Annotated in this window: 38 protein-coding genes and 1 pseudogene (1 of these 39 cut by a window edge); 25 read left to right on the plus strand and 14 right to left on the minus strand. The window is 73.2% G+C overall.

From position 1 onward, the window contains the following. Positions 1 to 192 precede the first annotated feature (192 nt). Both guaB and B7R87_RS20485 read left to right on the plus strand, forming a co-directional pair. The gene (guaB, locus tag B7R87_RS20480) at positions 193 to 1,695 is read left to right on the plus strand and encodes an IMP dehydrogenase (protein ID WP_006347166.1); all 1,503 of its coding nucleotides are present in this window, start codon (positions 193 to 195) and stop codon (positions 1,693 to 1,695) included. A 164-nt stretch (positions 1,696 to 1,859) separates the two neighbouring features. Beyond that, positions 1,860 to 2,984, plus strand: coding sequence for a GuaB3 family IMP dehydrogenase-related protein (locus tag B7R87_RS20485; protein WP_006347165.1), 1,125 nt, complete (start codon positions 1,860 to 1,862; stop codon positions 2,982 to 2,984). A gap of 76 nt (positions 2,985 to 3,060) precedes the next feature. Here B7R87_RS20485 and B7R87_RS20490 read toward each other — a convergent pair whose 3' ends face one another. After that, positions 3,061 to 3,591: a hypothetical protein gene (locus tag B7R87_RS20490; RefSeq protein WP_006347164.1), complete on the minus strand. Its 531-nt coding sequence runs from the start codon at positions 3,589 to 3,591 to the stop codon at positions 3,061 to 3,063. A gap of 152 nt (positions 3,592 to 3,743) precedes the next feature. Further along, entirely contained in the window at positions 3,744 to 4,982 is a 1,239-nt protein-coding gene (locus B7R87_RS20495) for a nucleotide sugar dehydrogenase (RefSeq protein ID WP_130584896.1), read from the minus strand. A 360-nt stretch (positions 4,983 to 5,342) separates the two neighbouring features. Here B7R87_RS20495 and B7R87_RS20500 point away from each other — a divergent pair, with 360 nt between their 5' ends. The 6 genes and pseudogenes from B7R87_RS20500 (at position 5,343) to B7R87_RS20525 (ending at position 19,443) form a co-directional block, all read left to right on the plus strand. Continuing rightward, positions 5,343 to 7,049 carry a glycerol-3-phosphate dehydrogenase/oxidase gene (locus B7R87_RS20500; RefSeq protein ID WP_006347161.1) on the plus strand — a complete coding sequence of 569 codons (1,707 nt, stop codon included), beginning with the start codon at positions 5,343 to 5,345 and terminating at the stop codon, positions 7,047 to 7,049. Positions 7,050 to 7,534: 485 nt separating this feature from the next. Further along, entirely contained in the window at positions 7,535 to 10,159 is a 2,625-nt protein-coding gene (locus B7R87_RS20505; protein ID WP_130584895.1) for a serine/threonine protein kinase, read from the plus strand. A 157-nt stretch (positions 10,160 to 10,316) separates the two neighbouring features. Next, positions 10,317 to 13,243, plus strand: a pseudogene (locus B7R87_RS20510) (protein kinase). 275 nt (positions 13,244 to 13,518) lie between these two features. Further along, a complete protein-coding gene (locus tag B7R87_RS20515) occupies positions 13,519 to 15,384 on the plus strand; it encodes a serine/threonine-protein kinase (RefSeq protein ID WP_130584894.1) in 1,866 nt (621 codons plus the stop codon). Positions 15,385 to 15,865: 481 nt separating this feature from the next. After that, positions 15,866 to 17,482: a succinic semialdehyde dehydrogenase gene (locus tag B7R87_RS20520; protein WP_006347155.1), complete on the plus strand. Its 1,617-nt coding sequence runs from the start codon at positions 15,866 to 15,868 to the stop codon at positions 17,480 to 17,482. 77 nt (positions 17,483 to 17,559) lie between these two features. Next, positions 17,560 to 19,443, plus strand: coding sequence for a GMC oxidoreductase (locus B7R87_RS20525; protein ID WP_006347154.1), 1,884 nt, complete (start codon positions 17,560 to 17,562; stop codon positions 19,441 to 19,443). 128 nt (positions 19,444 to 19,571) lie between these two features. Here B7R87_RS20525 and B7R87_RS20530 read toward each other — a convergent pair whose 3' ends face one another. Next, positions 19,572 to 20,684, minus strand: coding sequence for a hypothetical protein (locus B7R87_RS20530; protein WP_006347153.1), 1,113 nt, complete (start codon positions 20,682 to 20,684; stop codon positions 19,572 to 19,574). Between the two features lie 682 nt (positions 20,685 to 21,366). Beyond that, a complete protein-coding gene (locus B7R87_RS20535; protein WP_006347152.1) occupies positions 21,367 to 21,690 on the minus strand; it encodes a chorismate mutase in 324 nt (107 codons plus the stop codon). 451 nt (positions 21,691 to 22,141) lie between these two features. On the opposite strand from B7R87_RS20535, the gene guaA reads away from it, so the two are divergent. The 3 genes from guaA to B7R87_RS20550 all read left to right on the plus strand — a co-directional run bounded on the left by guaA (position 22,142) and on the right by B7R87_RS20550 (position 25,445). Further along, positions 22,142 to 23,725: a glutamine-hydrolyzing GMP synthase gene (gene guaA / locus B7R87_RS20540; protein WP_006347151.1), complete on the plus strand. Its 1,584-nt coding sequence runs from the start codon at positions 22,142 to 22,144 to the stop codon at positions 23,723 to 23,725. A 195-nt stretch (positions 23,726 to 23,920) separates the two neighbouring features. Beyond that, positions 23,921 to 24,799, plus strand: coding sequence for a class II aldolase/adducin family protein (locus B7R87_RS20545; protein ID WP_045852898.1), 879 nt, complete (start codon positions 23,921 to 23,923; stop codon positions 24,797 to 24,799). 100 nt (positions 24,800 to 24,899) lie between these two features. After that, complete coding sequence (locus B7R87_RS20550) at positions 24,900 to 25,445, plus strand: DoxX family protein (RefSeq protein ID WP_006347149.1); 546 nt, start codon at positions 24,900 to 24,902, stop codon at positions 25,443 to 25,445. Here the strand turns inward: B7R87_RS20550 and B7R87_RS20555 are convergent. Both B7R87_RS20555 and B7R87_RS20560 read right to left on the minus strand, forming a co-directional pair. Beyond that, the gene (locus tag B7R87_RS20555; protein ID WP_332903356.1) at positions 25,355 to 25,696 is read right to left on the minus strand and encodes a hypothetical protein; all 342 of its coding nucleotides are present in this window, start codon (positions 25,694 to 25,696) and stop codon (positions 25,355 to 25,357) included. The two genes, B7R87_RS20550 and B7R87_RS20555, sit on opposite strands and share 91 nt — an antisense overlap. A gap of 217 nt (positions 25,697 to 25,913) precedes the next feature. After that, a complete protein-coding gene (locus B7R87_RS20560) occupies positions 25,914 to 27,287 on the minus strand; it encodes a PspC domain-containing protein (RefSeq protein WP_130584893.1) in 1,374 nt (457 codons plus the stop codon). A 482-nt stretch (positions 27,288 to 27,769) separates the two neighbouring features. Here B7R87_RS20560 and B7R87_RS20565 point away from each other — a divergent pair, with 482 nt between their 5' ends. Next, positions 27,770 to 29,101: an ATP-binding protein gene (locus B7R87_RS20565; protein ID WP_130584892.1), complete on the plus strand. Its 1,332-nt coding sequence runs from the start codon at positions 27,770 to 27,772 to the stop codon at positions 29,099 to 29,101. Next, positions 29,098 to 29,817: a LuxR C-terminal-related transcriptional regulator gene (locus B7R87_RS20570; protein WP_006347146.1), complete on the plus strand. Its 720-nt coding sequence runs from the start codon at positions 29,098 to 29,100 to the stop codon at positions 29,815 to 29,817. The genes B7R87_RS20565 and B7R87_RS20570 overlap by 4 nt, the downstream gene beginning before the upstream one ends. Before the next feature lie 39 nt (positions 29,818 to 29,856). On the opposite strand, the gene B7R87_RS20575 is transcribed toward B7R87_RS20570, so the two are convergent. Further along, a complete protein-coding gene (locus B7R87_RS20575) occupies positions 29,857 to 30,909 on the minus strand; it encodes a C40 family peptidase (protein ID WP_006347145.1) in 1,053 nt (350 codons plus the stop codon). Between the two features lie 302 nt (positions 30,910 to 31,211). Here B7R87_RS20575 and B7R87_RS20580 point away from each other — a divergent pair, with 302 nt between their 5' ends. Further along, positions 31,212 to 31,565 carry a hypothetical protein gene (locus B7R87_RS20580; protein ID WP_006347144.1) on the plus strand — a complete coding sequence of 118 codons (354 nt, stop codon included), beginning with the start codon at positions 31,212 to 31,214 and terminating at the stop codon, positions 31,563 to 31,565. Positions 31,566 to 31,678: 113 nt separating this feature from the next. Further along, a complete protein-coding gene (pcrA, locus tag B7R87_RS20585; protein WP_006347143.1) occupies positions 31,679 to 34,156 on the plus strand; it encodes a DNA helicase PcrA in 2,478 nt (825 codons plus the stop codon). A 68-nt stretch (positions 34,157 to 34,224) separates the two neighbouring features. Here the strand turns inward: pcrA and B7R87_RS20590 are convergent, their stop codons facing one another. Next, entirely contained in the window at positions 34,225 to 35,799 is a 1,575-nt protein-coding gene (locus B7R87_RS20590) for a M23 family metallopeptidase (RefSeq protein ID WP_006347142.1), read from the minus strand. Between the two features lie 323 nt (positions 35,800 to 36,122). Continuing rightward, positions 36,123 to 37,007 carry an esterase/lipase family protein gene (locus B7R87_RS20595; RefSeq protein ID WP_006347141.1) on the minus strand — a complete coding sequence of 295 codons (885 nt, stop codon included), beginning with the start codon at positions 37,005 to 37,007 and terminating at the stop codon, positions 36,123 to 36,125. Positions 37,008 to 37,343: 336 nt separating this feature from the next. On the opposite strand from B7R87_RS20595, the gene B7R87_RS20600 reads away from it, so the two are divergent. Continuing rightward, positions 37,344 to 37,751, plus strand: a complete 408-nt coding sequence (locus B7R87_RS20600) for a cobalamin B12-binding domain-containing protein (RefSeq protein WP_040914777.1) — start codon at positions 37,344 to 37,346, stop codon at positions 37,749 to 37,751. Positions 37,752 to 38,643: 892 nt separating this feature from the next. On the opposite strand, the gene B7R87_RS20605 is transcribed toward B7R87_RS20600, so the two are convergent. Beyond that, on the minus strand, positions 38,644 to 40,263 hold the full coding sequence (locus tag B7R87_RS20605; RefSeq protein ID WP_130584891.1) for a DUF5691 domain-containing protein: 1,620 nt from the start codon (positions 40,261 to 40,263) through the stop codon (positions 38,644 to 38,646). Between the two features lie 418 nt (positions 40,264 to 40,681). Continuing rightward, positions 40,682 to 42,049, minus strand: coding sequence for an SWIM zinc finger family protein (locus tag B7R87_RS20610; protein ID WP_130584890.1), 1,368 nt, complete (start codon positions 42,047 to 42,049; stop codon positions 40,682 to 40,684). Between the two features lie 137 nt (positions 42,050 to 42,186). Between B7R87_RS20610 and B7R87_RS20615 the strand changes: the two genes are divergently transcribed. The 5 genes from B7R87_RS20615 to sucD all read left to right on the plus strand — a co-directional run bounded on the left by B7R87_RS20615 (position 42,187) and on the right by sucD (position 49,436). Further along, positions 42,187 to 43,326 (plus strand): ATP-binding protein, encoded by a 1,140-nt coding sequence (locus tag B7R87_RS20615; protein ID WP_006347137.1) that lies wholly within the window; start codon positions 42,187 to 42,189, stop codon positions 43,324 to 43,326. Further along, the gene (locus B7R87_RS20620) at positions 43,323 to 45,842 is read left to right on the plus strand and encodes a DUF5682 family protein (RefSeq protein WP_187144544.1); all 2,520 of its coding nucleotides are present in this window, start codon (positions 43,323 to 43,325) and stop codon (positions 45,840 to 45,842) included. Before B7R87_RS20615 ends, B7R87_RS20620 begins: the two co-directional genes overlap by 4 nt. Continuing rightward, entirely contained in the window at positions 45,839 to 47,071 is a 1,233-nt protein-coding gene (locus B7R87_RS20625) for a vWA domain-containing protein (RefSeq protein ID WP_130584889.1), read from the plus strand. Before B7R87_RS20620 ends, B7R87_RS20625 begins: the two co-directional genes overlap by 4 nt. A gap of 277 nt (positions 47,072 to 47,348) precedes the next feature. Beyond that, positions 47,349 to 48,530 (plus strand): ADP-forming succinate--CoA ligase subunit beta, encoded by a 1,182-nt coding sequence (sucC, locus tag B7R87_RS20630; RefSeq protein ID WP_006347134.1) that lies wholly within the window; start codon positions 47,349 to 47,351, stop codon positions 48,528 to 48,530. 21 nt (positions 48,531 to 48,551) lie between these two features. Continuing rightward, positions 48,552 to 49,436, plus strand: a complete 885-nt coding sequence (sucD, locus tag B7R87_RS20635) for a succinate--CoA ligase subunit alpha (protein WP_006347133.1) — start codon at positions 48,552 to 48,554, stop codon at positions 49,434 to 49,436. Positions 49,437 to 49,547: 111 nt separating this feature from the next. On the opposite strand, the gene B7R87_RS20640 is transcribed toward sucD, so the two are convergent. After that, on the minus strand, positions 49,548 to 50,894 hold the full coding sequence (locus B7R87_RS20640; protein WP_130584888.1) for a sigma factor-like helix-turn-helix DNA-binding protein: 1,347 nt from the start codon (positions 50,892 to 50,894) through the stop codon (positions 49,548 to 49,550). Positions 50,895 to 51,040: 146 nt separating this feature from the next. Here B7R87_RS20640 and B7R87_RS20645 point away from each other — a divergent pair, with 146 nt between their 5' ends. Next, entirely contained in the window at positions 51,041 to 52,801 is a 1,761-nt protein-coding gene (locus B7R87_RS20645) for a cell division protein PerM (protein WP_187144543.1), read from the plus strand. A 91-nt stretch (positions 52,802 to 52,892) separates the two neighbouring features. On the opposite strand, the gene B7R87_RS20650 is transcribed toward B7R87_RS20645, so the two are convergent. Then, entirely contained in the window at positions 52,893 to 53,654 is a 762-nt protein-coding gene (locus B7R87_RS20650) for a hypothetical protein (protein ID WP_006347129.1), read from the minus strand. Positions 53,655 to 53,922: 268 nt separating this feature from the next. Here B7R87_RS20650 and purN point away from each other — a divergent pair, with 268 nt between their 5' ends. After that, entirely contained in the window at positions 53,923 to 54,552 is a 630-nt protein-coding gene (purN, locus tag B7R87_RS20655; RefSeq protein ID WP_006347128.1) for a phosphoribosylglycinamide formyltransferase, read from the plus strand. After that, positions 54,549 to 56,123 (plus strand): bifunctional phosphoribosylaminoimidazolecarboxamide formyltransferase/IMP cyclohydrolase, encoded by a 1,575-nt coding sequence (gene purH, locus B7R87_RS20660; protein ID WP_006347127.1) that lies wholly within the window; start codon positions 54,549 to 54,551, stop codon positions 56,121 to 56,123. Before purN ends, purH begins: the two co-directional genes overlap by 4 nt. A 258-nt stretch (positions 56,124 to 56,381) precedes the next feature. On the opposite strand, the gene B7R87_RS20665 is transcribed toward purH, so the two are convergent. Next, positions 56,382 to 57,023: an RDD family protein gene (locus B7R87_RS20665; RefSeq protein WP_006347126.1), complete on the minus strand. Its 642-nt coding sequence runs from the start codon at positions 57,021 to 57,023 to the stop codon at positions 56,382 to 56,384. 428 nt (positions 57,024 to 57,451) lie between these two features. Between B7R87_RS20665 and B7R87_RS20670 the strand changes: the two genes are divergently transcribed. Next, a protein-coding gene (locus tag B7R87_RS20670; RefSeq protein WP_006347125.1) for a bifunctional methylenetetrahydrofolate dehydrogenase/methenyltetrahydrofolate cyclohydrolase crosses the window boundary here: on the plus strand, positions 57,452 to 57,671 show its start. 644 nt of this gene lie beyond the right edge of the window; the window shows 220 of its 864 coding nt (coding positions 1-220); the start codon lies at positions 57,452 to 57,454; the stop codon falls past the right edge of the window.

Here is a 57,671-nt window from a genome sequence, read left to right on the forward strand (position 1 = left end):
GGGAGTGCGTACGGCATTGGTACGAGGCCTGCGGCCCGGCCCTACGCCGTCCGCGGGACGCCGTCCACCCATGCGTACGACATGTGGACCATCACACAAACCAGCCGGGTGATCTTGGTCGTGGAATGAGACGGCTCCGCGGGCCGTTAGCATGGACATCCGCACCGATCAAGGCCATTTGGGGAAGGTGTCATGACCAACGTCGACGGAGTGCCCGAGAAATTCGCGACACTCGGGCTGACCTACGACGATGTGCTGCTGCTGCCGGGCGCCTCCGATATGGCCCCCGACCAGATCGACACCTCCTCGTACATCTCCAGGAACGTCCGGGTGAACATCCCGCTGCTCTCCGCGGCGATGGACAAGGTCACCGAGTCCCGGATGGCCATCGCCATGGCCCGCCAGGGCGGCGTGGGCGTGCTCCACCGCAATCTCTCCATCGCCGGCCAGGCCAACCAGGTCGATCTGGTCAAGCGCTCCGAGTCCGGCATGGTCACCGACCCGATCACGGTGCACCCCGATGCCACGCTGGCCGAGGCCGACCAGCTCTGTGCCAAGTTCCGGATCAGCGGTGTCCCGGTCACCGACCGCGGCGGCAAGCTGCTCGGCATCGTCACCAACCGCGATATGGCCTTCGAGTCGGACCGCAGCCGCCAGGTGCGCGAGGTCATGACCCCGATGCCGCTGGTCACCGGCAAGGTCGGGATCTCCGGCGTCGACGCCATGGAGCTGCTGCGCCGCCACAAGATCGAGAAGCTGCCGCTGGTCGACGAGGCGGGCGTGCTCAAGGGCCTGATCACGGTCAAGGACTTCGTCAAGGCCGAGCAGTACCCCAACGCCGCCAAGGACGCGAACGGCCGGCTGCTCGTCGGCGCGGCCGTCGGTGTCGCCGGTGATGCCTTCGAGCGGGCCCAGGCGCTGATCGAGGCCGGTGTCGACTTCATCGTCGTCGACACCGCCCACGGCCACTCCCGGCTGGTCGGCGACATGATCGCCAAGATCAAGTCGAACTCCTCCGGTGTCGATGTCATCGGCGGCAACGTGGCTACCCGCGACGGCGCGAAGTCGCTGATCGACGCGGGCGCCGACGGCGTCAAGGTCGGTGTCGGACCGGGCTCCATCTGCACCACCCGGGTGGTCGCCGGTATCGGCGTCCCCCAGGTCACCGCGATCTACGAGGCCTCGCTGGCCGCCCGGGAGGCCGGGATCCCGGTCATCGGCGACGGCGGCCTCCAGTACTCCGGCGATATCGCCAAGGCCCTGGTCGCGGGCGCCGACACGGTGATGCTCGGCTCCCTGCTGGCCGGCTGCGAGGAGTCCCCGGGCGAGCTGCTGTTCATCAACGGCAAGCAGTTCAAGTCGTACCGCGGCATGGGATCCCTGGGCGCCATGCAGTCCCGCGGCGAGCAGCGCTCCTTCTCCAAGGACCGCTACTTCCAGGAGGGCGTCGCCTCCGACGAGAAGCTGGTCCCCGAGGGCATCGAGGGGCAGGTTCCGTACCGCGGTCCGCTCTCCGCCGTCGTCCACCAGCTGGTCGGCGGGCTGCGCCAGTCGATGTTCTACGTCGGCGGCAGCACGGTCCCCGAGCTCCAGTCCCGGGGCCGGTTCGTCCGGATCACCTCGGCGGGGCTCAAGGAGAGCCACCCGCACGACATCCAGATGACCGTCGAGGCGCCGAACTACAGCCGTAAGTAACCACCGCACACCGGCACCCGGCCTCCGTGCCCCGTGACGGCGTGCGGGCCGTCACGTCCGTGGAGGGGCGGTACGGGGCGTTCCCAGGAACGCCCGGGCCGCCCCTCCGTCATGTGTCGGGGATACTGGTGGGTGCTGACACAGAGGGAAAGGTTCCGGACAAGGTGACTGAGATCGAGATCGGGCGCGGCAAGCGCGGACGTCGGGCGTACGCGTTCGATGACATCGCCGTCGTGCCGAGCAGGCGCACGCGGGACCCGAAGGAGGTCTCGATCGCCTGGCAGATCGACGCCTACCGCTTCGAGCTGCCCTTCCTCGCCGCCCCCATGGACTCCGTGGTCTCCCCGCAGACCGCGATCCGCATCGGTGAGCTCGGTGGCCTCGGCGTACTGAACCTCGAAGGACTGTGGACGCGGTACGAGGACCCGCAGCCGCTGCTCGACGAGATCGCCGAGCTGCCGGAGGAGACCGCGACCCGCCGCCTCCAGGAGATCTACAGCGCTCCCATCAAGGAGGAGCTGATCGGTCTGCGGATCAAGGAGGTGCGCGACGCGGGCGTCGTCACGGCCGCCGCGCTCTCCCCGCAGCGGACCGCGCAGTTCTCCAAGGCCGTCGTCGACGCGGGCGTCGACCTCTTCGTCATCCGCGGCACCACGGTCTCCGCCGAGCACGTCTCCGGTGCCGCCGAGCCGCTGAACCTGAAGCAGTTCATCTACGAGCTGGACGTTCCCGTCATCGTCGGCGGCTGCGCCACCTACACGGCGGCCCTGCACCTGATGCGGACCGGCGCGGCCGGTGTCCTCGTCGGCTTCGGCGGCGGCGCCGCCCACACGACGCGCAATGTCCTCGGCATCCAGGTGCCCATGGCGACGGCCGTCGCCGATGTTGCCGCGGCCCGCCGCGACTACATGGACGAGTCCGGTGGCCGCTATGTCCACGTCATCGCCGACGGCGGTGTCGGCTGGTCCGGCGATCTGCCGAAGGCCATCGCCTGCGGTGCGGACTCCGTGATGATCGGCTCGCCGCTGGCCCGGGCCACGGACGCGCCCGGCCGGGGCCGCCACTGGGGCATGGAGGCGGCGCACGAGGACGTACCGCGCGGAAAGCTGGTCGACCTCGGCATCGTCGGCACCACCGAGGAGGTCCTCAGCGGCCCCTCGCACACGCCGGACGGTTCGATGAACTTCTTCGGTGCGCTGCGCCGGGCGATGGCCACGACGGGCTACAGCGAACTGAAGGAGTTCCAGCGCGTCGAGGTCACGATCGCGGACTCGCAGCACAAGCGCTGAGCCTCACCGGCGAAGGGCCCGGCACCCCACGGGGGGTGCCGGGCCCTTCGGCGTGTCCGGGCGCCCCGGTGCCCGGTCAGTCCCGGTGGTCCGGCTGCTCGGGTGGATCGTCCCGCTCGGGGCGCTTCGACCAGGCCGTGTATGCGGCCATCATCATCCCGACGATCATGAAGGTGTAGGTGCCGAGGTCGGCGCTGTCGCGCCAGGTCTCGGTCACGAACCCCGACTCCTCGAAGAGCAGCTCGGTGGCGGAGACCCGGAAGAGGTCGGCGTGGATCAGGGCGACGGTGATCAGCTGCCCGAGCCAGATCGCGGCCGGGGTGAGTGCGGCGGCGGCGAACGGCAGCGCCCGGTGGGCGCCGCCCGCCTTGGCGGCGGCGTAGCCGATCAGCGCGCCGACACCGAGCGAGGCGTAGCCGAACTGCCGGTTCACGGCCTCCGCGAGCCAGCCGTAGGCGACCGCCCCGAGCAGCCCGGCGGCGACGGCTGCCGCGAGGCCCGCGGCGAGGCTGTCACGGTGCCGCCGCGGCTCAGGCGGACCGGTCCGGGTCTCGGGGATCCGGTCGTCCGGGTCCGGTGGGACCGGTGGCGGAACGGACTGACCCATGGTGACCCCCCAAGTCGACCCGTACGGGTGTACGGCACATGATCACGACAGTAACAGCGGGGTCTGCGAGGTGAGCGGGCGTTTCCGGGGCCATGGGGGCCGCTGCTCACGAGGCGTCCGACCTCGGCATGCGGCGAACCGAGCCTTGAAAACTACAGCCGGTGCGCGGCGCCGGTGGGGGTGGCGCCCCGGGTGTCGAGGAGGAGCTGTGCCTTCGCGGCCAGGCCCTGGAGGTCGTAGGTGTGGTGGTGCTGGAGGAGCACGGTGAGATCGGCGTCGCCGACGGCCTCGTAGAGTGCGTCGGCCCGGGGGACCGGGGTGCCCTGGACGTCCCAGGCCGGGACGTACGGGTCGTGGTAGCCGACCGTCGCCCCCAGTTCCGTCAGTGTCTGGGCGATTTCGGCCGCGGGGCTGCCCTGGACGTCGGCGATATCGGGTTTGTACGTGACGCCGAGCAGCAGCACCCGGGCGCCGCGCGCCGACTTCCCGTGTTCGTTGAGGAGCGCGGCGCAGCGCCGGGTCACATAGCCCGGCATCCGGTCGTTGATCTCGCGGGCGAGCCCGGTCAGCCGCAGCCCCGGGCCGGGGCCGCCGGTGCCGGCCGGGCTGCCGGGGTCCGGCGGGGCGCCGTGGCCGCCGAAGCCGGGCCCCGGGCGGAAGGCCAGGAAGCCGTACGGTTTGGTCTCGGCGCAGCGGATGGCGTCCCACAGGTCGACGCCGAGGTCGTGGCAGAGCACCGCCATTTCATTGACGAGGGCCGTGTTGACCAGGCGGAAGGTGGTCTCCAGCAGTTTCACGGTCTCTGCTTCGCGGGGGCCGCGGGCGCGGACGACCTTCTCGGTGAGCCGGCCGTAGAACGCGGCGGCGGCCTCGGTGCAGGCGGGGGTGAGGCCGCCGATGACCTTGGGGGTGTTGGCGTAGTCGTGGGTACGGCTGCCGGGATCCACCCGTCCGGGCGAGTAGGCCAGATGGAAATCGCGGCCGGCCCGCAGTCCCGAGCCCGCTTCGAGGAGGGGGCGCAGAAACGTCTCGGTGGTGCCGGGCCCGACGGTGGACTCCAGCAGGACGGTGGTGTGGGGGCGGAGCCGGGCGGCGAGGGTGCGGGCGGTGTCGGCGAGGGTGCTGAGATCGGGGTCGCCGCCGGGGCCCAGGGGGGTGGGGACGCAGAGGGCGACGGTGCGGACCCGGCCGAGTTCGGCGGGGTCGGTGACGGTTCTGAAGCCGCCCTTGACCATGCGGCGCACATCGGCGGGGGTGCGGCCGGCCGCGGGTTCGGCGAGCCGGCGGGGGTCGGGGTCGTAGCCGACGGTCGCGAGACCGGCGGCGACGGCGGCCTGGGCGAGCGGGAGCCCGTCGTGGCCGAGTCCGACGACGGCGAGATCTGCGGGCATGGTGTGGCCGTCCTTCCCGTAACCGGTGGGGAGTGTTCGCGCAAGCCGGGTGGGCGGAATGAGCGAGTGCAATGTCAGACTAGGCGTAAATATGACCGTTATGTCGGATTGTGCGGTTGTGGAACACGGAGTGTTATCCACAGGCGGTGGCTGAAGTCGCGGAGTGCGGACAGAATCGTTGGTGTGAGTCCGGCCGGATCATGGAGTGACGCAGGCCGGGTCGCCGGGCACGGCGCATGGGCGCGGTGTGCGCGGGCACGTGCATACGAGGGCCCCGCGCCGGTCTCGTGGTGTCGCCGTCCCGGCGCCGCCGCGGGACAGGACCCCGGCGGGGCAGACGGGGGCGACGGGAGGCACGCAGTGAAGACAGCGGCACTTGGACCCGAGGAGCGCGCCGAGGCGCTCGCCGCCATGGCGGAGCGGGAGCTGGACATCCTGGTCGTCGGCGCGGGTGTGGTCGGCGCGGGGACCGCCCTGGACGCGGTGACCAGAGGACTCTCCACCGGACTCGTGGAGGCCCGCGACTGGGCCTCCGGCACATCGAGCCGGTCCAGCAAGCTCATCCACGGCGGGCTGCGCTATCTGGAGATGCTCGACTTCGCGCTGGTCCGCGAGGCGCTGAAGGAGCGCGGACTGCTGCTGGAGCGGCTGGCCCCCCATCTGGTGAAGCCGGTTCCGTTCCTCTATCCCCTGCAGCACAAGGCCTGGGAGCGGGTCTACGCAGGCGCGGGCGTCGCTCTGTACGACGCGATGTCGGTCTCCTCCGGCCACGGCCGGGGCCTGCCCGTGCACCGCCATCTCTCCCGGCGGCAGGCCCTGCGGGTGGCGCCCTGTCTGCGGAAGGACGCCCTCGTCGGCGCCCTCCAGTACTACGACGCCCAGATGGACGACGCCCGTTTCGTCGCCGCCCTGGTGCGCACCGCCGCGACGTACGGCGCCAAGACCGCCAGCCGGGCCCGGGTCATCGGCTTCCTCCGGGAGGGCGAGCGGGTCGTCGGCGCCCGGGTCCAGGATGTGGAGGGCGGCGGCGAGTACGAGATCAGGGCCCGTCAGATCGTCAATGCCACCGGGGTGTGGACGGATGACACCCAGGCGCTGATCGGGGAGCGCGGCCAGTTCCACGTCCGGGCGTCCAAGGGCATCCACCTCGTCGTCCCCAAGGACCGGATCCACTCCACGACCGGGCTGATCCTGCGGACCGAGAAGTCGGTGCTGTTCGTCATTCCCTGGGGCCGCCATTGGATCGTCGGGACCACGGACACCGGCTGGGATCTCGACAAGGCCCATCCCGCCGCCTCCAGCGCCGATATCGACTATCTGCTGGAGCATGTGAACTCCGTGCTGGCCGTCCCCCTCACCCGCGACGACGTCCAGGGCGTCTATGCGGGCCTGCGGCCGCTGCTGGCCGGGGAGTCGGACGCCACCAGCAAGCTCTCCCGGGAGCACACGGTGGCCCATCCCGTGCCCGGTCTCGTGGTCGTGGCCGGCGGTAAGTACACGACGTACCGCGTCATGGCGAAGGACGCGGTCGACGAGGCGGTCCACGGTCTCGACCAGCGGGTCGCCGCCTGTGTCACGGAGGAGACTCCGCTGGTCGGAGCCGAGGGCTATCCCGCCCTGTGGAACAAGCGCGCCCGGATCGCCGCGCGTACGGGCCTCCATGTCGTCAGGGTCGAGCATCTGCTCAACCGTTACGGTTCGCTGGCCGAGGAGGTCCTCGCCCTGATCGCCGAGGATCCCGGTCTCGGGGAGCCGCTGGGCGGCGCGGACGACTATCTGCGCGCCGAGATCGTCTATGCCGCGTCCCACGAGGGGGCCCGCCATCTCGACGACGTCCTCACCCGCCGGACCCGGATCTCCATCGAGACCTTCGACCGGGGGACCCGCAGCGCCCGCGAGTGCGCGGAGTTGATGGCACCGGTGCTGGGCTGGGACGCCAAACAGATCGAAAAAGAGGTCGAGCACTACGAGAAGCGCGTCGAGGCCGAGCGGGAGTCGCAGCGCCAGCCGGACGATCTGACGGCGGATGCGGCGCGGCTGGGAGCACCGGACATCGTTCCGCTCTGAGCGGGCGCCGGAGTTTGCTCCGAGCGGGCGCCGGAATATTGCGGAATGCGCTCGAAATCGTTTCCGGTGCCTATCGGATTCGTCTCGGGGGTGGCACGGCCGGGTGGGTTTCCCGCTGTTCCCGGGGGCGTTGCGGTGCGGGACGGCGGGCCGTCCCGCCCGGTGCCCGGGCCCGGGGAGCGTCCGGCGGCGGACCCGGAATCGGGTGGAGCGGACCGGTTCCGTCGCCGCGTTCCCCTTTGTATGCGGGGGGCGGAGGCGGTTCACGGCGGGAACGGTGCCCCGTTCGGGGTGGGGGCCCGCCGGGTTCCGTACTACCCTCGCCACCACCTCGGGGAGCGCGGCGCGGTGAACGGGATCAGGAAATGACCCGGAAGAGGCGCCCCTTCCCGGGTGAGGGACAATGAATGCTCTGCCAGGGCGTGTTACCGCATCGCGCGGGAGCGACAGGCGCGGGCGAAGACCAGGGATCGCAGAGGGGACGCATGTCGGAGGCAGAGCAGTCGCGGAAGCCCCAGCGGGACGGCTCCGAGGAGCGTGCGTCTGCGGCGGCACAGAGCAGCGGTGGCGGGGCCGCTGCCCGGGCCGTTCCGGGCGGGGACGCCGACGCGCCCGCCGCCGCCGCGGCGGACGGCCGGGACGGCGCCCGCGACACTGCGGCGGACGGTCCGGACGCCGGAGCCGGTGCGAAGACCCCCGGTACGTCCGGCCGGAGAACCCCGCCGGATGTCGAATCCCCGGCCGGTGAAGGGCAGTCGTCCGAGGCCGGGGAGGGCGCCGGTCGCGACCGGGCGGCGCGGACCCCCAAGACTCCCCGAACAACACGGCGGGCGGCGGGCAAGGCCCCGGCCGGGAGCGAACCGGCGGACGGAGACGGTGCGGAGGGCGCCGTCGCCACGGACACGGACACGGACACGGACACCACGAACGCGAAGGCCGGGAAGGGCGGCGCCGGGAACGGGACCGCCGTGGAACCGGTGATCGGGACCCAGGCCGACCGGCGGGCAAAGGAGAAGCCCGCAGGGGCACCTGAGGCCGCACCGAAGACGGCGTCCAAGGCTGCACCCAAGACCGCGTCCAAGACGGCGGCGAAGTCCGCGAAGCCGGCTCCCGGGGCCGCCGGGCAGCCGGACGGGCCCGCGGAGAAGACCGATCGGGCCGCCGCGGGCAGTGACGCCGCCGACGCCGCTGCCGCCGTGGACCGGGGAGCCGGGACCGGGAAGCGCCCCACCGGGACCGCCGGGGAGAAGTCCGCCGGGACCCGGGAGAAGACCACCGGATCCGGGGACTCCGAAGGACGGCTGCTCGCCGGGCGGTACCGCCTCGGCGGGGTGCTCGGCCGCGGCGGCATGGGCACCGTCTGGCGTGCCGAGGACGAGACCCTCAGCCGGACCGTCGCCGTCAAGGAGCTGCGCTTCCCCCACCAGATCGACGAGGACGAGAAGCGACGACTCATCACCCGGACGCTGCGCGAGGCCAAGGCCATCGCCCGGATCCGTAACACCAGCGCCGTCACGGTCTACGACGTGGTCGACGAGGACGACCGGCCGTGGATCGTGATGGAGCTGGTCGAGGGCAAGTCGCTCGCCGAAGTCATCCGCGAGGACGGCACCCTGACGCCCCGCCGGGCCGCCGAGGTCGGCCTCGCGATACTGGACGTCCTCCGCTCCGCACACCGCGAGGGCATCCTCCACCGCGATGTGAAACCGTCGAACGTCCTGGTCGCGAACGACGGCCGGGTCGTGCTCACCGACTTCGGCATCGCGCTGGTCGAGGGCGACCCTTCGATCACCTCCACCGGCATGCTCGTCGGAGCCCCCTCGTACATCTCGCCCGAGCGCGCCCGCGGCCACCGGCCCGGCCCCGCCGCCGACCTCTGGTCGCTGGGCGGGCTGATCTACGCCAGCGTCGAGGGAGCCCCGCCGTACGACAAGGGCTCGGCCATCGCCACCCTGACCGCCGTCATGACCGAACCCCTCGACCCGCCGAAGAACGCGGGCCCGCTGGAGGAGGTCATCTACGGGCTGCTCGCCAAGGACCCGGCGCAGCGGCTCGACGACGCCGGTGCCCGCGCCCTGCTGACGCGTGCCCTCAACGCGCCCGACACCGCGGTGGAGCCCCCGCTCCCGCCCGATGCCACCCGGGCCATGACGCTGCCGACGATCCCGCCGCCCGAGCCGACGGCCCCCGCCCGGACCGAGCGGCCCCGCGGCCCCGTCCGCCCCGCCCGTAACGCCGCTCCCGCCGCGGCGGGAGCGGCCCGTCCGCCGCAGCAGCCCCCGAGCCCCCCGGTGCAGCGGGCCGCGCCCCGGCGCGCGCCCCTCACGGACGTGGTGCCCCGCCGTACGCTGGTGCTCCTCGCGGTCGGTATCGCGCTGGCCGTCCTCGGCACCGTCATGTACTTGACGATCGGCAGGGACAACGACGGCGACGGGACCGGGAGCGCCGGCGGCGACCGGACCACCTCCGCGGGAACAACCCCCGAAACCGGTACGAAGGACGGCAAGGCCGCAGGCAGCGGGGAGAACCCCGCCGACGGGACCGACGCGACCGACGGCAAGGGCACGGGCGACGGAGCGACGGGCAAGGACGGCGCGACCGGCGCTTCCAAGCCTCCGGCGAGCCCGGCCGCCCCGGGGAAGGGCGCCCTGCCCGCCGGTTACGCCGAGAAATCCGACACCCGGTTCCGGTTCTCCATGGCGATGCCCGCGGGCTTCAAGCGCACCGACATAGCCGGGGCGAACTCGGGCGGTATCTACAACACGGCCATGGGCACCTTTCCCCGGGTCCAGGTCGACTTCAACTCCCGCCCCGGCACCGACGCCGCGGCCGCCTGGGAGAACGCCGTCGCCGGGACCAAGGCCGGCAGCACCAACTACACCCACCGGGGCATCAAGGCCGTCCAGTACAACGGCTACCGGACCGTCGCCGACTGGGAGTTCGAGCGCGACCACAACGGCAAGCGGATGCGGGTGCTCAACCGCGGCTTCGTCGTCGACGACAAGCGGGGCTACTCCATCATGGTGTCCTGCCCGGTCGCCGAGTGGGACGCGCCGGTCTGCAAGACGCTGCGGGAGACCGCGTTCGCGACATTCAAGCCCAAGGACTGAGCGGGTACACGTATCGTGAGAAGGCGCGGACGGCACCTACCGTTGGGCGCCGCCGGCCGGCCGGAGCACCCGCCCTCGGGGTGACGGCGGGGACGGCGGCGCGGAAGCTGCCGCTCCGCCGTGGGGACCGTTGACCGTGGGCACGAGGGGAGGCGATATGGACGACTACGCGGGCAGGGTGCTCTCCGACCGCTACCGTCTGCCGCTGCTCCCGCCCGACGAGTACGAACCCGCCGAGCTGCGCGCCTTCGACACCTACAGCGGCCAGGAGGTGCTGGTCCGTCAGGTGCCGCTGCCGGAGACGGTGGACGCCGAGTTCGTCGGCCCCGACGAACTCCCGGGACCCGCGGGCAGAGCCGGGGCGCCGGGTGCCGGGCGTTCCACGGGCCGTACCACCGTCCGGCCCACCGATCCGGCGGTGCTGCGGGCGGTCGAGGCGGCCAGGGCCGCGGCGCAGGTCCCGGACCACCCGCGGCTGGACCAGGTCTTCGACGTCTTCGCCGAGGACGGTTCGCTGTGGATCGTCAGCGAGTGGGTCGAGGCGCAGCCGCTCGCGGTGTTCCTGGCGGACCAGCCGCTGACGCCCTACCGCGCCGCCGAGGTCGCCTCCGATGTGCTGACCGCGCTGGGTGCGGTGCACGCGTACGGCTGGACGCACCGCAACATCACCGCCCGCACGGTCCTGGTCTGCGAGGACGGGCGCGTCGTGCTCACCGGCCTGGCCGCCGGGGCGGCGGAGGAGGCACTGTGCGGCTATGCGCCGGTGCCGACCGCCGTGCCCCGGGTCCCGTATCCGGACTTCGACGGCTTCGACGGCTTCGACGGTGAGTACGCGGACCAGGAGCACGGGGAGTCCGGGGAGTACGAGGGCGAGTTCGCCGACCAGGGCGACGCCGAGGACGAGTACGCGGACGAAGCCGGTGAGGACGAAGACGGCGAGGAGTACGAGGGGGAGTACGGCGACGACGGGGACGAGTTCGCGGAGGCGGAGGTCTCCCCGGGGGACGGGGACGGTACTCCGTGGCGGGCGGCCCGGTCGGGCGCCATCGCGGCGTACCGCGCGGGCGCGGCCGCGGGCCGGGTCGGCGGCGAGCATGCCCCGGGCGGCGGCGACCGGCCGGTGCAGTCGGGCGACGACCCCGACTGGTGGGCCCGCAAGCCCGACACCCCCGATACCCCCGGCGCCCCCCTCGCCCACGGTCCGGCGGCCCCGGGCTCCGGCCCGCAGGACCCGTCCCGTACCGAACACGAAGGCCCCCGGTACCGCGACCATGTGACCGCCACCGGCGTCGACGCCTCCGACGCCCCCGGCGAGCACGCGCCGCACCACCACGATCCGTACGGGCACGTGGCGTACGGACGCGACCCCTACGGCACCGGCGGACCGGACGCGCCCGGCCCCGCACATCTCACCGGCAGCTGGCAGGACGGCCCGCTCTCCGGCGGCGACGGGCCGCGCCCGGTCCCCGCGGGCGGCACCTCCGTACCGCCGCCGCTCCCCGTCGTCCCCGACCGCAACCCCCACCGCTACAGCGACCCGTACGGAGTCCGCGCCCTGCCCCCCGCGGGCACCACTCCTGACAACGACCCCGACGGCCCCGCCCCCGGCGGGCTGCCCGCCCTGCCCGTGGCGCGCGCCGGACGGCCCGGCGGCGCCCCCGCACCCCGCGGCGACCGCCCCGCCCTCCCCCGGCCCAGCCGCCGGGCCGGGACCGCGGCGGCGCCGGTTCCGACGCCCTGCGGGCCGACGCCCGGCGCGCCCCCGTCCCCGCGAGCGTCCCCGCCCAGCCCGCCCCCGGCCGCTGGGACGAGGAACCGGCGCCCGCGCAGCCCGTCCACCGCGGTCCCGCGACCCCGCTCGCCGCCGAACGCGCCCGGCAGGCCAGGATCACCGTCGTCGGCGCCGTCACCGAACGCTGGGCACCCGAACAGGCCGGGCCCGTCCACGAGAACTGGCAGCTCGCCGCCCCCGTCGGCCCCGCGACCGACCTCTGGGCCCTCGGCGCCCTGCTCTACCGCTCCGTCCAAGGCCACGCCCCCTACCCCGAGGACAGCGCCGCCGAGCTGGTCCAGCTCGTCTGCGCCGAGCCCCCCGCCTTCGCCGAGGAGTGCGGACCGCTCCGCCCGGTCGTCGAGTCACTGCTCCGCCAGGACCCGACCGAACGCCCCGACGCCGAGGAACTGCGCGGCTGGCTGCGGTCCCTGGTCCGCTCCGCCCCCGAACCCGACGCGGGCCTCGACGTGGTGGCGCTCCCCGCCGCCCCGCCCGGCGGCGGCGCCGGGCTGCCCATCGTCCGCCGCCGCGGCGAGGTGGTCCGCAGGCGCCGCGGCGGCTCCACCGAAGTCGTCCACGGCAGACACCGCCACAAGAAGCCCCCGCGGCGCGAGCGCGGCCCCGGATCACTGGGCCGCAGCCTGCTGGTCGGAGTGCTCCTGCTGCTCACCGGTGCCGTGCTGTACGCGGTGCTGTTCATGCCGAAGGCCGGTGACGACGGTGATGCCACCCTGCCGCAGGGCAACCCCCGGCCCACGCCCAGCGGTGCCGAACAGCCCCCGCCGTCCACCCCGGCAGGCGAGAAGACCGGCAGCGCCGCGACCTCCGACGCGCCCCCGGCACCCGGCTCCGGTCCGCTGCCGAAGGGGTACGAACAGCGCACCGACCCCGAGGGCTTCACCGTCGCCGTCCCGCAGGGCTGGCAGCGCCGCCCGATGAACGACGCGGGCCAGATCCGTTACGGCGACGGCGATTTCACCCTGATCGTGGTCCCCGGCCGGGACCGCGTCCGGGACGGCGAGGACCCCCTCGACTACCAGCGCGACCGCGAACGGGAGCTGGAGCCCTTCCGCAGTTCGTCCTGGTCGACGTCGAGCGGGCTGCGGCGGATCGAAGTCGGGCAGCGGGTGATGGCGGAGGGCCAGTACACCTGGCAGGACAGCAGCGGACGCGAGGTGTACGTCCGCAACCGCGTCGTCGTCATCGAGGGCCGCTACCACGTCCTCCAGGTCATCGGCCCCGGCGACCGCCGCGAGAGGGTCTCGGAGGCGTACGAGCAGGCGGTCGCCGTCTACCGCAAGGGCGGCTGACGGACCGTCGCCGGAGCCGGGCGCGGGACCGGCGAGGAACCGTTTCTCTCCTGAGCCCGTCCCCACCCATGGCGCGGATGACCATCCGGCATCCGATCCGACCCCCGATCCGACACCTGATCCGACACCTGATCCGGGATCCGATCCGGGAACGATCGCAAGGGCACGGCGAGTTATCGAGAGAGGCGCCGTGACAGCGCGCGCCGGATCGGTGTTTCATCGGGGCAACGGGGGCGGCCAGTGCACGGAGAACGGGGCGGGGAGACGTCGGCGACGTGGAGAACAGGCAGAACGCGGGCGGGGGGCTGGTGCTCGCCGGCCGGTACCGGCTGGGCGATTGCATCGGCAAGGGCGGCATGGGGCGGGTCTGGCGCGCCCGTGACGAGGTGCTGCACCGCGTCGTCGCCGTCAAGGAACTGACCGCCGGGATCTATGCCGCGGAAGCGGACCGGGTCCTGCTCCACGCGCGGACGCAGAAGGAGGCCCGGGCCGCCGCCCGGATCACCCACCCCAACGTCGTCACCGTCCACGACGTCCTGGAGCACGACGGCCGGCCGTGGATCGTCATGCAGTACGTCGAGGGCCGCTCCCTCGCCGACGAGGTCAAGAAGTCCGGCAAGGTGCCCCCGCTGGAGGCAGCCAGGATCGGGCTGCGGGTGCTGGGCGCGCTGGGTGCCGCGCATGCCGCCGGGGTGCTCCACCGGGACGTCAAACCGGCCAATGTGCTTCTCGCGCGGGACGGCAGCGTGCTGCTCACCGACTTCGGGATCGCGGCCATCGACGGCGATTCGACCATCACCCGCACCGGCGAGATCGTCGGCTCCATCGACTACGTGGCGCCGGAGCGGGTCCGGGGCGCCGACCCCGGTCCCGCCTGCGATCTGTGGTCCCTGGGCGTCACCCTGTACGCGGCGCTGACCGGCGAGTCGCCCTACCGCCGCACATCACCGCTCGACACGATGCGGGCCGTCGTGAGCGAGGAACCGCGGCATCCCGCGGGCGTCGGTCCGCTCGGGCCGATCGTGATGGCGCTGCTGGCGAAGGACCCGGAGTCCCGGCCGCCCGCGGCCGAAGCCGAACGGCTCCTGTCGGCCGCGGTCACCGAGCTGGAGAGCACGGGAGGGGTACCGGGGCCCGACCGACCCGCCACCGCCGCCACGGTTGCCACCAGGGTCATCTCGCCGGACGCCGCCCACGGCACCGGCCGGAGCGGCGGCACCGGCGGCCTCCCGGCCGCGGACGACTTCCTCGCCGCGGACGGCTTCCCGGGTACGGGTACGGGTACGGGCGCGGGGGAGGCTTCGGGTACGGGCCGGGACACCAGCCCGGGCGGCAGCGCCTCCGCACCGCCGCCGACCCCCACGGCCGTCGCGCCCACGGTCCCGGCCGGTTCCCCCGCCGTTCCGGAGCCGGGCCGCCGGGGCCGCAAGCAGGCCCGGCGGGCGGCCGCGGCCGGTGGCCGCCGCAGCGGCCGGATGCGGCTCGCGGCGATCGTCGTGGCCCTCGCCGCGTTCGTCGGCGCGGGCGCCGGAGTCCTGGCCATGCGGTACGCGGACGGCGGCGACGAGCCGGAGAAGACCGCCCGGAAGCCGGGCACCGTGGCCGTCGGAGAGGGGCCCGCCTCCGGCAGCCCCGCCGGCTCCGGCCCCTCCGCCTCCGCCGGGGCCTCCCCGGCCGAACAGGTCCCCGACGGCTGGAAGCGGGTGAAGGACCCGCTCGGCTTCTCCCTCCTCCTCCCGGAGAAGTGGCAGCGCGTGTCCGAGAAGGACAACCAGGTCGACTACTCGCCCGACGGCGGGCTCCACCGGCTGCGGATCGGTATCACCGAGACCCCGCGGTATTCCGATCCGTACGACCATCTCGTGTCCATCGAACGGGATCTGAAGAGGCTCCCGGACTACGGGCGGCTGTCGCTGGAGCGGAACACCTTCCAGGGCCACGAGGACGCGGCCCTGCTGGAGTTCCGCTGGACGGAGAAGGGCAAGTTCGCCGGTCCGCGGCGGGCGATCGACCAGTTCTACATCGACGCGGGCGGTACGGAGTACGCGCTGTTCCTCGCCGGACCGGAGGGCAGCTGGGAGGTCGTCAGGGAGGACTTCGACGGGATACTGAAGGGCTGGCGGAGCCGCGGCGCGAGCTGACGGCCCGGGCCGGCCCGTGCCGGGGGCCGCGAGACGGCCCCGGGGCCAGGGTGGTTCGTGCCGGGAGCCGGGCCCGGGCGCATGGCGACCCGTGCCGGGAGCCGGGCCCACTCCGCGCCGGTCCGCCTCCCGGCGGGTCCGCCCGCTGGTCGGGTTCGCCGCTCGCCGGGCCGTCTCTCGGCGGGTTCCCCGGCCCGCAGCCCACTCCGCGCCGGTCCGCCGCTCGCCGGGCCGTCTCTCGGCGGTGCGCCCTTGCGCGGGTTTGCCTCTCGCCGGGTTCCCCGGCCCGCAGCCCACTCCGCGCCGGTCCGCCGCTCGCCGGGGCGCCGCCGCCCGTCCCGCCGTCCACCACCGGCCACATTTTCGAACAAGCCGCTGATCAGGCGTGATGTGCCGGTCAACACCGGCACTTCGGTACGGGTCCGGCCCAGCTGTTACCGGCGGGTACCCAAAGGGTGTCCCGAGGCATACCCTCGGCCTCATGAAGGACGCGAAGGCCCCGGCCACCCCCCTCGGCACCAACCCCAGAGCCGCCGCACCGGCCGGCGCCCGTACGGCCGCGGACGTGGTCACGCCCGAGGTGGTCGCTCAGCTGACCAGAGGGGTCCTGTGCTCGGGGCTGACGGCCAACCACACCCCCTTCACCGGCGAGCGGCTGGCCGAACTGCCCGAGTCGACGCCCGAGGACGTGACCGAGGCGTACGCCCGGGCCCGTGCCGCCCAGCCCGCCTGGGCAGCCGTCCCGGTGCGTACCCGGGCCGCCGTCCTCCTCCGCTTCCACGATCTGGTGCTGGAGCGCCAGGCGGAGGTCCTCGACCTCATCCAGCTGGAGACCGGCAAGGCCCGGCTCCACGCCCACGAGGAGATCCAGGCCGTCGCGGTCGCGGCGCGCCACTACGGCCGCCGGGCCGCCGCCTATCTCCGCCCCCGCCGCCACACGGGCGTCGTCCCCGTCCTCACCAAGACCACCGAACTGCGCAAGCCGCGCGGGGTCGTGGGCCAGATCGCGCCCTGGAACTATCCGCTGGAGCTGTCCGTCGGGGATGCGCTGCCCGCGTTCGTCTCCGGGAACGCCGTGGTGATGAAGCCGGACACCGAGACCGCCCTCACCGCCCTCTGGGCGCGGGATCTGCTGGTCGAGGCGGGGCTGCCGGAGGCCGTCTTCCAGATCGTCCTCGGTGAGGGCCCGGTGATCGGCCCCGAGGTGGTCCGGCACGCCGACTACGTCTCCTTCACCGGCTCCACCCGCACCGGCCGCGAAGTCGCCCGGAGCGCGGCGGAGCGGCTGGTCGGCTGCTCCCTCGAACTCGGCGGCAAGAACGCCATGCTCGTCCTGCACGACGCCGATGTGGAGAGGGCGGCGGCGGGCGCGGTCCGCGCCTGCTTCTCCTCCGCCGGCCAGCTCTGCATCTCCATCGAGCGGCTGTACGTCCACGAGTCGGTCGCCGACGCGTTCATGGCGCGGTTCACCGCCAGGACCAAGGCCATGCGCCTCGGCAACTCCCTCGCGTACGGCGCCGAAATGGGCTCCCTGGTCGGTGAGCGGCAGCTCGAAACCGTCGTCCGCCATGTCGACGAGGCCGTCGCCAAGGGCGCGACCGTCGTCGCGGGCGGGGTCGCCAGGCCCGATATCGGGCCGCTGTTCTACGAGCCGACCATCCTCGAAGGCGTCGCGGAGCCGATGGCCGTCTGCACCGAGGAGACCTTCGGGCCGGTGGTCTCCGTCTACCGCTTCACCGACGAGGAGGAGGCCGTCGAGCGCGCCAACGCCACCCCGTACGGCCTCAACGCCAGTGTCTGGACGCGCGACGGCAGGCGGGGCCACGCCGTCGCGGCCCGCCTGCACTGCGGAACGGTCAACATCAACGAGGGGTACGCCCCCGCGTACGGCAGCGTGCAGTCCCCGATGGGCGGGATGAAGGATTCCGGTCTGGGGCGGCGCCACGGCTCCGAGGGCATCCTCAAGTTCACGGAGGCGCAGACCGTGGCGCAGCAGCGGGTGATGCCGATGGGCCCGGCGTTCGGCATGGACGACGAGAAGTACGCGGCGCTGATGAGCCGGTCGCTCCGGCTGATGAAGGCATTCCGGCTGCACTGATCCGGCCCCGCCGCCCGGTCCCGTCCCACGGAGGAGACCCCATCGACAGCGACTACGCCTACGACTACGACTACGACGTGATCGTCATCGGCTCCGGGTTCGGCGGCTCGGTCTCCGCGCTGCGGCTCGCGGAGAAGGGCTACCGGGTGGGCGTCCTCGAAGCGGGCCGCCGCTTCACCCGCGAGACCCTGCCCAGGAACTCCTGGGATCTGCGGAACTTCCTGTGGGCCCCGGCGCTCGGCCTCTACGGAATCCAGCGCATCCACCTCCTCGGGAAGGTGATGGTGCTCGCGGGCGCCGGGGTCGGCGGCGGCTCCCTCAACTACGCCAACACCCTCTATGTCCCGCCCGCCGCCTTCTTCCGCGATCCGCAGTGGAAGGACATCACGGACTGGGAGGGCGAGCTGGGGCCGTACTACGAACAGGCCCGCCGGATGCTCGGCGTCCGGCTGAACACCACGACCACCGCCGCCGACGTCCATCTCCGGGCCACGGCGGAGGCGATGGGCATCGGCGACACCTTCCATATGGCCCCGGTCGGCGTCTTCTTCGGCGACGGCCACGACGGCCACGACGGCCACGACGGCCACGACGGCGATCCGGGCGGCTGCGGTGACGCGGGCGACGGCGGTGATGCGGGTGGCTGCGGTGAGGGCGGCGGGGTGCGGGCGGCGCCCGGAGAGGAGGCGGCCGACCCCTACTTCGGCGGAGCCGGACCGGCCCGCCGCGCCTGCATCCAGTGCGGCGAGTGCATGACCGGCTGCCGCCACGGCGCCAAGAACACCCTCAACGAGAACTACCTCCACCTCGCCCAGCGCGCCGGGGCCGTGGTCCACCCGATGACCACCGTCGTGAGCGTCACCGAGGACGGGCACGGCGGCCACGCCGTCGGTACGGTGCCCACCGACCGCCGCCGGAGGGGGAAGGGCCGGGTGTTCCGGGCCCGCCGGGTCGTCGTAGCGGCCGGGACCTACGGCACCCAGAGCCTGCTGCACCGGATGAAGGACACCGGGGCCCTCCCGGGCCTCTCGCGGCGGCTCGGTGAGCTGACCCGTACCAACTCCGAAGCGGTCGTGGGGGCGCAGACCGACGACCGGCGCTACCGGGCCCGCCACGGTGCGCCGCGCGTCGACTTCACGCGCGGGGTGGCCATCACCTCGTCCGTCCATCCCGACGAGCACACCCATATCGAACCCGTGCGGTACGGGAGGGGCTCCAACGCCATGGGGCTGCTGACCACCTTCCAGGTGCCCTACCGGTCGGGCCCGGGCGGCCCGCGCTTCGGCCGCGGCCGGGTCGCGGGCTGGCTGGGCCGGATGGTCCGGCATCCGGTGACCGCGCTCCGCTCCCTCTCGTACCGCCACTGGTCGGAGCGGACCCTGATCTGGCTGGTGATGCAGTCGGTGGACAACTCCCTCACCGCCTACCGCAGACCGTCCGGCATCGGAAAGGGGCTGCTGACCGCCCGGCAGGGCCACGGTGCGCCCAATCCGGCGCAGCTCGCCGTCGCCACCCGGGCGGCGAGCGTCCTCGCCGAGGAGATCAACGGCTTCGCCGGGTCGAACGTCGGCGAGCTGATCGGCACCCCGCTGACCGCGCACTTCCTCGGCGGCTGCCCGATCGGTGCGGACGCCGACTCGGGAGTGGTCGACCCGTACCACCGGCTGTACGGCCATCCGGGCATCTCCGTCGTCGACGGCGCGGCCGTCACCGCGAACCCCGGCGTCAACCCGTCGCTGACGATCACCGCGCAGGCGGAGCGGGCGATGGCGCTCTGGCCCAACCGCGGCGACGAGGATCCGCGCCCGGCGCAGGGGGAGCCGTATCGCGGGCTCGCACCGGTGGCGCCGAGGAGTCCGGCCGTACCGGCGGACGCGTTCGGCGCGCTGCGGCTGCCGTTCCTGGGGATGCCCGCGGTTCCGCCGAGAAGCGGTGGGGCCGCTACGGCCGGGGAGCCTTAGGTCGGGCGCGACCGTCGGACGGAGAGGCGGAAAGGCAGAGGGGCCGCTGCGCCCCCCTCCGAGCGCAGCGGCCCCTCTGTGTCGGGGTCCGGTCATCCACGGGCCCGGCGGCCCGTGGACGATCGGGTTCAGGCGGTCGCGTCGCCCCGGCGGCGCTTCAGCGCGAAGACGACACCGGCACCGGCCAGCACGGCGACGCCGCCCGTGATCCCGATGACCGGGAGCGCGTCGGACGAGCCGGTCGCGGCCAGGTTGCCGGTCACCGGCACGTCCTTGCGGCCGCCCTGGGGCTCGGTGCCGCCGCCGGAGGAGCCGGGCTTGCCGGTCTTGTCCGGCTTGCCCTTGCCGGGCTTGCCCTCGGCGTCCCCGCCGGACGGCTTGCTGCCCGCCGGGAGGATTTCGAAGCCGTACTCGACGTCCTTGCCGTACTCGCAGTTGTTCTTCTCGTCGACGTGCACGCCGAGCGTCATGAGGAACGCGACTCCGGCCGGGGCCTTGCCGTCGACCTTCAGCCGCAGCTCCAGCTCGGCGTACTCGCCGGCGTCCAGCTTCTCGGTGTCACCGAGGTAGCCCTCCTCGACGTCGAACTTCTCCCAGGCGCCGTTGTACTTCGCCTGCAGGGTGACGTACTTGAGGGTCTCGTCCTCGTAGTCGTGCGTGTAGGCCTCGACGAGCAGATAGGCCGTGACGGACTCCATCGCCTTCTTGGAGTCGTTGGTCACGCGGTAGGAGAAGTTCTGCCAGCCGCTGCCCGCGACGACCTTCGACGGCAGACCGCGCAGGTTCGTCTTCAGGTCCTTGGACTCGACCTCGGTGGCGCACTCGTCCACGCCACCTTCTTCACCCTCTTCTTCGTTCTTGGGCGGCTTGCCGCTGTCGGGGGTGGTACCCGGCGGCTGCCCATTGCCGGGGGCGGTGCCCGGTTCGCCGCCCTCGGGCTTCTCGCCGCCGGTCTGCGGCTCAGCGGGCTTCTGCTCGCCCTGACCCTCGCCCTCGCCCTCGCCGCCGGCTTCCGGCCGAGTCTCTCCGGCCGCGCCGCCCTGCTGTCCGGCCGACTCCTTCGCCGGGTCCGTTGCCGGGTCCTTCGCCGGATCCGACTCCGGCGTGCCCGGTGTGCTCGTACCGGTGGTGGACGCGGGATCGGTCACCCCCGTGGCCAGCGCGGCCGGAGCCGACAGCAGGGCAAGGGGGGCCAGGACGGCGGACGCCGCGGCGAAGGCCGCGGCACGACGGAGCTTCATAAGACCTCAGTGCTCGGCGGTACGAACACCACGCGAAGGCAGCATTCGATCATGGAATATCCGCTGACTTCCGTGCTGCGACGGACGCGAAGACATAGAAGTGATCACAGATACGCCAAGAACGACCGAGAAGTGGCCGAAAAGGTTGTAGAAAACTGACGAGAAATTTATGTGGCCCATATCACCGGCGGTGGGCGAATGCGGGACCACCGCCGGTCCCGCTGTCCGGCCGGACGGGAGAGGGCCCCGCGGGACGCGTGCCGCGGGGCCCTGGGCGGCGACGGAGGGGGGGTGCGCCGCGGGGGAGAGGTCCGGGTGGTGCGGTGATGCAGTGCTCCGTTGTCCGGAGCGCCGGCGGGACGGCCGGGTGCCCGGGCGCGGGGTGGTCGCGGGAGCGGCGTACGGACGTCCGGACGGACTGCGGCCGGTTCCGGGCGTCCCCGGAACCGGCCGCCGGAGTGACCGGGCTGCTGTCCCCTGCCGACCGGTCACGCGCGCTGGCGCGAGGTCCCACGACGTACTCGCGTACGTCACACGCGCCAGCGGAGCCACGCGTGGTTCTCCTGCGGGGCCGCCCCTGGCTGGCACGGCACCGGGACCAACGAAGCCCCGTCCCCGGCGGTCACGGTGCCGTACGGGTGAGAGCGCACCCGAACTCAGATACGGCCTCGGGAGTACGGGGTCAGACCCGGCCCCGGCACAGCTCCAGGATCGTCAGCGCGAGCGTCGTCCCCGGCTTGCCGAGCGCGTCCCGGAAGTGGGTGAGGACGTCCATCTCGCGGGAGAGGTTGACCCGGCGGCCGCCGGAGGCGACCCGGGCGTCCTGGATGACGGCGGAGATCGCCATCCGTTCCTGGACCAGGCCGATGATCCGGTCGTCGAGCGCGTCGATCCGCTCCCTGGCGCCGCTGATCAGCTCCGCGGCCTCGGGGGTGCGGGCGCCGGTGATCTCGGCGGGGGTCTGCGGGGTCTGGGCGGCCTGGGGGAGGGTGGTGGAGGTGGACACGGGGGCTCCTCGGAGGGTCGGGGCGCCCGGCCGGAAGGGGTCCGGAAACGACAGAGCGCCCCGGACCGTTCCCGGCCGGGGCGCTGTGTCGAAGTCGCTTGTCAGTAGCTCAAGCAGCACGACCATGGCAGCCGGACGGGCCGGTGCCATAGGTAAAGACGGAGGTCGAGTGCTGACGCATGGCAGCCAGTATCGGGCCCTCCGGGGCGGGTCGTCAAAAACCGGGCCGGATCGTGAGACGCACCACCCCGGCCGCCGCCCCGCGCCCTCCGCCGCGCCGCAGCCGTCCCTCCGCCCTGCCGCGGGCCTGTGGCTCTCCGCTCGCCGGGGACCCGCTGTGGGCCCCTGCGTACCATCCGTGTGCGGCCCGCCGAGGCGTCCGGTCCCCGGTGGAACCCCAGTAGAATCGGATACACCCGACCCCCCGCCAGCTCCCGCCGGAAGGCCGCCAGTGTCCTCTGCGTCCCCCGCCGCGCCCGATGTCGTACTCGTCGTCGACTTCGGCGCGCAGTACGCCCAGCTCATCGCCCGCCGCGTCCGTGAGGCCCGGGTCTACTCCGAGATCGTGCCGTCCACCATGCCGGTGGCCGAGATGCTGGCGAAGAAGCCCAGGGCGATCATCCTCTCCGGCGGCCCGTCCTCCGTCTACGCGGAAGGCGCGCCCCGCCTCGACCGGGCGATCTTCGAGGCCGGGATCCCGGTCTTCGGCATGTGTTACGGCTTCCAGCTGATGGCCACGACCCTCGGCGGCACGGTCGACAACACCGGCTCCCGTGAGTACGGCCGTACCCCGCTCAAGGTCACCAAGACCGGTTCGACGCTCTTCGAGGGCACGCCCGCCGAGCAGCCGGTGTGGATGTCGCACGGCGACGCCTGCTCCGCCGCGCCCGAGGGCTTCACCGTCACCGCCGCCACCGACGTGGTGCCGGTCGCCGCCTTCGAGAACGACGAGAAGAAGCTCTACGGCGTGCAGCACCACCCCGAGGTGATGCACTCCACCTACGGCCAGCAGGTGCTGGAGCACTTCCTCTACCGGGGTGCGGGCATCGAGCCCTCGTGGACCACCGGCAATGTGATCGACGAGCAGATCGCCGCCATCCGGGAGCAGGTCGGCAGCAAGCGCGCCATCTGCGGACTCTCCGGAGGCGTGGACTCCGCCGTGGCCGCCGCCCTGGTCCAGAAGGCCATCGGCTCCCAGCTCACCTGCGTGTACGTCGACCACGGCCTGATGCGCAAGGGCGAGACCGAGCAGGTCGAGAAGGACTTCGTGGCCGCCACCGGCGTCCAGCTGAAGGTCGTCGACGCCCAGGAGCGGTTCCTGACCGCGCTCGCCGGGGTCAGCGACCCCGAGGAGAAGCGGAAGATCATCGGCCGGGAGTTCATCCGGGTCTTCGAGCAGGCGCAGGCCGAGATCGTCGCCGAGGGCGCGGCCGGCGGCGAGGACGTCGCCTTCCTCGTCCAGGGCACCCTCTACCCCGATGTCGTCGAATCCGGCGGCGGCACCGGCACCGCCAACATCAAGTCCCACCACAACGTCGGCGGACTCCCGGACGATCTGGAGTTCGAGCTGATCGAACCGCTGCGGAAGCTGTTCAAGGACGAGGTCCGGATGGTCGGCCAGGAGCTGGGCCTGCCGGAGGAGATCGTCCAGCGGCAGCCGTTCCCCGGCCCGGGCCTCGGCATCCGGATCGTCGGCGAGGTCACCCGCGAGCGGCTCGACCTGCTGCGCGAGGCGGACGCCATCGCCCGTGAGGAGCTGACCGCGGCCGGGCTCGACCGCGAGATCTGGCAGTGCCCGGTGGTCCTCCTCGCCGATGTCCGCAGCGTCGGCGTCCAGGGCGACGGCCGGACCTACGGCCACCCGATCGTGCTGCGCCCGGTCTCCTCCGAGGACGCGATGACCGCGGACTGGACCCGGATGCCGTACGAGGTGCTCGCCCGCATCTCGACGCGGATCACCAACGAGGTCGCCGACGTCAACCGGGTCGTCCTCGACGTCACCAGCAAGCCGCCGGGGACCATCGAATGGGAGTGAGCCCCCTCCGGGGAACTCCCTGAGACCCCCTGGGCCCTGGGCAAGGTCCCTGACCTGATGGCCCCCGGGCAAGGCCCCGGCGCGCCCCCGCGGAACTCCTCCGCGGGGGCGCGCCGCATTCCCCGGGGCCGTTCCCCGGGGCGCCCGGGGCGCATGTCTCTGGTCACCTCGGGGGCCGCGCGCTACCGTCCGCGCATGACGCAGCAGAAGCCCGCGCCTCCGCCCGTCTCCGTACCCCCTGCCGTTCCTTCGGGCCCCGCGCCCGTACCCGTACCCGTCGCACGGCTCGGCTTCGACCTGCCGCCCGTCCACGACACCCCGGCCGCCGAACGGGCCCACCGCAAGGAGCGGCTCGCCGGGGCGCTGCGGATCCTCGGCCGGTACGGCTGCGAGGACGGGGTCTCCGGCCATCTCACCGCCCGCGATCCCGAACTGGCCGACTGCTTCTGGGTGAACCCCTTCGGACTGCCGTTCTCCCTGGTCACCCCGGCCGATCTGGTCCTGGCCAACGCCCGAGGGCAGGTCGTCGACGGGCAGCGGCACATCAACCAGGCCGCCTTCGCCGTCCATGCGGCGGTGCATCTCGCCCGGCCGGACACCGTCGCCGTCGTCCACACCCACACCGTCCACGGGCGGGCGCTCGCCGCCCTCGGTGAACTCGTCGAACCCCTCACCCAGGAGGCGTGCGCCTTCTACGAGGACCATGCGCTGATGAACGCGTACACCGGGGTCGCCGTCGACGAGGCGGAGGGCCGCCGGATCGCCGCCGCCCTCGGCCCCCGCAAGGCCCTCGTCCTGCGCAACCACGGACTGCTGACCGTCGGCGGCTCGGTGGACGCGGCCGTCTGGTGGTTCCTGTCCCTGGAGCGCTGCGCCCAGGTGCAGCTCACGGCGCGTGCGGCCGGGAAGCCCGTACCGATCGGACACCGTGACGCAGTCGCCACCCGGGAGCAGTTGGGCACCGACCTCGCGGCCTGGGTCAGCTTCCAGCCGCTGTGGCGCGAGCTGACGGCAGGCGGATGTTACGGACAGGGGTGGGACGGGGGCGGGAGAGAGGGGCATCACTTCCGGTGAGCCGTCCGGGGCCCCCGTACGTATGGTCTGTGACGGTGACCGGGGTACGACGAGGTCCGGCGGGCTACGGCGGGCCGATCCGGAGGGAGACTGACGGGCGATGGCGCATACACGGCGGCAGGGCGGCGCGGGGGCGGACACCGGAGGCGGCGGTCTTCTCTCCCGGTGGCGGGGGTGGTGGCAGCGGGCGCGGGAGCTGGGTGTCCGTCATGCCCTGCTGCCCCTGCGGATCTTCCTCGGAGTGACCTTCGTCTACGCCGGGCTCGACAAGCTCGACGACAAGGCGTTCCTGGCGGCGTCCGGCACCGGCTCCATCGGTGAGCTGATGCGGGGCATCAGGGACGGTTCCGCCGTCCCCTGGCTGGTCGACCGGGCCCTGGAGAACCCGGTGGCCTTCGGCGAGGCCATCGCCTGGGGCGAGATCGCCGTGGGCGTCGGCACCCTCGTCGGCCTGCTGGGCCGGCTCGCCGCGCTCGGCGGGGCGCTGATCTCGCTGAGCCTCTGGCTGACCGTCAGCTGGCAGACCGAGCCGTACTACTACGGCAACGACCTGGCCTATCTGATGGCCTGGCTGCCGCTGGTGCTCGCCGGGGCGGCCGCGCCTTCCCTGGACGCGCTCATCGCGAGGCGGCGGCGCAGGGTGTAGTGGGTGAGGCCCGCTCCGGCGGCCAGCGCCAGACCGCCGAAGACCACCGGGAACACCACGAACCACGGTGTGCTCCAGCTTCCGGCCGCATCGCCCGCGAACAGCAGCGTCGCGGCCAGGGCGGCGAGCCCGGCGACGGCCCGGCCGGGCTGGAAGCCGTGCAGCAGCGGGCGGCACTTCCCGCCGCCGTCCGCCGCAGCCGCCTGCGGGCCGCCGGGGCCGGTGCTGGTGCTGCCGGGGCGCCGGGGCACCCCAGTGACACCGACGCGACCGACGCGACCGACGCGACCGGCGGGGCCGGTGCTCCCTGTGCTTCCCGTGTTTCCTGTGTTCTCCGTGTTCTCCGTGCGGTACGAGGGAGTTGTGCCGCCCCCGCCGGGCGCGGGGCCCGCACCGCCGGGTCCCCGGCCCGCGAAGCCGCCGGAAACCGTCCGGTGCTCTCTGCCAGGGCGTTGTTCAGGGCGTTCGTCAGGGCGCTGCACGGGCCACCTCCACCTGTCCGACACCGACCTGGATGTGCAACTCGACCGTGCCTCCCTGCGGCGCGGCGCCCGGGGTCTTCCCGGCGGGCGCGGGCAGGGTCACCCGGCGCTCCTGACCGGGGGAGACGTCGATATCGTCCTTCGGATCCTCCGGCAGTTCGATGTCCCCGACACCGGCCTCGGCCCGCAGCTTCACCTCGACGTTCGCCGGGACGATCACCTTCGCCTTGCCCAGCCCCACCTCGGCGCCGGTCGTCACCGTCACCCCGGTCGTCAGCGGCAGTTTCGACAGGTCCAGCACGGCGATCCCGGCACCCAGTTCGTACGAGGGCTGGACGGCGGCGAGCGCGGCCGGCCGCCAGGTCGTGCGCTGCCAGTCCGTACCGATGTTCTTGGGAAGCGCCGCGGATCCCGCCAGCAGCAGGGCGGTGACGACCGTCAGCAGGACCGTGCCCAGGCCGGTGCGGCCCAGGAACGAACTGATCACCAGGCCCAGACCGAAGACGCCCAGCGCGGCCACCAGACCGATCTGGAGGCTGGTGCCCAGCGGATTGCCGTCCCAGCTCAGCTTGATGCCGAGGACACAGGCCGCCACCGCGAGCCCGAAGAGCACCCCGCCGATCGGCCGGGGCCCGCTGCGGTCCTTGGCCCGCCGGTCCCGCGAGCCGCTCCCCGGCCCGTCCTCCGGAGCCGTATCCCAGGCGTCCTCCGGACCCCACAGATACTCCGGCAGCACCGGCGGAGGGTGGCCGTCCTTGCCGATCGGGTCCCGCCACCACGAAGGGCTCTCCGGCGCGGGCGGCGCCTTGGTCTCCGGCGGCGCGTCCGGAACGGCGTGCGCCGCCCCGGCGGCCCCCGGCGCCCCGGGCCCGGCGTCCGGCAGCGGCGACGTACGGCGGCGGGACCAGACGGCGACACCGACCGTGGCGACCGCGAGCTGGACGGCGAAACCTATCGTCGACGGGCTGGTCAGCATGGTCAGGAACAGCCCGCAGCCGATCAGCGCCAGCAGCACGGCGGTCAGCGCCGTACCGTCGACGCGGCCGCCCATCAGCCTGCGGCCCTCGGACTCCTCCTCGCCCTCGGCGGGGATCAGCAGCCATGCGAAACCGTAGAAGACCAGACCGAGACCGCCGGTCAGCGAGAGCACCCCGACGACCACCCGGAAGATCACCGGATCGACGTCGCAGTAGCGGCCGAGACCGCCGCAGACACCGCCGACGACCCGATGGCGCTGCTCCCGCCGGAGCTGCCGGGCCCGCGGATCCGCCCCCGGCCCTTCCGCGGCCGGGACGTCCTCGGGCCCGGCGGGCGTCTCGTCGGACGGGCCGGGGTGCGCGGTCGGGGTCGGCTGCTTCATGGCTCCATGGTGACGGCACCGGGCCGCCGACGGCACCGGGGACGACCCTGGCCCGACCCTGAAATCCACCGGCCCGCCCGTAAGGCGCTCCCGCCGGGGCCCGCCCGCCGCGGCGGCTCCGCTCCCGGAGAGAACGCCGCTCCCCGGCCGGGAGGCCCGGCCGCCCCGCCCGCCTCCGCCGCTACCGGCGCCGGTCCTCCGCGGCCGGGTCCCTTCGCCATGAGGGGCCGCCGCCGGGCCGGGTGGGCAGCGTTCCCGCGCTCCCCCGGCCTGGGCCCGTTCGCCGCGAGGCGCCGCCGCCCCGGGCCCGCCCGGGTACGGCGCTCCGCCGCCGTACCACCGCCCCCTGCCGCACCGGCTGCTCACCCCGCCGCGCGCCGCCGCCTCCCCACCGGCCCCCGCCCTCCTCCTCTACCGCCTCAGGGACGTTCTCGGGGTCGCCCCTGATACCGGCGGGCAGGCGTTCGTGTGACGATCGGGGCATGCCCGTCGCCCCGCCCCGCCCCACCGCCGAGCCCCCGCGCGCCGACCGCGCCGACCGCTCGGCGCGCTCCGCCGTGCCCGAGGACGGCACTCCGTGGCGCAGGCTCTACCGCAGCGCCGACGGCCGGCTCCTCGGAGGTGTGGCCCGGGGGCTCGCCGGGCATCTGGGCGTGCCCGTCGCCTGGGTGCGGCTGGTCTTCGTCGGACTGCTGCTCGCCGACGGCCTCGGCATCCTGCTGTACGCGGCGTTCTGGGTCTTCGTCCCGCTCGGCATCGGCGGCCGGGCCGCCGCCCAGCACCGCCCCCTCTTCGAGACCGCCGACGACGGCCGCCGCAGGCTCCGCAAACCCGACAAGGGGCAGCTGTTCGCGCTGATGGCCCTCGCCATCGGCTGTCTGATCTTCGCCGGTGACCTCAACACCGCCGACCGCGCCCACCGCTACCTCTGGCCGACCCTGCTGATCGGCGCCGGTGTGGTGCTGGTGTGGCGGCAGGCGGACAACGCCCGCCGGGCGAGCTGGACCGCCGCCGACTCCCGGCACCGCCGCCTGTTCCAGATCGTCCGGGCCCTCGTCGGCGTGGGGCTCGTCGGTATGGGACTGACCGTCTTCATGGTCGTCCGGGGCTCCGCCGCCCAGCTCGGCAACGTCCTCACCGCCGCCATCGCCGTCATCGCCGGTATCGCCCTGCTCGCCGGACCCTGGCTGGTCCGGATGACCCAGGACCTCTCCGAGGAGCGGACGATGCGCATCCGCGCCCAGGAGCGGGCCGAGGTCGCCGCCCATGTCCACGACTCCGTCCTGCACACCCTCACCCTGATCCAGCGCAACGCCGACGACGCGGGCGAGGTCCGCCGCCTCGCCCGGGCCCAGGAACGCGAGCTGCGCAACTGGCTCTACAAGCCGGAGGGCACCGGCAAGGAGGAGGACGAGGAGCCCGGCACCCTCGCCGAAGCGGTGAAGAAGGCCGCCGCCGAGGTCGAGGACAAGCACGGCGTTCCGCTGGAGGTCGTGGTCGTCGGCGACTGCCCGCTCGACGACGGGCTCTCCGCCTGTATGCAGGCCGCCAGGGAAGCGATGGTCAACGCCGCCAAGTACGGTGGCGAGGGCGGTCCCGTCCAGGTGTTCGCCGAGGTCGACGGCCGGACGGTCTTCGTCTCGGTCCGCGACCGCGGACCCGGATTCGACCCCGACTCCGTCCCCGGGGACAGAATGGGCGTACGGGAGTCGATCGTCGGCCGGATGCAGCGCAACGGCGGTACGGCCCGGCTCACCTCGGCGCCCGGGGAGGGCACGGAAGTGGAGCTGACCATGGAGAGGGCGGACGCATGACACCGCAGCAGGCAGGGCAGACCGGTCCGGCGGAGGAGGGGACCGGAGGTCCGGAGCGGCGGGTACGGGTCGTCCTCGTCGACGACCACCGGATGTTCCGCACCGGTGTCCAGGCCGAGATCGGCCGGACCGAAACCACCGGGGTCGAGGTCGTCGGCGAGGCCGCCGACGTCGACCAGGCCGTGACCGTGATCACCGCGACCCGCCCCGAGGTCGTCCTCCTCGACGTCCACCTCCCGGGCGGCGGCGGCGTGGAGGTGCTGCGCCGCTGCGCCCCGCTGATGGGCGCCGCCGAACACCCCGTCCGCTTTCTGGCCCTGTCGGTTTCGGACGCGGCCGAGGACGTCATCGGGGTCATCCGCGGCGGCGCCCGCGGCTATGTCACCAAGACCATCACCGGCACCGACCTGGTCGATTCGATCTTCAGGGTCCAGGAAGGGGACGCCGTCTTCTCCCCCCGGCTGGCCGGATTCGTGCTCGACGCCTTCGCCTCGACGGACGCCCCGCCGGTCGACGAGGACCTCGACCGGCTCACCCAGCGGGAGCGCGAGGTGCTCCGGCTGATCGCCCGGGGGTACGCGTACAAGGAGATCGCCAAACAGCTGTTCATCTCGGTGAAGACGGTCGAGTCCCATGTCTCGGCGGTGCTGCGCAAGCTCCAGCTCTCCAACCGCCACGAGCTGACCCGCTGGGCGACGGCACGCCGGCTGATCTGACCGGACGCGGTTCCGGGCGCGGTTCCGGGCCCCGCTCTCCTACGCGGGCCGGGTCGCGCCCGCGAACGGCATCTCGTCGACGGAGGCGATCCGCACCGTCGAGCCCGGCCGGGGCGCGTGGATCATCCGGCCGCCGCCGACGTACAGCCCGACATGGCTGATGCCCGGATAGAAGAAGACCAGATCGCCCGGGGCCAGTTCGGAGCGGTCGATCCGGCGGCCCGCGCCGATCTGCGTGTACGTGGTCCTCGGCAGCGACACCCCGGCGGCACGCCAGGCCGCGCGGGTCAGCCCCGAGCAGTCGTACGAGGCCGGGCCGGTGGCACCCCACACATACGGCCTGCCCAGGGCGGAGTAGGCGTACGCGACGGCCCGCGCCGCACGCGGCGAGGCCGCCGTCACCTCGGGCGGGCGGGCCCCCGTCCGGTCCCCGCCCGGTGCGTCGTAGGCCGCGCGCTGCCGGGTGTCCAACTGCTTGAGCAGCCGTTCGGCGGCGCCCAGCTTCCGCTGCACCACGGCCTTGCGGCGGGCCAGTTCGCCCTGCCGGGAGCGGAGTTCACCGACCCGGTGACCGGCCCGGTCCCGCAGCCGGTCCAGCTCGGCGAGCCGGTCCCGGACATCCGCCACGGCCGCCGCCTGCCGCTGCCCGACGAGCCGGTCCACCGCGGCCCGCTCCAGAAAGCCGTCCGGGTCGGACTCCAGGGCGAGCCGGATCACGGGGTCGACGGCCCCGGCGCGGTACTGCGCCCCGGCGATCGAACCGAGCGCGTCGCGCCCGGCGTTGAGCCGCTCCGCCCGGCGGGCGCTCTCCTCGCGCAGCTCGTCCAGTGCCTCCCGGGCCCGGTCGGTCCGCTCCTTCGCCCCGTTGTACTCCTCGGTGGCGGCCTCCGCCTCCTGGTAGAGCTGGTCGACCCGGGCTTTGATCTGCGCGGGGGTGAGCACGGTATCGGCGGTGCCGGTGCCGTTGAACGCGGTGGCGGTGGCCGCACCCGCGAGCGCCAGGGTGGTGGCGGTCCTGGCGGCGGGCCGGGCGGCGAAGGGGTAACGCCGCGCCTGCTTCGGTTTGCGGTGCGCTGCCACGAGGGCGTCCACGTCCTTTCCGTCATGACCGCGTCTCCGCGGTTCCCGTGGTCTCCCACGGGTCCGTTCCCGGGTGGCCGGGGCTTGTGGCCCCACCGCCCGTTACGGGGGAGTCGTCCGGGGCAGGACGCTAGGCCTGAGGTAACGATCCGGAGGCGGAACGACCGATTCTGTTCGAAGGTGGACAGTTCCGCCCGCATTCCGTGACCGTTCCCTCACCATGAGTGCGGGGCGGGGGCCTTCCCTGACCGAAGCGGCGAATGAGGCTCCCCTGACCGAAGAGGGGTGATACGGCGGCTATTAGGCTCCGCCCCATGGACGTACTCATCAATGTGTTCGTGGCCCTGCACATCATCGGAATCGCGTCCCTGCTCGGCGGCTTCCTCACCCAGATGAAGGCGATGAGCGAGGGCACCGCCCGCTTCACCCCCGCGATGCTGCACGGCGCGCTGACGATGCTGATCACGGGCGTCGCCCTGGTCGGGCTCAACCAGGCCGACGACCAGACGGTGAACAACGTCAAGATCGGCATCAAGATGGCCGTCCTGGTGGTGATCCTGGCGCTGGTGTACGTCAAGCGGGACGACGAGCGGGTGGAGAAGCCGCTCTTCGGCGCGGTCGGCGGTCTGACCACGGTGAACATCCTCATAGCCACGATCTGGACCTGACCGGTCCGGCCGGGTCGTCCCGGGCGGGGCCCGCCCGGGAGCGGGGGGCGGTCGCCGGGAGTTCCGGCGGACGGCCACCCGCTGTCGGTGCCCCGGCATAGACTCGGAGAGCGATGAGCAGCCTCTTTGACGAAGACTTCCTGGCGAACCTCCAGCCCGAGGAGGAGCCCCCGCCGCCCGAGGACCGCGAGGGTTCCGAGCAGCAGGCCCGGGAGGAGGTTCCGGACGACCTCTTCCAGGGCGCTTTCGACCTGCCGCCCGAGCGTGACGCGTACCACCGCGACGGCGCCCCGCGTACGGTCGTCGACCCCGCGGCCCTGCTCGAAGGGCTGAACGACGAGCAGCGCGCCGCCGTCGTGCACTCGGGTTCGCCCCTGCTCATCGTCGCCGGAGCCGGCTCCGGCAAGACCCGGGTGCTCACGCACCGCATCGCCCATCTGCTGGCCACCCGGCACGTCCACCCCGGCCAGATACTGGCGATCACCTTCACCAACAAGGCCGCCGGGGAGATGAAGGAGCGCGTCGAGCAGCTCGTCGGCCCGCGCGCCAACGCGATGTGGGTCTCCACCTTCCACAGCGCCTGCGTCCGGATCCTGCGCCGCGAGTCCAAGAAGCTCGGCTTCACCTCGTCGTTCTCCATCTACGACGCCGCGGACTCCAAGCGGCTGATGGCCCTGGTCTGCCGGGACCTCGACCTGGACCCGAAGAAGTTCCCGCCCAAATCCTTCAGCGCCAAGATCTCCAATCTGAAGAACGAGCTGATCGACGAGGAGAGCTTCGCGGATCAAGCCGCCGATGGTTTCGAGAAGACCCTCGCCGAGGCCTACCGGATGTACCAGTCGCGGCTCCGTGAGGCCAACGCCCTCGACTTCGACGACATCATCATGACCACGGTCCACCTCCTCCAGGCCTTCCCGGATGTGTCGGAGCACTACCAGCGGCGCTTCCGCCATGTCCTCGTCGACGAGTACCAGGACACCAACCACGCCCAGTACACCCTGGTCAGGGAGCTGGTCGGGACCGGCAGGGAGGATCTGCCCCCCGCCGAGCTGTGCGTGGTCGGCGACGCCGACCAGTCGATCTACGCCTTCCGCGGCGCCACCATCCGGAACATCCTCCAGTTCGAAGAGGACTACCCGGACGCCACCACGATCCTGCTGGAGCAGAACTACCGCTCCACCCAGACCATCCTCTCCGCCGCCAACGCCGTCATCGAACGCAACGAGAGCCGCCGCCCCAAGAACCTCTGGACCAACGCGGGCGACGGCGCGCGGATCACCGGCTATGTCGCGGACACCGAACACGACGAGGCCCAGTTCGTCGCCGACGAGATCGACCGGCTCACCGACGCGGGCGACGCGAAGGCCGGCGACGTCGCCGTCTTCTACCGCACCAACGCCCAGTCCCGGGTCTTCGAGGAGATCTTCATCCGGGTCGGCCTGCCCTACAAGGTCGTCGGCGGTGTCCGGTTCTACGAGCGCAAGGAGGTCAGGGACGTCCTGGCCTATCTGCGGGTGCTCGCCAACCCCGAGGACAACGTCCCCCTCCGCCGGATCCTCAACGTCCCCAAGCGCGGTATCGGGGACCGCGCCGAGGCGATGATCGACGCCCTCGCCCTCCGCGAGAAGATCACCTTCCCGCAGGCGCTGCGCCGGGTCGACGAGGCGTACGGAATGGCCGCCCGCTCCGCCAACGCCGTCAAGCGGTTCAACGTCCTGATGGAAGAGCTGCGGACGATCACGGAGTCCGGGGCGGGCCCCGCCGTCGTCCTGGAAGCCGTCCTGGAGCGGACCGGCTATCTCGCCGAACTCCAGGCCTCGACCGACCCCCAGGACGAGACCCGTATCGAGAACCTCCAGGAACTCGCCGCGGTGGCTCTGGAGTTCGAACAGGCCCGCTCGGAGGAGGAAGGCGCGGGGACCCTCGCCGAATTCCTGGAGCAGGTGGCGCTCGTCGCCGACTCCGACCAGATCCCCGACGAGGACGAGGAGGGCTCCGGCGTGATCACGCTCATGACCCTCCACACCGCCAAGGGCCTGGAGTTCCCCGTCGTCTTCCTCACCGGCATGGAGGACGGCGTCTTCCCGCATATGCGGGCCCTCGGGCAGACCAAGGAGCTGGAGGAGGAGCGCCGGCTGGCGTACGTGGGGATCACCCGGGCCCGGGAGCGGCTGTATCTGACGCGGTCCTCGATGCGCAGCGCCTGGGGCCAGCCGTCGTACAACCCGCCGTCCCGGTTCCTCGAAGAGATCCCCGTACAGCATCTGGAGTGGAAGCGCACGGGTCCGATGGCACCGCCCGCCACCGCGTCGAAGCCTTTCGGCGGCGGCTCCCGGCTGCCGTCGATGCCCTCCGCGAATGCGGGCGGGCGGCGCTCCGCCGCCTCCGGATTCGCCACCGGGCGCGGTGGGGCCTCGGAGCGGCCGGTGATCGCGCTCGCGATCGGGGACCGGGTCACCCATGACCAGTTCGGCCTCGGGACCGTCGTCGGGGTCGCGGGCGGGGGCGCGAACGCCCAGGCGACGATCGACTTCGGGGACCCCAAGCCCAAGGTGCTGCTCCTGCGCTACGCACCGGTGGAGAAGCTGTAGGAAACCGGCGGGCCCGGGCGGTTCGGCCGCCCGGGCGGTTCGGCCGCCCGGGCGGGGCGGCCCGTCCGTCAGACCGGGTTCAGGCCCTTGCTCTGGAGCCAGACCAGCGGATTGATATGCGAGCCGCCGTTCGGCCGGACCTCGAAGTGGAGGTGCGGGCCGGTGGAGTTGCCGGAGTCCCCGGCATAGCCGATGACATCACCGGCCTTCACCTTGCCGTAGCGCACCTTGGACGACGCCAGATGGCAGTACCACGTCTCGGTACCGTCCGGAGCCGTCAGGATGACCATGTTCCCGTAGGCCCGGTTGAACTGCGTACGGACCGTGCCGTCGGTCGCGGCCATGACCTCGGTGCCGTAGTCGACGGGGAAGTCGATGCCCGTGTGCAGGGCCATCCAGTTGACGCCGGACTGGCCGTAGTAGGTGCTCAGGCCCTTCTGCTGCACCGGCAGGGCGAACTTGGGGCGGAGCGCCTCGCGCTTCCTGGCCTCCTCCTCGCGCTTCTGCCGCTCCGCCTCCTGGCGGGCCTTCAGGTCGATGCGCTCCTGCGTACGGGAGGCGCGGTCGCCGAAGTCGCGGGCCTCGGCGCTCAGCGCGGCGAGCTGGGTGTCCATCCGGGAGTTGGCCGCGATCTGCTCCGTGGAGGTGTCGGCGGCGGCCAAGGTGGTGGTGTCCTCTTTCTGCTTCGGCTCGGCGCCGATATCGCCCACGGAGGCGGCGGCGATACCCGCCACGCCCATCACACAGGCGGAAGGAACGGCGACCGTCAGCAGCGCCGAACGCTTGGCGGGGGTACGGCGCCGGCCGCGGCCCGCGTTGCCCGCGCGGCGCACCGGGCGCGGGGTGACCGGAGCGACACCGGTGATCGAACCGTACGCGGGCTCGTCCTCGCCGCCGTCGTGCTCCTGCGGCCCGTCGTAGCCGGGACCGGATGCGGCCTCGGGCCCGGCGGAATCGTGGTGCGGGTCCCCGTCGACCACGGGAACGACGGCGGTGGCCTCGACCCCGGCGTCGACCGGCTGCGTCAGCTGCTCCATCAGCTCCGGGTCGAACTCCTGCGTACCGAAGTCATGGGCCGCGAAGTCCTGGACGACGGACTCGGGGGCGCCGAAGTCCTGGGCCGAGAAGTCCTGTTGCGCCCCGGCGAGTTCCTGCTCGGGCGCGTACTGCTGCGGTACCAGCGGGAGGGGCTCGGCATCCGCGGCAGTGTTCCACGCGGTGGCGTCGTAGGCCCCCGACTCGAAGGAGGGCGCTCCCCAGGAACCGCTGTTGTCGTAGGCGTAGGCGGCGGCCGGATCCTGCGCCGCGGCGTCCGCGGCCTGGGTCCAGGCGGTGGCGTCCCACTGGCCGGTCGTACCGTACGTCGACTCGTAACCTCCCCCAAAGCCTTCGGCCTGGGAGGTACCCCCAGTTGCCTGGTCACCGGCCTGGGTCTCGTACGCGCCCGTGCCGTAGGAGTCGTAGCCGCCGTACTGCGGGGCCGCGGCCTGCTGGGAACCGGTGTCCCACTGGGCGGCGTCGTAGTGGGCGGAGTGGTCCGTGCCGGACTCGGGAAGAGCACCGAAGAGCGGGTCGGTGTCGTAGCTGCCGGTGGGGTAAGTCTCGTGGCCGACGTACCCGGCGTGGGCGTGCTGGTCGTTCACCAACTTCTCTCTCGCCTCGGCAGCAGGACTGCTGGTCTGGGTCGTCGAGCAGTCGGAACCCAGGGGGAAACCAGTGGCGCGACTGTACCCGGCGGTATGCGGCGTCGACAATCTTCCGCAGGTTTTACGCGGTCAGGAAAGGGGCATTCGAGCGTCTTTCGGCGAGGCGGCGGGAGAGCTTTGGCCGTACGTTCGAAATTCGTTCGACAAATCGTCACCGGGTGTGAGGCTCTGCGCCGACCCGGGGTGCGGGAGGGGTGGCGAAGGGTGGCCCGCCCCACCGGCCGGGGCCGGTACTCGGGCCTGAGCCGGGGCCGGTGGGCTCAGGCGACCGCCACCGGCTCCCCGACGACGGACACGGGCCCGGGCGCACCCTCCGCCGCGCCGAGAACCTCCCGGATCCGGGCGGCGACCGCGGGATGGACCGGCAGCGCGAGATGACCGATCCCCGTCACCCGCACATTCTCCGTACGGAGATCGGGGTGGTCGATCCGCGCCGTCTCCACCGGGTCCATCCACTGGTCCAGCTCACTCCAGAAGCTGGTGAAACGAGTACGGCAATCCGGCGCCGGGCGGCACAGCTCCTCGATGACCGGGGAATCCGGGCGCATCTGGCGCACGATCGGATGAGCGCTGGCGAGCGGGGCGACCCGGGTACCGGAGTGCGGGGTCCCCAGCGTGACCACATTCCGCACCCGCAGGTCACCGCCCAGACACTGACTGTAGTAGCGGGCGATCAGGCCGCCCAGGCTGTGGCCGACCAGATCCACCCCGTCCCGGCCGCTGCGGGCGCAGACCTCCTCCACATGCCTGCCCAGCAACTGGGCCGCCGCCCGGATATCGCAGGTCAGCGGCGAGTAGTTCAGACACTGGAGATCGCGCCAGCCGTGCCGGGCCAGAGAACGGCGGAGCAGCACGAACACCGACCGGTTGTCCGCGAACCCATGCAGCATGATCACCGGCCGGGGCGGGGAATCGCCCGCAGGCGGCGCGGGCCGCTCATCGGTCAGACCCGAGGGATAGAGCAGCAGATGCCCGGCGAGAATCGCCAGCTCCAAGGCGTGCGCCCGCAGGGCCGTCGACGGAAGCCGCAGCTCGCACAGCTCACGCAGCTGCTCCACCGTGCGGCGGCTGGTGGTGAGAAGGCCGATGGGGTCGGGGCCCGGCAGCGGGCCGAGATTCCGGGGGATGAAGGGCAGAACCTGCATGGGCCGGCCTCCGTACCGGCGCACAGGAGGCGACGCCGACTCCCGAACGCCCTCACGGAACCGCGTCCGGTGTCCCCGTCCCGCATCCGCGCGAGACCCCGGGCGGCTCCGTCGTACGGCTCTTTCGTGCGGCTCCGTCGTACGGACCCGGAAGCGGCTCCTTCGGCGGCGCGCCCGCACGGGGAGGCATGCACGCCTTCCGCCACGGGTACGCCGCATATCGAACGTGTCCCACATGTGATTTCCCCCTCCCGGTCCACCGTGAAACGGCCCCGTGCGGGATGCTGTGGATAACGATCGTTCACTCGGTGGCGCAGTGAGTGTGTGGAGGCGAAGATGGGTGTGACCGGTCCGATCCGCGTAGTGGTGGCCAAACCCGGCCTCGACGGGCACGACCGCGGGGCCAAGGTCATCGCACGGGCCCTGCGGGACGCGGGCATGGAGGTCATCTACACCGGTCTCCACCAGACCCCCGAGCAGATCGTCGACACCGCGATCCAGGAGGACGCGGACGCGATCGGCCTGTCGATCCTCTCCGGCGCGCACAACACGCTCTTCGCCCGGGTGCTGGAACTGCTGAAGGAACGGGACGCGGAGGACATCCGGGTGTTCGGGGGCGGGATCATCCCCGAAGAGGACATCGCGCCGCTGAAGGAGAAGGGGGTGGCGGAGATCTTCACGCCGGGCGCGACGACGACGTCGATCGTCGACTGGGTCACCACAACGTTTTCGCCTCCCTCTTAGGGGCCTGGGGTGCGGGGTGCGCCGTTGGTGGTTCGGGTTGCGTGTCCGGCCGCGGGCCGTGGCTGGCTTGTCGCGCAGTTCCTCGCGCCCCTGGGTATCTGTGCTTGCTGCCCCTGCGGTGTGCGGGTCCTCCGGTGGTCGGGTCGCGTTACTCCGTGGGGTAGGCGCGGGGTCTTGTCGGGTGCGGCCGGGTCGTGGGCCTCCGGGCTCACCTCCTCGCCGGCGGCGATGCACCGCTCCACGGGGAGCCCTGCTTGTCGCCACCGGCTGCGGGGGCGACCCTGCACCCCCCTCCGGAGATCACCCCGACTTGACCCCGGGGAACAAGGAGTTTCCTCGGTCACCCGCCACGGGGTGGGCCCGTATTCGGGACGCCCGTCCACAGGGGCTTCCCTTCCCCGGGCCCCGGGGCCCCGGGGATGGCGGCGAGCGCCGTTGACGGCGGGTGTTGCGTGTCCGGCCGCGGGCCGTGGTCGGCTGGTCGCGCAGTTCCTCGCGCCCCTGAATACCTCCCGTGACGTGCGACTTCACCAGGGGCTTCGCGGCCTGATCATGCTGGGATCACGTGGGAGGGGGGTGCAGGGTCGCCCCCGCAGTGGACCTGCGACAAGCACGGTTTGCCGGAGGGCAGTGCATCGCAGGCCGCGAGGAGGTGAGCCCGGAGGCCACCGACCCACCCGAACCCGACAAGGTCGGCGACCTACACCACGGAGCAACGGTCACCCAATCTTTGAGCCCCTCCGGCGATTGAGGAGCAGGAGCCGCCCGCACCCCGCGGGCAACCCCGCCCCCGGGGGCCCGGGGGCCCAACGCGCCCGCACCCCGCAGGGGACCCGCACCCCCGGGGCGAGGAACCCCAGCGGGAGGCGCTCCCGCGGGAGGCGAACCCGCCTCACGGCGCAAGCTCCTCCCGCATCGCCGCGCGCAAGCGCAACGTCGAGACCAGGCGGTGGAACGCCTCCGACCAGTACGTGCCCGCGCCGGGCGACGCCGATTCCGATTCCGCGGGCGGGCCCGTGAGGAGGTCGAGGCGGGCGGCCTCCCCGGGGTCCAGGCAGCGTTCCGCGAGCCCCATCACCCCGCTGAAGCTCCACGGGTAGCTCCCGGCCTCGCGGGCTATCTCCAGGGCGTCGACGACCGAGTGGCCCAGCGGCTCCGCCCAGGGGACCGCGCAGACCCCCAGGAGCTGGAAGGCGTCCGACAGTCCGTGCGCGGAGACGAAGTCCGCGACCCACAGGGCCCGCTCGCCCTCCGGCAGGGCGGCCAGCAGCTTGGCGCGCTCCGCCAGCGACGACGTCCCGGGCCCCGCCTCCGGCGGATTCGCGGGGGTGCCGAGGAGTGCGCGCGACCACTCCGCGTCGCGCTGGCGGACCGCCGCCCGGCACCAGGCCGCGTGCAGTTCCTCGGACCAGCCGTCGGCGACGGACAGGTTGACGATCTCCTTGGGCGTGCGGCGGCCGAGGACCTGGGGCCAGACCGCCAGCGGGGCGGCCTCCACGAGCTGCCCCAGCCACCAGGCGCGTTGGCCCCGGCCGGTCGGCGGGGTGGGGACGACGCCGTCGCGCTGCATCTCCGCGTCGCATGCGGCGGGCGGTTCGACCGCGATGGTGTCCCCGGCGGGCCCGGGCCGTACACAGGCCGCGGCGCGTTCCGCCATTCGCTGGGCGAAGGCCGAGCGCGGCAGCGCGGAGAGCAGTTCCGCGGCGGTGGCACGGACATTGCGGCTGCGGTCCGCGAGGGCCCGTTCCAGGAACATCTCGTCCGCGGGGGAGAGTTCGGTGCGGAGGGTGTCGAGGAACATCAGCCGGTCTTCGGCGCGTTCCGTCGCCCAGGTCCCGGAGAGCAGGGCGAGCGCCCCGGCGGGGTCCTGGTGCCGGACCGCGTCGAGCAGGGCGACCCGCTCGGCGAACAGGCCTTCTTCCCAGAGCCGTTCCACCGCGGGGGCGTCGGTGGTGTCCGGGAGGAGTACCCCGCCGCCCGCCGCGCCCCGGAGGGCGAACTTCCACTCGGGGTTGAAGCGGGCCAGCCACAGTCCGCGTACTCCGGCGAAGGCCAGTGCCTGGGGCCGCAGGTCGGCCCGGGCGCGGGCGGCGTCCAGCAGGGCGGGGAGCAGGGCCGCCGGGCTCCGGTAGCCGTGCCCGTTGGCGGTGGCGAGCCACTGCGGCAGCAGCTCCGTCAGATCCGGTGCGGCCCCCCGGCGGCCGCCTGCCGACGGTGCGGCCCGGTCCGCGAGGAGCTGTCCCAGTCTGCGGTGTGCCGCTTCGGGCAGTGCGGGCCGGGTGTCGGCGGGCGCGGGCTCCGGCGGCTCGGCCGGTCGTGCGGGCCGCAGCCCGGCCCTGCGCCGGACGGTCAGGACCGCCGCCGCGTCGAGCAGGTCCGCGGGCGCGTCCCTGCCCGGCTTGGTCACGGCGGCCGGTGGCGGCCGGCGGTCCGTGCCGAGCAGGGCGGAGGTGACCAGCTCCTCCCAGAGAACGGAGCCGGTGGGCTCGGTGCCGGTGCTGCTCTGCGACATGGGCCTCTCCTGCGGATGCGGAACAACAAGAAGGAAGGGGGTGTGGTCGGCGGGGCGGCCCGCGCGGGCTGTGCAACCGGCGGCGGCCGGATCGCTCCGGCCGTCCGGCCGGGGGCGCGGGACGTATGAACCGGGGTCCGCCCGACGGATCGGGTGTCCCGGTGGACCCGCCGCGGGATCGCTTCGGCCGTGCGAACGGGATTCCCCCGGCCGACGACCGGGCTCCGGTTCAGGCAGGGCTCCCCGCCGCGCCGGTGTCTCCACGGCCCGGCGCCGAGGAGCCGGGCGCCGAGGAGCCGGCGCCGGACCCCGGGTGAGGTCGCCTTCTCCGGGCCGGGCCCGGCCCGCCGCGCCGGTGTCGCCATGGCCCGGCGCCGAAGAGCCGAGCGCCGGGCTGCCCGGGGTGAACCTCCTCCGGCTAGACCAGCGGTATCGGCTCGGGCCCAGCCGCAGGCGACCACGCCGCGAGGGGTGTCGCCCCCGTATGGCCGCATTCGGCGAAGACGGTGACCGGGGCGCCGCCGGAGAGGGAGACGAGCTTCCACAGGCCGGGGCGGGAGAGCGCGGCGGGCGTCAGCGGGACGGCCGCTTCGCCGTTCGCGTCGGCCAGTTGCCACTGCGGGCCGCTGCCGCCGGGGACCGGTACCGGGACGACGTCCGTGAGCGTCACCGGCCAGGACTCCAGCCAGGGGTCGTCGCACAGGGCCTGCCCGTAGGCGTCGAGGGCGGCGGTCACCGAACCGCCCGGCGGCGGGGCGGCCGGGCCGCCGGTGAGCCCGGACTGTTCGCGGAGTTCGGCCCGGAGCTGCCCGGCGCCCGGGTACGGCACCAGCACCCCCGACAGCTCGCCCCCGACCGGCAGCGCGAGCTGCGGCGACCGGCCCGCGGCCCCGAAGGACAGCAGCAGTGCCGTACGCCCCGACTCGGTGCCGTGCACCCAGATACGGCGGGTGGTGACCTTGCCGTCGGAGGAGTCGTACTGCGCGAGGATTCGCCAGCGGTCCCGTACCGGAGTGCCGTCGGCGGGCGCGTTGATCCCCACTCGGGTGCGGACGGTCGCCGCCAGGGGGTCGGGCAGTCGCTCCCGGCCCAGCCAGGCGGTGTCCATCAGATGCAGCAACGCGCACTCCTCCAGCAGTCGCACCGGCCAGTCCCGCCCGGAGCCCGGGATCGCCCCCAGCTCCCGGACCCGCGCGGCCAGGCCCGGTGCCTGGGCGTCGACCATCCGGGCCGCCGTCTCCTCCCACAGGCCGTAACCCGCCTGCTCGGCGGAGGCGAGACCGCCGCGCAGCAGATCCGTCAGCCGCTGCTCCAGCTCCGTCGCGCCCGCCGAGATCCGGTCGGCCCGGCGCTCCGCCCGGCGGCGGGCGGCTTCCGCGTCGGCGGCCCCGGCGGGGGACTCCCCGCCGCCCTCGTCACGCCGGGCCTGCTGCGCCTCGGCCCGTTCGCGCCGGGGCTCCAGCCACTGTCCCGCCCAGTCGGGGACGGTCTCGTCGGCCATGGCTTCGGCGTCCCCGGCCCAGAGCAGCAGCAGCCCCAGCGCGTGCTTGCACGGGAACTTGCGGCTGGGGCAACTGCACTTGTACGCCGGGCCGGTCGTGTCGACGACCGTCTGGTACGGCTTGCTGCCGCTGCCCTTGCACAACCCCCACACGGCGCCGTCCCCGCTGCCCGTGCCGGACCACGGCCCGGCCGTCGCCAGCCTGCCGCCCGCTTTCTGTGACGCGGCGTCAGGAGCCAGCGCGAGCACCTGATCCGTCGTCCAACGAACCCCCGGTCCATTCATGTCTCCGACCGTACGGGCCGCCACTGACAATCCCCGGAAAACCCGTCCCGGCCTGCGGCGACGGCCCGTTGTCAGTGGGGTGGTGCAGGGTGGAGAACAGCTCGGACCGACCATCGGAACGAAGTCGAGGGGGAGTCATGTCCGTGTCCCAAGCCGTCGAAGAATCCACTGCGCGCACCACTGCGGAAGCACCGGCCGCCGACGCCCTGCGACCCCATGCGGAACAGGCCTTCGCGGCCGAACTCGCCGCCTTGGCCGCCGCCGACGACCGGCCCCGCCCGGTCAACTGGCGGCTCTCGCCGTGGGCCGTATCGCTGTATCTGCTCGGCGGCACTCTGCCCGACGGCACGGTGATCACCCCGAAGTACGTGGGCCCGCGCCGGATCGTCGAGGTCGCCGTCACCACCCTGGCCACCGATCGCGCGCTGCTGCTTCTCGGTGTCCCGGGGACCGCGAAGACCTGGGTGTCGGAGCATCTGGCGGCCGCCGTCAGCGGGGACTCCACTCTGCTGGTGCAGGGCACCGCAGGCACTCCCGAGGAGGCCATCCGCTACGGCTGGAACTACGCCAGACTGCTCGCTCACGGGCCCAGCCGGGAGGCGCTCGTGCCCGGCCCCGTGATGCGCGCCATGCGGGACGGCATGACCGCCCGGGTGGAGGAGCTGACCCGGATCCCCGCCGATGTGCAGGACACCCTGATCACCATCCTCTCCGAGAAGACGCTGCCCGTCCCGGAGCTGGGCGAGGAGGTCCAGGCGGTCCGCGGATTCAATCTGATCGCCACCGCCAATGACCGCGACCGGGGGGTGAACGACCTCTCCAGCGCCCTGCGCCGCCGTTTCAACACGGTCGTCCTGCCGCTGCCCGCGACCGCCGAAGCGGAGGTCGACATCGTCTCCCGCCGGGTCGACCAGCTGGGCCGGTCGCTCGACCTGCCCGCAGTGCCCGAGGGCGTCGAGGAGATCCGGCGCGTCGTCACCGTCTTCCGCGAGCTGCGCGAGGGCGTCTCCGCCGACGGCCGTACCAAGCTCAAGTCCCCCTCCGGGACGCTCTCCACCGCCGAGGCGATCTCCGTCGTCACCGGCGGACTGGCGCTCGCGGCCCACTTCGGCGACGGGGTGCTCAGGCCCGGTGACGTCGCCGCCGGGATCCTCGGCGCCGTGGTCCGCGACCCGGCCGCCGACCGGGTGATCTGGCAGGAGTATCTGGAGACCGTGGTGCGCGAGCGCGACGGCTGGAAGGACTTCTACCGCGCCTGCCGCGAGGCCGGCGTATGACCGGGGCACCGCCGCCGCGCGGGACCGGCGAGCAGCCCGTCGCGGACCGGACGCGCACGGCGCCCGCGGGGCCGCTGCTGCTGGGCGTCCGCCACCACGGCCCGGGGTCCGCCCGTGCGGTCGGTGCCGCCCTGGCCGCCGCCGCGCCGGACGCCGTGCTCATCGAGGGCCCGCCCGAGGGCGACGCCCTGCTGGCGCTCGCCGCCGACAGCGGGATGCGCCCCCCGGTCGCCCTGCTGGCGCACGCGGTCGACGATCCCGGCCGGGCCGCCTTCTGGCCCTTCGCCGAGTTCTCCCCCGAGTGGGTCGCCATCCGCTGGGCCCTCGCCCATGACGTCCCGGTCCGCTTCATCGACCTGCCCGCCGCCCACACCCTCGCGCTCACCGCCGACGGGGCACCGGCGGCCCCGGATGCGGTTCCGGGGGGATCCGCATCCGGGGCCGCCGACGACCCCGATCCGAGCTGGGACGCCGTGCCCGGCGAGCCCGCCCACCGGGCCGACGCTGACGGCGCTGACGGCGCGGCGGTCCTGTCCGTGGAAGGGGCCGGGGCCGGGGCCGCCCCGGCCGTCGACCCCGAGCGGATGCGGATCGACCCGCTCGCCGTCCTCGCCGAAGCCGCCGGATACGACGACGCCGAACGCTGGTGGGAGGACGTCGTCGAACACCGCGGCGACGGCGACCCGTTCGCCTCCTTCACCGTCCTCGCCGAGGCCATGACCGCACTCCGGGAGACCTACGGCCACGGCGGCCACGACCGGGATCTGATCCGCGAGGCCCAGATGCGGCTGAAGCTGCGGGCCGCCCGCAAGGAGTTCGGCGACCGGATCGCCGTCGTCTGCGGCGCCTGGCACGTCCCCGCCCTCGCCGCACGTACCACCGTCGCCGCCGACAAGGCGCTGCTGAAGGGCCTGCCGAAGGTCAGGACCGAAACGACCTGGGTGCCGTGGACCCACCGCCGGCTCGCCCGGACCAGCGGTTACGGCGCCGGAATCGACTCCCCCGGCTGGTACGGCCATCTCTTCACCGCCCGGGACCGGCCCGTCGAGCGCTGGCTGACCAAGGTCGCGGGGCTGCTGCGCGACGAGGACCTGCCCGTGTCGTCGGCCCATGTCATCGAGGCGGTACGGCTCGCGGAGACCCTCGCGGTGATGCGCGGCCGCCCGCTCGCCGGGCTCACCGAGACCACCGACGCCGTCCGGGCCGTGATGTGCGACGGCTCCGACGTACCGCTCGCCCTCGTCCGGGACCGGCTGGTCGTCGGTGATGTGCTGGGCGAAGTCCCGGACGAGGCGCCCGCCGTCCCGCTCCAGCGCGATCTGACCCGGCTCCAGCGCAGCCTCCGCCTCAAGCCGGAGGCCCTGGAGCGCGAAGTGGAGCTGGACCTCCGCAAGGAGACGGACACCGCGAAGAGCCGGCTGCTGCACCGGCTGCGGCTCCTCGGTGTCGACTGGGGCGAACCGGCCACCGGCCGCGGCAGCACCGGCACCTTCCGGGAGACCTGGCGGCTCCGCTGGGAACCCGAACTCCATGTCCGGGTCGCGGAAGCGGGCGTCTGGGGCACCACCGTGCTCTCCGCCGCGACCGCCCGCGCCGAGCACCAGGCCCTCACCGCCGGTGAACTCGCCGCCGTCACCGCCCTCGCCGAGCAGTGCCTGCTCGCGGAGCTGTCCGACGCCCTGCCGGTGGTGATGCGCGCCCTCGCGGACCGGGCGGCCCTCGACACCGATGTCGCCCGGCTCGCCCAGGCCCTGCCCGCCCTCGCCCGCGCCCTGCGCTACGGAGACGTACGGGCCACCGACACCACCGCCCTCGCCGAGGTCGCCACCGGCCTCGCGGAACGGATCTGCGTAGGACTGCCGCCCGCCTGCACCGGTCTCGACGCCGACGGCGCCGCCGCGATGCGCCGCCATCTCGACGCCGTGCACGGGGCCGTCGGCCTGCTCCCCGGCGACGGCGGGCTCACCGGCCGCTGGCGGACCGTCCTGCTCTCCCTCGCGGGCCGGACCACCGCCGCCGGGATCATCCGGGGCCGGGCCGCCCGGCTCCTCCTCGACGACGGCGCCCTCGCCGAGGACGAGGCCGCCCGGCTGATGGGCCTCGCCCTCTCGCCCGGCACCCCGCCCGCCGAGGCCGCCGCGTGGATCGAAGGGTTCGTCGGCGGCGGCGCGGGCGGCGGAATGCTCCTCGTCCATGACGAGCGCCTCCTCGGCCTCGTCGACGACTGGCTGACCACGGTCCCGCCGGAGTCCTTCACCGATGTGCTGCCGCTGCTGCGCCGCACCTTCTCCGCCTACGAGCCCGGGGTCCGACGCACCCTCGGCGAACTGGTCCGGCGCGGCGCCGCGACAGGCGTCCGGTCCGCCGCTGCCGGTTCCACCACGGCAGGCGCCGGAGCACCGGGCTTCGGCACCGGCCTCGACGGCGGGCGCGCCGATGCCGTGCTGCCGGTGCTGAGGCTGCTGCTGGGCACCACCGACGACCGTTTCGACAACCTCCTGGGGGTGGGGGCATGACCACCGACACCACGACCACCGGCCCGGAGACCGGCCCGGCCGCAGACGCGGGCGCCGGAGCCGGGTCCGAGGCCGCCGCGGAGCGGCTGCGCCGCTGGCGGCTGGTGCTCGGCGGCGGTTCCGCCGACGGCACCGGCTGTGCGCTCACCGGCCGCGACCAGGCCATGGACGCCACCCTCGCCGCGCTCTACGGCAGCGGGGACGGCTCCGCGGGCGGCCGCAGGGGCTCCGGCCGGGGCGCCGGGCTCGGCGCCTCCGCGCCCTCCGTCGCCCGTTGGCTCGGTGACATCCGTACGTACTTCCCCACCTCCGTCGTCCAGGTCATGCAGCGCGACGCCATCGACCGGCTCGACCTCTCGGCCCTGCTCCTGGAGCCGGAGATGCTGGAGGCCGTCGAGGCCGACGTCCATCTCGTCGGCACCCTCCTCTCCCTCAACCGGGCCATGCCCGAGACCACCAAGGAGACCGCCCGGGCCGTGGTCCGCAAGGTCGTCGAGAAGCTGGAGAAGCAGCTCGCCACCCGGACCCGGTCGACCCTGACGGGCGCCCTCGACCGCTCCGCCCGGATCAGCCGCCCCCGCCACCGGGACATCGACTGGGACCGGACGATCCGCGCCAACCTGAAGAACTACCTCCCCGAGTACCGCACGGTCGTCCCCGAGCGCCTCGTCGGCTACGGCCGTGCCTCCCGGGCGGTCAAGAAGGAGGTGGTGCTCTGTATCGACCAATCGGGTTCCATGGCGGCGTCGGTGGTCTACGCATCCGTGTTCGGAGCGGTCCTCGCCTCCATGCGCTCCCTCGCCACCCGGCTGGTCGTCTTCGACACCGCCGTGGTGGATCTGACCGACCAGCTCGACGATCCGGTCGACGTCCTCTTCGGCACCCGGCTCGGCGGTGGTACGGACATCAACCGGGCCCTCGCCTACTGCCAGGAGCGCATCACCCGCCCGGCCGACACGGTGGTGGTGCTGATCAGCGATCTGTACGAGGGCGGCATCCGCGACGAGATGCTGAAGCGGGTCGCGGCGATGAAGGCCGCCGGGGTGCAGTTCGTGGCCCTGCTCGCGCTCTCCGACGAGGGCGCCCCCGCCTACGACCGGGAGCATGCGGCCGCCCTGGCCGAGCTGGGCGCACCGGCCTTCGCCTGCACCCCGGATCTCTTCCCCGACATCATGGCGGCTGCCGTCGAACGCCGTCCGCTGCCGATACCGGACACGGCGACCGGCTGACGGCCCCGCCCCCCCCCGCGGGACCGGGCCGGGACCGCCCGGCCCGCCCCGTCCGCGGCGCGTGAACCCTCCAGTCGTTCGATCTGTGACTGTTCTCACCACCCAGGTGTGAGCTGCGATTTAGGAGGCCGCGTTCCGCGGGGATAACCTGCGAGGCGGACATGCCGCGTGCCGGTCTCCGTGTGCGCCTCCCTTGTGACGATCGCAGTCACGTTGCCCTCCGCGGCACGCCCACGCCTACTAGGAACCGCGATCATCAGAAAAGGGACGGACGCGCGTGGACCTGTTCGAGTACCAGGCGAGGGACCTCTTCGCCAAGCACGGTGTACCGGTGCTGGCCGGTGAAGTCATCGACACGCCTGACGCGGCGCGCGCGGCGACCGAGCGGCTGGGCGGCAAGTCCGTCGTCAAGGCCCAGGTCAAGGTCGGCGGCCGGGGCAAGGCCGGTGGTGTCAAGCTCGCCACCAGCCCGGACGACGCGGTCGAGAAGGCCGGTCAGATCCTCGGTCTGGACATCAAGGGCCACACGGTCCACAAGGTGATGATCGCGGAGACCGCGCCGGAGATCGCCGAGGAGTACTACGTCTCGTACCTCCTCGACCGCACCAACCGCACCTTCCTGGCCATGGCCTCCGTCGAGGGCGGCATGGACATCGAGGAGGTCGCGGCCACCAAGCCCGAGGCCCTCGCCAAGATCCCGGTCGACGCCAACGAGGGCGTCACCGCGGAGAAGGCCGCCGAGATCGTGGCCGCCGCGAAGTTCCCGGCCGAGGTCGCGGACCAGGTCGCCGACATCCTGGTGACCCTCTGGAAGACCTTCGTCGCCGAGGACGCGCTCCTCGTCGAGGTCAACCCGCTCGCCAAGGTCGCCGACGGCCGGGTGCTGGCCCTGGACGGCAAGGTGTCCCTCGACGCCAACGCCGACTTCCGCCAGCCGGAGCACGAGGCGCTGGAGGACAAGGACGCGGCCAACCCGCTGGAGGCCGCCGCCAAGGCCAAGAACCTCAACTACGTCAAGCTCGACGGCGAGGTCGGCATCATCGGCAACGGCGCCGGTCTGGTCATGTCGACCCTGGACGTCGTCGCCTACGCGGGCGAGTCCCACAACGGCGTCAAGCCGGCCAACTTCCTGGACATCGGCGGCGGTGCCTCCGCCGAGGTCATGGCGAACGGCCTGGAGATCATCCTCGGCGACCCGGACGTCAAGTCCGTGTTCGTCAACGTCTTCGGCGGCATCACCGCCTGTGACGAGGTCGCCAACGGCATCGTCCAGGCGCTGGAGCTGCTCAAGGCCAAGGGCGAGGACGTCACCAAGCCGCTGGTGGTCCGCCTCGACGGCAACAACGCGGAGCTGGGGCGCAAGATCCTCTCCGACGCCAACCACCCGCTGGTGCAGCGCGTGGACACGATGGACGGCGCGGCCGACAAGGCCGCCGAGCTGGCCGCGGCCGCGAAGTAAGGGACGAGGTACACCACCACCATGGCTATCTTCCTGACCAAGGACAGCAAGGTCATCGTCCAGGGCATGACCGGTGCCACGGGCATGAAGCACACCCGGCTGATGCTCGGTGACGGCACCAACATCGTCGGCGGCGTGAACCCCCGCAAGGCCGGTACGACCGTCGACTTCGACGGCACCTCCGTACCCGTCTTCGGCACGGTCGCCGAGGCGATGAAGGAGACCGGCGCCGACGTCTCGGTCCTCTTCGTGCCCCCGGCCTTCGCCAAGGCCGCCGTGGTCGAGGCGATCGACGCCGAGATCCCGCTCGCCGTCGTGATCACCGAGGGCATCGCGGTCCACGACTCCGCCGCCTTCTGGGCGTACGCGGTCTCCAAGGGCAACAAGACCCGGATCATCGGCCCGAACTGCCCCGGCCTGATCACCCCCGGCCAGTCCAACGCGGGCATCATCCCGGGCGACATCACCAAGCCCGGCAAGATCGGCCTGGTCTCCAAGTCCGGCACGCTGACCTACCAGATGATGTACGAGCTGCGCGACATCGGCTTCACGTCGGCGGTCGGCATCGGCGGCGACCCGGTCATCGGCACCACGCACATCGACGCCCTGGCGGCTTTCGAGGCCGACCCGGAGACCGAGCTGATCGTGATGATCGGCGAGATCGGCGGCGACGCCGAGGAGCGTGCGGCGGACTTCATCAAGGAGAACGTCACCAAGCCGGTCGTCGGCTACGTCGCGGGCTTCACCGCCCCCGAGGGCAAGACGATGGGCCACGCCGGTGCCATCGTGTCGGGCTCCTCCGGCACGGCGCAGGCGAAGAAGGAGGCCCTGGAGGCCGCGGGCGTCCAGGTCGGCAAGACCCCGACCGAGACGGCGAAGCTCGCGCGGGCGATCCTCTCGGCGTAAGCGAGTCCTCTGCGGTCGGGCGGTCCGCCTCGGGCCACCGCCACGGCCGCCGGGTCACCAGCGGGTGGGCCCGTGCCCCTTTCGGGGGCGCGGGCCCACCCGCGTTTCCGGCTACCGGGGCAGCGGGACCAGGCGGCCGGGGCCCGCGGCCGGTCCGGCGCTCAGCATGTTCCGGAGGGCCACGTCCCGCGGTGTCAGGCGCTGGGGACCGGCGTGGCCCGGGACCCCGCCGACCCGCTGGCCGGGCGCGACCTCGGGTACGTAGCGGGTCGGCGCCGTCGCCAGCGTCATCCCCGTCGCACTCATGATCACCACGGTCGCGGTGAGCGCCAGCCGGGTCCAGAACCAGGCCCGCCGCTCGCCCGTCGACCGGACGTCCGCCGCCGGAGCGGGCTGCGGTACGGGCCCGCCGTCCGCGAGCAGCACGGCCAGCCGGTCGCGCAGCGCCTCGGGGTCGGCCAGTTCGGGCACCTCGGCGGCGACGGCCTTCCGGGCGTGCAGCAGCCGGTTGGCCGCGGCCGGGGTGCTGGCCTCGGTCTCTGCCGCGGTCTCCGGCAGGTCGAGCCCGAGGCCGTCGTAGAGCAGGACGGTCCTGCGGTACGGCGGCGGCAGGTGCAGCAGTACGGCGAGGAGTTCCCGCCCCGCCCGGTCCAGCGGCGGACTGTCGGCGTGCCGGTGCGCGGGCCGCAGCCGGTGCCACGGCGAGAGCGCCAGTTCGTACGCCGCCGAACGCACCCAGCTGACCGGGTCCCGGTCCTGTGCGACGTCCGGCCACTGCTGCCAGGCGATGTGGAAGGCCCGCTCCACCGATTCGTGTGCCAGCAGGAGCCGACCGGTGAGCAGGTACGTCTGCCGGACGAGCCCGGGTGCGCAGTGCGTGTACAGCACGTCGAACGCCTCGGCGGGGCTCCGGGCGGCGGCCAGCGCCTCGGCCCCGGCGGGCGAAAGACCGGAGACCGGTACGCGGCGGGGCGCGGGGTCCTGGACCGGCTGCCCCGGGGCGGCGTCGGGAGGCGTATCCGCCGCGGCGGCCGCGACCGCACCGGCAGCGGTTGCGGTACCCGGTTCCTGCGGAGTGTCCGTGGCGCCGGTCGTCGCGGGACCGGAGTCCGGGCTGCCGTGCCCCGGCCCGGACCCCGCGGCAGCCGTCAGCGGAGCTTCCCCGTTCTGGTGTTCGCCCGTGGGCGGGGCGGGGGCGCTGGAGGCTTCCGGCGGCGCGAGCAGCCTGGCGTACGCCTCCCGTCGGCGCCCGCGCGGTTCGCCGCGACCGGTCTCCCAGGCCCGTACCGTCGCCTTGGTCACGCCCAGCGCCCGGGCGATCTGCTCTTCGCTCATCGACCGCTCCTCACGGAGCCTGCGCCGCTCCTTCGGGGAGGGCAGTGGTGTTTGCGAAGGTGGCCGGGAGGGCGGTGGGGAGGAAGGGGAGGACGAAGAAGAAGAGGGCGGTCTCCGGGTCATGGTCGGCTCCCCGGGCCCGTCGTCGGTCCCCCGGGAGTCCCCCCGGCCGTGCACTTTTCATAGAAGTACATAACCGTATATTGGGCGACACTACGGTCAATCTCCTGTTACGACGGGAAAGCGCGTGTCGTTGGGAGCATGGCCGGGTGACCCAGACGACCGATCACGGCCCCGCCCTCCCGCAGACCCCGGAACTCCCGGTCCTGGTGCAGGGCGGCCGGAGAGCGGCCCTCATGGCCTGTCTCATCCGCGGCGCCACCGCCGCCGGACTGGGGCTCGGGGCGCTGACCGTCCTGGTGATGATGGTGTGGATCAGCTCCCCGTACCCGGACAGCGGACCGCACGGCGCCCTCCATGTCGCCGCCTCCCTCTGGCTGCTCGCCCACGGCACGGAACTCGTCCGCTCGGACACCCTCTACGGCACCGCCGCCCCCGTCGGACTCGTCCCCCTGCTGCTGGTCGCCCTGCCCGCCTGGCTGATCCACCGGGCCACCCGCGATGCGCTCGTCCCGGACGGCACCGGGCTGCGTCCCAGCCCGTCACCGCGCGGCGCGGTGTGCGCGGTCACCCTCGGCTATCTGCTGGTCGGCACCGCCGCCGCGGTGTACGCGGCGGGCGGCCCGATCGCCCCCGGCCCGCTGAGCGCGGCCTGTCATCTGCCGCTGGTCGCCCTCGCCGGGGCGGCGACGGGGGTCTGGGCCGCGAACGGCCGGCCCCTCGGTCCGCCGCCCGTTCGGCTGCCCGCCCGGCTGCGGGAGCCCCTGATGCGTGCCGCCCTGCCCGGCAGCCGGTTCGAGGCGGCCGCCCGGGCCGCGACGGCGGCGACGGCGGTCCTGGTCGGCGGCGGTGCGCTGCTGGTCGCCACCGCGCTGGTCTGGCACGCCGACGCGACCCAGGACTCCTTCCTGCATCTGGCCCGGATCTGGTCGGGGCGGCTCGCGGTCCTGCTGCTCGGGATCGCGCTGGTGCCCAATGCGGCGGTATGGGCGGCGGCGTACGGGCTCGGCCCCGGATTCGCCCTCGGTACGGGGGCGACCGCAACGCCCCTCGCCCTGTCCGGGGATCCCGCGCTGCCCTCGTTCCCCCTCGTCGCGATCGTCCCCGCGCAGGGGCCCGGAACCCCGCTGAACTGGTCGGCGGTCCTGGTGCCGGTGGCGGCGGGGCTCGCGGTCGCGATGTTCGCCGCAGCCCGCGCCGATGCCGTACGGCGCCGTGACACGGCCGCGGACGCGCTGCTCGCCGCCGCGCTCTGCGGGCTTGCGGTCGCGGCGCTCGCGGCGGCATCGAGCGGTCCGCTGGGCACCGGCCGGCTCGCGGAGTTCGGGCCGGTCTGGTGGTCGGCGGGAGCGGCGGCACTGCTGTGGACGGCGGGGATCGGGGTGCCGGGCGCGCTGCTGGTACGGGAGTGGCGGGCGAGAGGTGCGAGTGCGGGCCGGCTGCCCGCGGTCGGGGCAGGGGTACGGGCCCGAGGCGGCACAGGGGTACCGGAACCCCAGCCCCCGCTTCCCGCCCCGGCGACCCCGGCAGCCCCCGCCGGACCGCTGGGACCGGCCGGACCCGCGGTCCCGGAGAGCCCGGGACGGACGGCCGTCCGCCCCACCGCGCCGCCCGACACCCCGAAGGCCCCCGCACAGGCGAAGGCCCTGGAGGTGCTGGACTCCCTGGACGCGGAGGCGGAGCCGTACGACTATCTGCCGCCGGACGGCTGGGCCGAGCGGCGCAGCCGTCCCACGGCAGACGGGAGCGCCCCGCCCCCGGCGGGCCCGGTCGACCCGGCCCGCCCGTGGGCGGCCCCGCCGAGCCCGTGGCCGAGCGCCCCCTCGCCCGTACGGCCGCCGTCCCCGGCGAAGCCCCGGAAGCCCGCCGCGCAACCGCCCCCCGCGGACGGGGACCGGCCGGGGACCTGACCCCCGAGGGGACCGGCCGCCGGGACCCGTACACAGAAGGGCCCGGCCCGGGATGCGCTCCCGGGCCGGGCCCCTCGCCGTACCGTTCCCGTCAGTCCTTGACGCCGTACACGCCCCGCAACGGCTCCGGCAGCTTGCTGTTGCACGCCGACTGCGCCGTCTTGGTCAGCGCGTCCCGCTCGCAGACGTAGAAGTCGCGGTAGACGAGCTGCGCCGCGTACATCGAGCCCACCGTCAGCAGGGTGACCACGGACATCACCAGACCGGCGATGGCACTGGTCCGCTGGGTGCGCCGGACGGTCTGCGGCGACAGACCGCCCGCCTGGGACGCGGCGTCCGGCGGCTTCGGCGCCGTCCGCAGTGCGCTGATCGCCCAGTACAGGGCGGGGGCGCCGAGGAGGAGGCCGATCTCCGGGAAGTCCAGGAAGAGCGTGAAGAACAGCGCCCACAGGCCCGCGATCATGGCGTAGCGGGCATGCCGCTGCGCCGGGTCGGTGGGGTCCCACCGGGGGCCGGGGCTCTGGGGGCCGTTCTCCGGGGAGTTGTTCGAACCGGGGCGGCCGCCGAAGCCGCCTCCGGAGGAGCGCCCGGGCTGGCGGCTGCTCCACTGGCTGCCCCAGCCGGAACGGCCACCGGACGAACCGGAGCCCTCGCCGTCGCCGGAGCCGCCGTTGCCGCCGCCGTTGCCGCCGCCGTTGCCGTCGGCGTCCGACCCCCGGCCCTCGTCGGGGCGGCGGGGCTGCCAGGGCTGGTCGGGCCTGCCCTCGGGCGGCGGCGCGAAGGGGTTGTTGTCGTCGGTGGACTGGCGCTCCCGCGGCAACAGGAGGTCCGTACGGCGGCGTCGGTCCCGCATCTGGTGAACGTCTTCCCCTCAGACCCGGTGCACCTGGGGTCTTGTCGTGGTCGGGTCTTGTGTTGTCGGGTTCGTGTGGTCACCCGTCCGGGGACGGGTGGTTGTCCCCTGACGCTACCTCCCGGGCGCGCCCCCGTCCCGTGGGGGCCTTCCTGTGTGCCGGTATCGTTGCTGACGGTCGGCCCTTTCGTAGAGTTCCCCGTATTGAGGGGCGCGATTCGTTTGTACGACCACACAAAGTCGAGCCGTACACGAAAGAGATCCCGCCGTGGCCCCCGCCCCTGCCCGCCCCGCGCGCATCGTCGTCCTCGTCTCCGGTTCCGGTACGAATCTCCAGGCCCTGCTGGATGCCATCGCCGACGACCCGGAGGGCTTCGGCGCCCGGATCGTCGCCGTCGGAGCCGACCGGACCGGTATCGCCGGTCTGGAGCGGGCCGAGCGCGCCGGGCTGCCGACGTACGTCTGCCGGGTCAAGGACTATGCGACCCGGGAGGCCTGGGACCGTGCGCTGGCCGAGGCCACCGCCGCGTACGAGCCCGACCTCGTCGTCTCGGCGGGCTTTATGAAGATCGTGGGCAAGGAGTTCCTCGCCCGTTTCGGCGGGCGCTGCGTCAATACGCACCCCGCCCTGCTGCCCAGTTTTCCCGGCGCCCACGGAGTGCGTGACGCACTCGCGTACGGCGCCAAGGTCACCGGGTGCACCGTCCACTTCGTCGACGACGGCGTCGACACCGGCCCGATCATCGCGCAGGGCGCGGTGGCGGTCCGGGACGAGGACGACGAAGCCGCTCTGCACGAGCGCATCAAGGAAATCGAGCGCGCGCTGCTCGTCGAGGTCGTCGGCCGACTGGCCCGTGACGGCTATCGCATCGAGGGACGAAAGGTTGTTTTCCCGTGACTGTTGAGGCTGCCCCGAGCGGCAAGCGGCCCATCCGGCGGGCGCTGGTCAGCGTGTACGACAAGACGGGTCTGGAGGAGCTCGCCCGCGGTCTGCACGGAGCGGGCGTCCAGCTCGTGTCCACCGGCTCGACCGCCGGGCGGATCGCCGCGGCCGGGGTGCCGGTCGTCAAGGTCGAGGATCTGACCGGTTTCCCCGAGTGCCTGGACGGCCGGGTCAAGACGCTGCACCCGCGCGTCCACGCCGGAATCCTCGCCGATCTGCGCCTCGACGCGCACCGCGAGCAGCTGGAGGAGCTGGGGGTCGAGCCCTTCGACCTGGTCGTGGTGAACCTCTACCCGTTCCGGGCGACCGTCGCGTCCGGCGCCGACTACGACGAGTGCGTCGAGCAGATCGACATCGGCGGCCCGTCGATGGTCCGCGCCGCCGCCAAGAACCACCCCTCGGTCGCGGTCGTCACCAGCCCCGGCCGGTACGCGGACGTGCTCGCCGCGGTCGCGGACGGCGGCTTCGACCTGACCGCCCGCCGCGGTCTGGCCGCCGAGGCGTTCGCCCACACCGCCGCGTACGACGTGGACGTCGCCAACTGGTTCGCGGCCCAGGCCCCGGCGGCGGAGTCCGGTGAGGACTTCCCCGAGTTCCTGGGGGCGGCCTACCGGCGGGCCGGTGTGCTGCGGTACGGCGAGAACCCGCACCAGGGCGCCGCGCTGTACGTCGACGGTACGGGCGGTCTGCCCGGCGCCGAGCAGTTGCACGGCAAGGAGATGTCGTACAACAACTACACGGACACCGAGGCCGCCTGGCGTGCCGCCTTCGACCACACCGAGCCGTGCGTCGCGATCATCAAGCACGCCAATCCGTGCGGGATCGCGATCGGCGCGGACGTCGCCGATGCGCACCGCAAGGCGCACGCCTGCGACCCGCTGTCCGCCTTCGGCGGTGTGATCGCGGTCAACCGTCCGGTGTCGGTGGCGATGGCCGAGCAGGTCGCGGAGGTCTTCACCGAGGTCATCGTGGCCCCGGGGTACGAGGACGGCGCGGTCGAGGTGCTCGCCAGGAAGAAGAACATCCGGGTCCTGCGGTGCGCGGACGCGCCCTCCTCGCCGGTCGAGCTGAAGCTCATCGAGGGCGGTGCGCTGCTCCAGGCCACCGACCGGCTCCAGGCCGACGGCGACGCCCCGGAGAACTGGACCCTGGCGGCCGGCGAACCGCTGTCGGAGGCCGAGCTGGCGGAGCTGGCCTTCGCCTGGCGGGCCTGCCGCGCGGTCAAGTCGAACGCGATCCTGCTCGCCAAGGACGGCGCGTCCGTCGGCGTCGGCATGGGCCAGGTCAACCGGGTCGACTCGGCAAAGCTGGCGGTCGAGCGGGCGGGGGAGGAGCGGGCCCGGGGCTCGTACGCCGCGTCCGACGCGTTCTTCCCGTTCCCGGACGGCGCGGAGATCCTGATCGCCGCCGGGGTCCGGGCGATCGTCCAGCCGGGCGGTTCGGTCCGCGACGAGCTGGTGGTCGAGGCGGCCCGGAAGGCGGGCGCGACGATGTACTTCACCGGGACGCGCCACTTCTTCCACTGATCCCCGCCGACGGCCGGCCGTGCGGCCGCCCGTGGACATACGGAAGGCCGCACACCCCGGGGAGGGTGTGCGGCCTTCCGCTTTCGGGCCCGCGATCCGGCGGCTGCCGTCCGGCGTGCGGCGGTCCGGGGCGAGCGGTGCCCCGGACGGCACGCGGCGGACGGTACGGCGCCCGGCCCCTCGGGGGCGGTGCGCCGGGCCGCCGGACCCGGTCACCCGGCTTCGGACGCCGTCGGCCCGTACCCGGGCCGCCGGGGTTCAGACCTTGATGACGACGGTGGCGCAGACCTTGTCCGCGAAGGTCTGCTTCTTCTCGTCCCACAGCGGCCACAGATAGCCGAGGTAGCACGGGATCGCGTCCAGGATGTGGGCGAGCTGGCGGACGAAGGACATACCGAAGCCGATGGTCGCGCCGTCGCTCTGGCGGAGCACCTTGATGCCCAGGGCCTTCTTGCCCGGGGTCTGGCCGGTGCTGCCCTCCTGCACCCGCAGCCACACGAACAGACCGATGGCGACCACGAAGGACGCCATGAGCAGCGCCATCGAATCGGTCGCGATGGCGATCGTGTTGAGGATGAAGTACGGGACCGAGCTGATCAGTCCGTCGATCAGGGTGGCACCGAGGCGCAGCCCCCAGTGCGCGAACTCCGGCATGCCCCCGTAGCCCGTGTCCCCGGGGTAGCCGCCGTAGGGCTGGACGGGGGTGGTCGGGGGCTGCGGGTAGCCGTACTGCGGCTGGTCGTAAGGCTGCTGGCCGTACTGCGGCTGGCCCTGCTGGGGGTAGCCGTAACCGGGCTGGCCGCCCGCGGGCTGGCCGTAACCCGGGTTCTGGCCGTAGCCCTGACCCTGGCCCTGACCGGGCTGCTGGCCGTAAGGATTGTTGGGGTCGCCGAAACTCATGGCGGGATTTCCTCCGTTGAACAGGCGCGGGGACGGCGCGGTCCGTGCGGGAGGAAGGACAGGCAAGAACATGAAGCGCCATGGAGACCACCGAGAACGAAGGCCATGGCGAACATGGAGTGGCTTTGCGGACATCCCCCCGAATCCGCCGCGACACGTTAACCACATCATCGTCCTGTTCGATTCGATGTCTTGTCCAGCCGCAAAGCCGAGCGTTGTGCAAGTGCAACGTCGAATTCCGGGGCAATCCGGACGCCGCGGACCGGTCGGGCCCGCGCCACGATTCCGTACCGATACGGCGGGGGCCGCCCCGGGGGCCCTCGTGTGCCGGGCCCGTACCCCTCCGTGACTGCCCTTGCGGACGCCGGACCGTCCGCTCCCCGGACCGGAATTGGAACCGGGCAGGGTCCATCCGCGAGGATGGGGGTATGACCGCCCAGATTCTCGATGGCAAGGCCACCGCAGCAGCGATCAAGTCCGAACTGACCGCCCGCGTGGCGGCGCTCAAGGAGAAGGGAGTGGTCCCGGGGCTCGGCACCCTCCTCGTCGGAGACGACCCGGGCAGCCGCTGGTACGTCAACGGCAAGCACCGCGACTGCGCGCAGGTCGGCATCGCCTCCATCCAGCGCGAACTCCCCGAAACCGCCA

The organism is Streptomyces tsukubensis (assembly GCF_003932715.1).
GTDB classification, from domain to species: Bacteria; Actinomycetota; Actinomycetes; order Streptomycetales; family Streptomycetaceae; genus Streptomyces; species Streptomyces tsukubensis.

Bases quoted from the DNA above. Each gene is read 5' to 3' on its own strand.
- guaB (WP_006347166.1), top strand. From the start codon at position 193: ATGACCAACGTCGACGGAGTGCCCGAGAAATTCGCGACACTCGGGCTG.
- B7R87_RS20490 (WP_006347164.1), bottom strand. From the start codon at position 3,591: ATGGGTCAGTCCGTTCCGCCACCGGTCCCACCGGACCCGGACGACCGG.
- B7R87_RS20495 (WP_130584896.1), bottom strand. From the start codon at position 4,982: ATGCCCGCAGATCTCGCCGTCGTCGGACTCGGCCACGACGGGCTCCCG.
- B7R87_RS20505 (WP_130584895.1), top strand. From the start codon at position 7,535: ATGTCGGAGGCAGAGCAGTCGCGGAAGCCCCAGCGGGACGGCTCCGAG.
- B7R87_RS20520 (WP_006347155.1), top strand. From the start codon at position 15,866: ATGAAGGACGCGAAGGCCCCGGCCACCCCCCTCGGCACCAACCCCAGA.
- B7R87_RS20530 (WP_006347153.1), bottom strand. From the start codon at position 20,684: ATGAAGCTCCGTCGTGCCGCGGCCTTCGCCGCGGCGTCCGCCGTCCTG.
- B7R87_RS20545 (WP_045852898.1), top strand. From the start codon at position 23,921: ATGACGCAGCAGAAGCCCGCGCCTCCGCCCGTCTCCGTACCCCCTGCC.
- B7R87_RS20550 (WP_006347149.1), top strand. From the start codon at position 24,900: ATGGCGCATACACGGCGGCAGGGCGGCGCGGGGGCGGACACCGGAGGC.
- B7R87_RS20560 (WP_130584893.1), bottom strand. From the start codon at position 27,287: ATGAAGCAGCCGACCCCGACCGCGCACCCCGGCCCGTCCGACGAGACG.
- B7R87_RS20565 (WP_130584892.1), top strand. From the start codon at position 27,770: ATGCCCGTCGCCCCGCCCCGCCCCACCGCCGAGCCCCCGCGCGCCGAC.
- B7R87_RS20570 (WP_006347146.1), top strand. From the start codon at position 29,098: ATGACACCGCAGCAGGCAGGGCAGACCGGTCCGGCGGAGGAGGGGACC.
- B7R87_RS20580 (WP_006347144.1), top strand. From the start codon at position 31,212: ATGGACGTACTCATCAATGTGTTCGTGGCCCTGCACATCATCGGAATC.
- pcrA (WP_006347143.1), top strand. From the start codon at position 31,679: ATGAGCAGCCTCTTTGACGAAGACTTCCTGGCGAACCTCCAGCCCGAG.
- B7R87_RS20595 (WP_006347141.1), bottom strand. From the start codon at position 37,007: ATGCAGGTTCTGCCCTTCATCCCCCGGAATCTCGGCCCGCTGCCGGGC.
- B7R87_RS20600 (WP_040914777.1), top strand. From the start codon at position 37,344: ATGGGTGTGACCGGTCCGATCCGCGTAGTGGTGGCCAAACCCGGCCTC.
- B7R87_RS20605 (WP_130584891.1), bottom strand. From the start codon at position 40,263: ATGTCGCAGAGCAGCACCGGCACCGAGCCCACCGGCTCCGTTCTCTGG.
- B7R87_RS20610 (WP_130584890.1), bottom strand. From the start codon at position 42,049: ATGAATGGACCGGGGGTTCGTTGGACGACGGATCAGGTGCTCGCGCTG.
- B7R87_RS20615 (WP_006347137.1), top strand. From the start codon at position 42,187: ATGTCCGTGTCCCAAGCCGTCGAAGAATCCACTGCGCGCACCACTGCG.
- B7R87_RS20620 (WP_187144544.1), top strand. From the start codon at position 43,323: ATGACCGGGGCACCGCCGCCGCGCGGGACCGGCGAGCAGCCCGTCGCG.
- B7R87_RS20625 (WP_130584889.1), top strand. From the start codon at position 45,839: ATGACCACCGACACCACGACCACCGGCCCGGAGACCGGCCCGGCCGCA.
- sucD (WP_006347133.1), top strand. From the start codon at position 48,552: ATGGCTATCTTCCTGACCAAGGACAGCAAGGTCATCGTCCAGGGCATG.
- B7R87_RS20640 (WP_130584888.1), bottom strand. From the start codon at position 50,894: ATGACCCGGAGACCGCCCTCTTCTTCTTCGTCCTCCCCTTCCTCCCCA.
- B7R87_RS20650 (WP_006347129.1), bottom strand. From the start codon at position 53,654: ATGCGGGACCGACGCCGCCGTACGGACCTCCTGTTGCCGCGGGAGCGC.
- B7R87_RS20665 (WP_006347126.1), bottom strand. From the start codon at position 57,023: ATGAGTTTCGGCGACCCCAACAATCCTTACGGCCAGCAGCCCGGTCAG.